The 55,341-nt window shown below is 63.4% G+C and carries 53 protein-coding genes and 2 pseudogenes (1 of these 55 only partly in view); 32 read left to right on the top strand and 23 right to left on the bottom strand.

All coding sequences use genetic code 11. From position 1 onward, the window contains the following. The 3 genes in view from NKH52_RS11265 to NKH52_RS11255 are tightly spaced (at most 46 nt apart) and all read left to right on the top strand, a layout consistent with a single transcriptional unit that may run on beyond the window. Window positions 1-347: the final stretch of an ABC transporter substrate-binding protein gene (locus NKH52_RS11265; RefSeq protein WP_352729895.1), read on the top strand. Its footprint begins 922 nt before the window's first position; only the last 347 of its 1,269 coding nucleotides appear in the window; its start codon lies off the left edge, out of view; the stop codon is at window positions 345-347. Between the two features lie 46 nt (window positions 348-393). After that, on the top strand, window positions 394-1,356 hold the full coding sequence (locus NKH52_RS11260; protein WP_352729893.1) for a carbohydrate ABC transporter permease: 963 nt from the start codon (window positions 394-396) through the stop codon (window positions 1,354-1,356). 1 nt (window position 1,357) lies between these two features. Further along, entirely contained in the window at window positions 1,358-2,182 is an 825-nt protein-coding gene (locus tag NKH52_RS11255) for a carbohydrate ABC transporter permease (protein WP_352729891.1), read from the top strand. A 13-nt stretch (window positions 2,183-2,195) separates the two neighbouring features. Here the strand turns inward: NKH52_RS11255 and NKH52_RS11250 are convergent, their stop codons facing one another. After that, the gene (locus NKH52_RS11250) at window positions 2,196-2,531 is read right to left on the bottom strand and encodes a hypothetical protein (RefSeq protein ID WP_352729889.1); all 336 of its coding nucleotides are present in this window, start codon (window positions 2,529-2,531) and stop codon (window positions 2,196-2,198) included. A gap of 145 nt (window positions 2,532-2,676) precedes the next feature. Here NKH52_RS11250 and NKH52_RS11245 point away from each other — a divergent pair, with 145 nt between their 5' ends. Both NKH52_RS11245 and NKH52_RS11240 read left to right on the top strand, forming a co-directional pair. Beyond that, on the top strand, window positions 2,677-3,420 hold the full coding sequence (locus NKH52_RS11245) for a DUF899 family protein (RefSeq protein ID WP_352729888.1): 744 nt from the start codon (window positions 2,677-2,679) through the stop codon (window positions 3,418-3,420). A 209-nt stretch (window positions 3,421-3,629) separates the two neighbouring features. Then, the gene (locus tag NKH52_RS11240) at window positions 3,630-4,184 is read left to right on the top strand and encodes a DUF4142 domain-containing protein (RefSeq protein WP_352729886.1); all 555 of its coding nucleotides are present in this window, start codon (window positions 3,630-3,632) and stop codon (window positions 4,182-4,184) included. A gap of 348 nt (window positions 4,185-4,532) precedes the next feature. Here the strand turns inward: NKH52_RS11240 and NKH52_RS11235 are convergent, their stop codons facing one another. Continuing rightward, window positions 4,533-4,853, bottom strand: a complete 321-nt coding sequence (locus NKH52_RS11235; RefSeq protein ID WP_352729884.1) for a DUF1476 domain-containing protein — start codon at window positions 4,851-4,853, stop codon at window positions 4,533-4,535. Window positions 4,854-5,068: 215 nt separating this feature from the next. On the opposite strand from NKH52_RS11235, the gene NKH52_RS11230 reads away from it, so the two are divergent. The 4 genes from NKH52_RS11230 (at window position 5,069) to NKH52_RS11215 (ending at window position 7,609) form a co-directional block, all read left to right on the top strand. Then, window positions 5,069-5,452 (top strand): DUF6152 family protein, encoded by a 384-nt coding sequence (locus NKH52_RS11230; protein WP_352729882.1) that lies wholly within the window; start codon window positions 5,069-5,071, stop codon window positions 5,450-5,452. Further along, on the top strand, window positions 5,453-5,914 hold the full coding sequence (locus NKH52_RS11225) for a DUF6644 family protein (protein WP_352729880.1): 462 nt from the start codon (window positions 5,453-5,455) through the stop codon (window positions 5,912-5,914). It abuts the gene before it with no gap. 349 nt (window positions 5,915-6,263) lie between these two features. After that, window positions 6,264-6,656 (top strand): RidA family protein, encoded by a 393-nt coding sequence (locus NKH52_RS11220; RefSeq protein ID WP_352635967.1) that lies wholly within the window; start codon window positions 6,264-6,266, stop codon window positions 6,654-6,656. 164 nt (window positions 6,657-6,820) lie between these two features. After that, a complete protein-coding gene (locus tag NKH52_RS11215) occupies window positions 6,821-7,609 on the top strand; it encodes a hypothetical protein (RefSeq protein ID WP_352729878.1) in 789 nt (262 codons plus the stop codon). A 135-nt stretch (window positions 7,610-7,744) separates the two neighbouring features. Here the strand turns inward: NKH52_RS11215 and carB are convergent, their stop codons facing one another. From carB to NKH52_RS11195, 4 genes are all read right to left on the bottom strand, one after another. Then, window positions 7,745-11,242, bottom strand: coding sequence for a carbamoyl-phosphate synthase large subunit (carB, locus tag NKH52_RS11210; RefSeq protein ID WP_352729876.1), 3,498 nt, complete (start codon window positions 11,240-11,242; stop codon window positions 7,745-7,747). A 256-nt stretch (window positions 11,243-11,498) separates the two neighbouring features. After that, window positions 11,499-12,308 (bottom strand): SH3 domain-containing protein, encoded by an 810-nt coding sequence (locus NKH52_RS11205; RefSeq protein ID WP_352967011.1) that lies wholly within the window; start codon window positions 12,306-12,308, stop codon window positions 11,499-11,501. 289 nt (window positions 12,309-12,597) lie between these two features. Next, entirely contained in the window at window positions 12,598-13,362 is a 765-nt protein-coding gene (locus tag NKH52_RS11200; protein ID WP_352729873.1) for a metallophosphoesterase family protein, read from the bottom strand. A gap of 283 nt (window positions 13,363-13,645) precedes the next feature. Continuing rightward, window positions 13,646-14,002, bottom strand: coding sequence for an ArsR/SmtB family transcription factor (locus tag NKH52_RS11195; RefSeq protein WP_352729871.1), 357 nt, complete (start codon window positions 14,000-14,002; stop codon window positions 13,646-13,648). A gap of 199 nt (window positions 14,003-14,201) precedes the next feature. Between NKH52_RS11195 and NKH52_RS11190 the strand changes: the two genes are divergently transcribed. Next, entirely contained in the window at window positions 14,202-15,380 is a 1,179-nt protein-coding gene (locus NKH52_RS11190; RefSeq protein ID WP_352729869.1) for an MFS transporter, read from the top strand. 24 nt (window positions 15,381-15,404) lie between these two features. Here the strand turns inward: NKH52_RS11190 and NKH52_RS11185 are convergent, their stop codons facing one another. After that, entirely contained in the window at window positions 15,405-15,860 is a 456-nt protein-coding gene (locus NKH52_RS11185) for a MarR family winged helix-turn-helix transcriptional regulator (RefSeq protein WP_352556093.1), read from the bottom strand. Between the two features lie 209 nt (window positions 15,861-16,069). On the opposite strand from NKH52_RS11185, the gene NKH52_RS11180 reads away from it, so the two are divergent. Next, window positions 16,070-16,864, top strand: coding sequence for an SDR family NAD(P)-dependent oxidoreductase (locus tag NKH52_RS11180; protein ID WP_352729867.1), 795 nt, complete (start codon window positions 16,070-16,072; stop codon window positions 16,862-16,864). A 236-nt stretch (window positions 16,865-17,100) separates the two neighbouring features. On the opposite strand, the gene NKH52_RS11175 is transcribed toward NKH52_RS11180, so the two are convergent. Then, window positions 17,101-17,700, bottom strand: a complete 600-nt coding sequence (locus NKH52_RS11175) for a LysE family translocator (protein WP_352729865.1) — start codon at window positions 17,698-17,700, stop codon at window positions 17,101-17,103. A gap of 98 nt (window positions 17,701-17,798) precedes the next feature. On the opposite strand from NKH52_RS11175, the gene NKH52_RS11170 reads away from it, so the two are divergent. Next, a complete protein-coding gene (locus NKH52_RS11170) occupies window positions 17,799-18,668 on the top strand; it encodes a LysR family transcriptional regulator (protein ID WP_023809697.1) in 870 nt (289 codons plus the stop codon). 71 nt (window positions 18,669-18,739) lie between these two features. On the opposite strand, the gene NKH52_RS11165 is transcribed toward NKH52_RS11170, so the two are convergent. The 3 genes from NKH52_RS11165 to NKH52_RS11155 all read right to left on the bottom strand — a co-directional run bounded on the left by NKH52_RS11165 (window position 18,740) and on the right by NKH52_RS11155 (window position 21,791). After that, window positions 18,740-19,390 carry a dihydrofolate reductase family protein gene (locus NKH52_RS11165; protein WP_352723232.1) on the bottom strand — a complete coding sequence of 217 codons (651 nt, stop codon included), beginning with the start codon at window positions 19,388-19,390 and terminating at the stop codon, window positions 18,740-18,742. 108 nt (window positions 19,391-19,498) lie between these two features. Continuing rightward, entirely contained in the window at window positions 19,499-20,341 is an 843-nt protein-coding gene (locus NKH52_RS11160; protein WP_352729863.1) for a protein-L-isoaspartate O-methyltransferase family protein, read from the bottom strand. 85 nt (window positions 20,342-20,426) lie between these two features. After that, complete coding sequence (locus tag NKH52_RS11155) at window positions 20,427-21,791, bottom strand: Nramp family divalent metal transporter (RefSeq protein ID WP_352729862.1); 1,365 nt, start codon at window positions 21,789-21,791, stop codon at window positions 20,427-20,429. Between the two features lie 237 nt (window positions 21,792-22,028). Here NKH52_RS11155 and mntR point away from each other — a divergent pair, with 237 nt between their 5' ends. Together mntR and NKH52_RS11145 are read left to right on the top strand one after the other, a co-directional pair. Next, the gene (gene mntR / locus NKH52_RS11150) at window positions 22,029-22,481 is read left to right on the top strand and encodes a manganese-binding transcriptional regulator MntR (RefSeq protein WP_352440441.1); all 453 of its coding nucleotides are present in this window, start codon (window positions 22,029-22,031) and stop codon (window positions 22,479-22,481) included. Between the two features lie 94 nt (window positions 22,482-22,575). Further along, window positions 22,576-22,764: a hypothetical protein gene (locus NKH52_RS11145; protein WP_056595353.1), complete on the top strand. Its 189-nt coding sequence runs from the start codon at window positions 22,576-22,578 to the stop codon at window positions 22,762-22,764. A gap of 82 nt (window positions 22,765-22,846) precedes the next feature. Here the strand turns inward: NKH52_RS11145 and NKH52_RS11140 are convergent, their stop codons facing one another. Continuing rightward, entirely contained in the window at window positions 22,847-24,946 is a 2,100-nt protein-coding gene (locus NKH52_RS11140) for a hypothetical protein (protein ID WP_352729859.1), read from the bottom strand. Between the two features lie 188 nt (window positions 24,947-25,134). On the opposite strand from NKH52_RS11140, the gene ypfJ reads away from it, so the two are divergent. Next, the gene (gene ypfJ / locus NKH52_RS11135) at window positions 25,135-26,055 is read left to right on the top strand and encodes a KPN_02809 family neutral zinc metallopeptidase (protein ID WP_127297504.1); all 921 of its coding nucleotides are present in this window, start codon (window positions 25,135-25,137) and stop codon (window positions 26,053-26,055) included. 154 nt (window positions 26,056-26,209) lie between these two features. Beyond that, the gene (locus NKH52_RS11130) at window positions 26,210-27,475 is read left to right on the top strand and encodes a TCR/Tet family MFS transporter (RefSeq protein WP_352729857.1); all 1,266 of its coding nucleotides are present in this window, start codon (window positions 26,210-26,212) and stop codon (window positions 27,473-27,475) included. A 175-nt stretch (window positions 27,476-27,650) separates the two neighbouring features. On the opposite strand, the gene NKH52_RS11125 is transcribed toward NKH52_RS11130, so the two are convergent. Then, complete coding sequence (locus NKH52_RS11125; RefSeq protein ID WP_127298036.1) at window positions 27,651-28,883, bottom strand: IS4 family transposase; 1,233 nt, start codon at window positions 28,881-28,883, stop codon at window positions 27,651-27,653. A 370-nt stretch (window positions 28,884-29,253) separates the two neighbouring features. Beyond that, the gene (carA, locus tag NKH52_RS11120; RefSeq protein WP_352729855.1) at window positions 29,254-30,471 is read right to left on the bottom strand and encodes a glutamine-hydrolyzing carbamoyl-phosphate synthase small subunit; all 1,218 of its coding nucleotides are present in this window, start codon (window positions 30,469-30,471) and stop codon (window positions 29,254-29,256) included. 276 nt (window positions 30,472-30,747) lie between these two features. Between carA and NKH52_RS11115 the strand changes: the two genes are divergently transcribed. Then, on the top strand, window positions 30,748-31,197 hold the full coding sequence (locus NKH52_RS11115; RefSeq protein ID WP_352729853.1) for a GatB/YqeY domain-containing protein: 450 nt from the start codon (window positions 30,748-30,750) through the stop codon (window positions 31,195-31,197). Between the two features lie 136 nt (window positions 31,198-31,333). Beyond that, window positions 31,334-31,621 carry a hypothetical protein gene (locus NKH52_RS11110; protein ID WP_352729851.1) on the top strand — a complete coding sequence of 96 codons (288 nt, stop codon included), beginning with the start codon at window positions 31,334-31,336 and terminating at the stop codon, window positions 31,619-31,621. 63 nt (window positions 31,622-31,684) lie between these two features. Here NKH52_RS11110 and NKH52_RS11105 read toward each other — a convergent pair whose 3' ends face one another. Continuing rightward, window positions 31,685-32,257, bottom strand: a complete 573-nt coding sequence (locus NKH52_RS11105) for a TetR/AcrR family transcriptional regulator (protein WP_352729849.1) — start codon at window positions 32,255-32,257, stop codon at window positions 31,685-31,687. 143 nt (window positions 32,258-32,400) lie between these two features. Between NKH52_RS11105 and NKH52_RS11100 the strand changes: the two genes are divergently transcribed. Then, the gene (locus tag NKH52_RS11100) at window positions 32,401-33,105 is read left to right on the top strand and encodes a DUF4336 domain-containing protein (RefSeq protein WP_352730152.1); all 705 of its coding nucleotides are present in this window, start codon (window positions 32,401-32,403) and stop codon (window positions 33,103-33,105) included. Window position 33,106: 1 nt separating this feature from the next. On the opposite strand, the gene NKH52_RS11095 is transcribed toward NKH52_RS11100, so the two are convergent. Further along, complete coding sequence (locus tag NKH52_RS11095) at window positions 33,107-34,033, bottom strand: LysR family transcriptional regulator (protein ID WP_352729847.1); 927 nt, start codon at window positions 34,031-34,033, stop codon at window positions 33,107-33,109. 102 nt (window positions 34,034-34,135) lie between these two features. Here NKH52_RS11095 and pcaD point away from each other — a divergent pair, with 102 nt between their 5' ends. The 3 genes from pcaD to NKH52_RS11080 all read left to right on the top strand — a co-directional run bounded on the left by pcaD (window position 34,136) and on the right by NKH52_RS11080 (window position 35,710). Beyond that, window positions 34,136-34,927, top strand: a complete 792-nt coding sequence (pcaD, locus tag NKH52_RS11090) for a 3-oxoadipate enol-lactonase (protein ID WP_352729845.1) — start codon at window positions 34,136-34,138, stop codon at window positions 34,925-34,927. Window positions 34,928-35,204: 277 nt separating this feature from the next. Next, entirely contained in the window at window positions 35,205-35,450 is a 246-nt protein-coding gene (locus NKH52_RS11085; RefSeq protein ID WP_127297497.1) for a hypothetical protein, read from the top strand. 44 nt (window positions 35,451-35,494) lie between these two features. Then, window positions 35,495-35,710: a hypothetical protein gene (locus tag NKH52_RS11080; protein ID WP_352729843.1), complete on the top strand. Its 216-nt coding sequence runs from the start codon at window positions 35,495-35,497 to the stop codon at window positions 35,708-35,710. Window positions 35,711-35,770: 60 nt separating this feature from the next. Here the strand turns inward: NKH52_RS11080 and NKH52_RS11075 are convergent. Both NKH52_RS11075 and NKH52_RS11070 read right to left on the bottom strand, forming a co-directional pair. Continuing rightward, window positions 35,771-36,076, bottom strand: a pseudogene (locus NKH52_RS11075) (DUF2267 domain-containing protein); the annotation flags it as partial. Window positions 36,077-36,234: 158 nt separating this feature from the next. Further along, window positions 36,235-37,218 carry a hypothetical protein gene (locus tag NKH52_RS11070; protein ID WP_128305494.1) on the bottom strand — a complete coding sequence of 328 codons (984 nt, stop codon included), beginning with the start codon at window positions 37,216-37,218 and terminating at the stop codon, window positions 36,235-36,237. Window positions 37,219-37,566: 348 nt separating this feature from the next. On the opposite strand from NKH52_RS11070, the gene NKH52_RS11065 reads away from it, so the two are divergent. Next, entirely contained in the window at window positions 37,567-38,280 is a 714-nt protein-coding gene (locus NKH52_RS11065) for a DNA helicase (protein ID WP_352729840.1), read from the top strand. Window positions 38,281-38,299: 19 nt separating this feature from the next. On the opposite strand, the gene NKH52_RS11060 is transcribed toward NKH52_RS11065, so the two are convergent. Further along, entirely contained in the window at window positions 38,300-39,253 is a 954-nt protein-coding gene (locus tag NKH52_RS11060; RefSeq protein ID WP_352729838.1) for a hydrogen peroxide-inducible genes activator, read from the bottom strand. A 263-nt stretch (window positions 39,254-39,516) separates the two neighbouring features. Here NKH52_RS11060 and katG point away from each other — a divergent pair, with 263 nt between their 5' ends. Together katG and NKH52_RS11050 are read left to right on the top strand one after the other, a co-directional pair. Further along, window positions 39,517-41,715 (top strand): catalase/peroxidase HPI, encoded by a 2,199-nt coding sequence (gene katG / locus NKH52_RS11055; RefSeq protein WP_352729836.1) that lies wholly within the window; start codon window positions 39,517-39,519, stop codon window positions 41,713-41,715. A 182-nt stretch (window positions 41,716-41,897) separates the two neighbouring features. After that, window positions 41,898-42,455, top strand: a complete 558-nt coding sequence (locus tag NKH52_RS11050; RefSeq protein ID WP_352729834.1) for a GNAT family N-acetyltransferase — start codon at window positions 41,898-41,900, stop codon at window positions 42,453-42,455. A gap of 8 nt (window positions 42,456-42,463) precedes the next feature. On the opposite strand, the gene NKH52_RS11045 is transcribed toward NKH52_RS11050, so the two are convergent. Further along, window positions 42,464-42,880, bottom strand: a complete 417-nt coding sequence (locus NKH52_RS11045) for a MerR family transcriptional regulator (RefSeq protein ID WP_023809674.1) — start codon at window positions 42,878-42,880, stop codon at window positions 42,464-42,466. Window positions 42,881-42,987: 107 nt separating this feature from the next. Here NKH52_RS11045 and NKH52_RS11040 point away from each other — a divergent pair, with 107 nt between their 5' ends. Then, entirely contained in the window at window positions 42,988-45,162 is a 2,175-nt protein-coding gene (locus NKH52_RS11040; RefSeq protein WP_352730148.1) for a heavy metal translocating P-type ATPase, read from the top strand. 6 nt (window positions 45,163-45,168) lie between these two features. Here the strand turns inward: NKH52_RS11040 and NKH52_RS11035 are convergent, their stop codons facing one another. Then, on the bottom strand, window positions 45,169-46,353 hold the full coding sequence (locus NKH52_RS11035; protein ID WP_352729832.1) for an MFS transporter: 1,185 nt from the start codon (window positions 46,351-46,353) through the stop codon (window positions 45,169-45,171). Between the two features lie 143 nt (window positions 46,354-46,496). Continuing rightward, on the bottom strand, window positions 46,497-48,161 hold the full coding sequence (locus NKH52_RS11030) for a Na/Pi cotransporter family protein (RefSeq protein ID WP_352729830.1): 1,665 nt from the start codon (window positions 48,159-48,161) through the stop codon (window positions 46,497-46,499). Window positions 48,162-48,548: 387 nt separating this feature from the next. Here NKH52_RS11030 and NKH52_RS11025 point away from each other — a divergent pair, with 387 nt between their 5' ends. The 5 genes from NKH52_RS11025 (at window position 48,549) to NKH52_RS11005 (ending at window position 54,423) form a co-directional block, all read left to right on the top strand. Then, window positions 48,549-48,929: an RcnB family protein gene (locus NKH52_RS11025; RefSeq protein WP_352729828.1), complete on the top strand. Its 381-nt coding sequence runs from the start codon at window positions 48,549-48,551 to the stop codon at window positions 48,927-48,929. A gap of 135 nt (window positions 48,930-49,064) precedes the next feature. Then, window positions 49,065-50,999, top strand: a complete 1,935-nt coding sequence (dnaG, locus tag NKH52_RS11020; RefSeq protein ID WP_352729826.1) for a DNA primase — start codon at window positions 49,065-49,067, stop codon at window positions 50,997-50,999. A 424-nt stretch (window positions 51,000-51,423) separates the two neighbouring features. Next, complete coding sequence (gene rpoD, locus NKH52_RS11015) at window positions 51,424-53,445, top strand: RNA polymerase sigma factor RpoD (RefSeq protein ID WP_013530149.1); 2,022 nt, start codon at window positions 51,424-51,426, stop codon at window positions 53,443-53,445. A gap of 179 nt (window positions 53,446-53,624) precedes the next feature. Beyond that, window positions 53,625-53,918, top strand: coding sequence for a GYD domain-containing protein (locus NKH52_RS11010; protein ID WP_023809667.1), 294 nt, complete (start codon window positions 53,625-53,627; stop codon window positions 53,916-53,918). A 136-nt stretch (window positions 53,919-54,054) separates the two neighbouring features. Beyond that, entirely contained in the window at window positions 54,055-54,423 is a 369-nt protein-coding gene (locus tag NKH52_RS11005; RefSeq protein WP_352729824.1) for a thiol-disulfide oxidoreductase DCC family protein, read from the top strand. Between the two features lie 67 nt (window positions 54,424-54,490). Here the strand turns inward: NKH52_RS11005 and NKH52_RS11000 are convergent, their stop codons facing one another. Continuing rightward, on the bottom strand, window positions 54,491-54,748 hold the full coding sequence (locus NKH52_RS11000) for a DUF2798 domain-containing protein (RefSeq protein WP_352729823.1): 258 nt from the start codon (window positions 54,746-54,748) through the stop codon (window positions 54,491-54,493). A 238-nt stretch (window positions 54,749-54,986) separates the two neighbouring features. Between NKH52_RS11000 and NKH52_RS10995 the strand changes: the two are divergent. Then, window positions 54,987-55,334, top strand: a pseudogene (locus NKH52_RS10995) (IS630 transposase-related protein); the annotation flags it as partial. Window positions 55,335-55,341 lie beyond the last annotated feature (7 nt).

Raw genomic sequence — 55,341 nt, 5'->3', positions numbered from 1 at the left:
TCTCCAAATATTCGAAGCATCCGGATGCCGCGATCGAGCTGGTCAAGTTCATCGCCTCGCCCGCGATGCAGAAATACCGCACGCTGAAGACGTCCAACCTGCCGACCATCCAGGCGCTGTATGACGATGCCGACATCGCCAGGCAACAGCCGATCGTTCCGCGCTGGAAGCAGATCTTTCTCGATGCGGTGCCGCGCCCCTCGGCCGCGACCAGGATCAAATACAACGAGGCGTCGAGCCAGTTCTGGAACGCCGTTCACAACACGCTGTCGGGCGACGGCACTGCCGCCGACAATCTGGCCGACCTCGAAGCGATGCTGAGCAAGTTGAAGGGCCGAGGCTGGTGACGATACTGGGACAGCCACCCGGCGGGACCGCAACGAGCGGAGCGAGATGACAGGGACGGAACCGGAAATAGCCAGGGCCGCGCAATCGCAGTTGACGGCGCAGCGCGTTCGCTCGGCGTGGCTTTTCCTGGCGCCAATGCTTCTGGTGCTCGCCGCGGCGGCTGGCTGGCCGCTTGCCCGCACGGCCTATTTCAGCTTCACCGACGCCTCGCTGGCCGACCTCGACTCGCGCCAATGGGTCGGCTTCGCCAATTATTTTTCGGTGCTGCACATGCCGAGCGGCCGGACCCTCCATGACGGGCTGCTCGTCGATCCGGTCTGGTGGCGTGCCGTCTGGAACACGGTGCGTTTCACGGTGATTTCGGTGACCTGCGAGACCATCCTCGGCACCATCGTTGCCCTGGTTCTCAACGCGGAATTCGCCGGCCGCGGAATCGTCAGGGCAGCGATCCTGATCCCCTGGGCGATCCCGACGATCGTCTCGGCGAAGATGTGGCAATGGATGCTCAACGACCAGTTCGGCATCATCAATGTCGTGCTGCTCAATCTCGGCCTGATCAGCACCAAGATCGCCTGGACGGCCGACGCCGACACGGCGATGGCGGCCGTCCTCATCGTCGATATCTGGAAGGCGACACCGTTCATGACGCTGCTCATCCTGGCCGCGCTGCAGATGCTGCCGAGGGAGATCATCGAGGTCGCCAGGCTCGACGGCGCCAACCCCTGGCAGATCTTCTGGCGGGTGACCTTGCCGCTGATCCGCCCGGCCCTGATGGTGGCGGTTATCTTCCGCGCGCTCGATGCGCTGCGCATCTTCGACCTGATCTATGTGCTGACGCCCAACAATGTGCACACCAAGTCGATGTCGGTGTTCGCCCGCGAAAACCTGTTCGAGTTCGACAAGTTCGCCTATGGCTCCGCCGCCTCGACCTTGCTTTTCCTGATCCTCGCTCTGCTCACCATCGTCACCATCCGGGTTGGCCGGATCAGCCTGGACGGAGGCCGCTGACATGTGGATCCTGAAGCGCACGGCCTTTTATCTGCTGGTCGGCGGAATCGTCTTCGTCGCGGTGTTCCCGTTCTACTACGCCATCGTCACCAGCCTGAAATCGGGAACCGATCTGTTCCGGGCCGATCTCTGGCCGACGACGGTCAGTCTTGCCAACTACCGGAATGTGCTGACCGAGGGCAGCTTCGTGCGCAATCTCATTAATTCGCTGTTCGTCTCGGGCGCGGTCGTCGCGCTGTCGCTGTTGCTCGGCGTCACATCAGCCTATGCGCTGGCACGCATCCGCTTTCGCGGTCGCTCGGCCCTGCTGTTCATCATCCTGTCGGTGTCGATGTTCCCGCAGGTGGCGCTGCTGGCCGGGCTGTTCGAACTGGTCCGCCTGTTCGGCCTCTACAATTCGCTGTTCGCGCTGATCTTCTCCTACATGATCTTCACCTTGCCGTTCACCGTCTGGGTGCTCACCACCTTCGTCCGGGACCTGCCGGTCGAGGTCGAGGAGGCGGCGATCCTAGACGGCGCGACGCCGTGGATCATCATCACGCGGGTCTTCCTGCCGCTGATGTGGCCGGCGCTGGCGACCACCGGGCTGCTGGCCTTCATCGGCGCGTGGAACGAGTTCCTGTTTGCGTTGACCTTCACCTCCAACAACGCACAGCGGACGGTGCCAGTGGCGATCGCGCTGCTCTCCGGCAACTCGCAGTTCGAGATCCCCTGGGGCAACATCATGGCGGCCTCGGTGATCGTCACGGTGCCGCTGGTGGTGCTGGTGCTGATCTTCCAGCGCAAGATCGTCTCCGGCCTCACCGCCGGCGGGATCAAGGGGTGAAGGGGCGAAACGCTCAGATGTCCGGCGCGTTGCCGATCTTCTGCTTGAGCTCCAGCGCCCAGGCGCGGCCTTCGTCGCCGCCCCACAGCAGCCAGGCAATGTAACCGGCCGAAGGGTTTTGCTCATTGCCGTAGTTCCTGCCGCGCTTGTCGATCTCGTGGCGGGCGAAATAGCTGACCATGCGGCGGATGGTGGAGGGCGCGAGCTTTTCCCGGTTCTTCAGCTCGGTGGCTCGGGCGACGCCGATCCCGGTGCCGCCGCGGCCGAATTCTCCGCGCAGCCTGAGGCCCTTGGCGGCATTGTCGGCCACCACTTGCGGGCAGCGCAGATCGATCTCGTCGTCGTGCATGTTGTTCCCCGGATCACGCTGCCCGAACAGGTATTACGACATCTCACCATGCGCAATAAATGTCGGGACCGATCGCCGCCAAACGTCCTTGGGTCGCAGAGCAACCGCGCCGGGACGCCGGCGCCGCGACTTGAAGGAGCCGATCATGATCACCTTTCCCAACGAATCCGCGAAATACCGCACCGCGCGCGAAAAACTGCTGCGCAAGGAAATCGAGCTGCGCCGCGTCATGGAAGAGGTCGCCGAGGCCCGGCGCGCGCTGCCGCCGGGCGGGCTGATCCGCCAGGACTATGAATTCGACGCACTGGATGCCCAGGGCAAGCCCGCAAAGACAAGACTGTCGGAGCTGTTCGCGCCGGGCAAGGATACGCTGATCCTCTACAACATGATGTTCCCGCGCCACCCGCAGGAGAAGCGCGATGTGGCGACCAGCGGCGGCACGGCGAAGCTTGCCCGACCGGACCAGCCATGTCCGTCCTGCACGGCATTGCTCGATCAGTTCGACGGCGCCGTCGGGCATCTCCAGGCCGCCGGCTTCAATTTCGCGGTGGTGGGCAAGACCGCGCTCGAAAACCTGGTCACGCTCGGCCGCGACCGGGGCTGGCGCAACATGCGGCTGGTGTCTTCTGCTTCCAACAGCTTCAAGCGCGACTACAATGCGGAGGCGGCCGACGGCTCACAGATCCCGCTGCTGTCGGTGTTCCACCGCGACGGCGACGGCATACGCCATTTCTGGAGCTCGGAACTGGATTTCGCACCGACGGAGCCGGGCCAGGACCCACGCGGCCTTGGCACCTGCGAAACGCTGTGGAACCTGATGGATTTCACGCCTGAAGGCCGCCCGAACTGGAACGAGCAGTTGCAATATGGCGGGGCGTGTTGCCACTGAAAGGCAGCTCTGGTCAGCCGCCGCGTTTCAGTTTTCGGAACATGAGTCCCATGGCTGGCTCGAACGAGGGCATCGGCGAGCGTTCGAGTCAGGCACGGATCGGTGAGGCGATTGAGGCGACATGCGCAGGCTTCTTCCTCATGAGCTGCAACCGGAGTGGCCAAGCGACGTTGGATTGTCCGAGGGACAATTCCAACCGGAGACATGCCATGAAAACGCTTACCATTCTGACCGCAGCAGCATTGCTTGCCGGCGCGCCGGCCTTTGCCCAGTCGAACACGACCGCCACGACCACGCCGCTCGCCACGACGACGAAGGTCGACACTTCGACCTTCATCAAGACGGTGCCGAGCGCCAATGAGTTCGAGATCGAGTCCAGCAAGCTCGCCGAGCAGAAGGCGACCGACGCCGACGTCAAGGCGTTCGCCAAACAGATGATCGCCGATCACACCAAGGCCGGCGAGGAATTCAAGGCGGCGCTTGCCCAGGGCCAGACAACCTCGGCCACTGCGCCGTCCGGTTCGGCCCTGCAGCCCAAGGAGCAGAAGATGCTCGATGAGCTGAAGGGCGCCAGCGGCAAACAGTTCCAGGCCAAATACATCGAGATGCAGACCAACGCCCACAAGGAAGCCGTCGCGCTGTTCAGCGGCTATGCGAAATCCGGCGACGACCCGGCGATGAAGGAATTCGCCAAGAAGACGCTGCCGACGCTGCAGATGCACGAAAAACACGTAAAGGAACTGGCGGCCGCGCATCAGGGTTAGGCGGCGGTTTAAGGTCTGTGCTCTACGGCGCCCCCCTCTGTCCTGCCGGACGTTCGTTATTTGGAAAGCCAAGCAATTGGCTTTCCATCCGCTTCGCGGACCACTCCCCAACCCCCACAGGTGGGGAATTGGCCGTCGTCACGGTTTTCGCCAATTTTCAATGTTGCAAGATGAAGGCCGGCGCCAAAGCTGCCAATCCCCCCCCCTTGAAGGGGAGATGTCCGGCAGGACAGAGGGGGGCGCCGTAGAGCGCTACCATGGAAGCCAGCCCGCTTGGCAAACCAACACCACAATGTGGCCCTGTGCCTCAAGGACGGCACGCCCTATACCGACAAGGCTGAGCGCTGCTCAGGTCGACCTGATCTGCTCGACCGCGGTCACCAGCAGTTCTTCCATGGCGGTGCGTATCTGGGCATCCGAGTGGGCGATGCCTGCCGCGTCGAAATCGGCGCGGACCTTGCGGAACACATCGTTGTCGCCTGCCTCTTCGAAATCCGCGTGCACCACTTCTTTCGCATAGGCGTCGGCATCCGCACCGGATTTGCCGAGCTTTTCGGCGGCCCACAGGCCGAGCAGCTTGTTGCGGCGCGCCATTGCCCTGAACTTCGTTTCCTCGTCCATCGCGAACTTCTTCTCGAAGCCTTCCTGACGGTCTCTCATGCTGCTCATGGTTTGCCTCGTTCATATGGGAGACCGGTCTTCAGCGATGTCGGCGGAAGAACGGCCAGGAGAGGCAAGAGTGGCGTGCATGGATGTCATTAGCAAGGCGTCATGCCGGCGATCGAGCGGGCGCTTGGCGGCTCGGTCTTCGCCCGATGTGATTTGACCTTGCCGTGATGTGTCCTACTCTCGAATGCCTGCGGGATGAACCGAGGAGACGAGCGATGCAGTTCAACGGAATTCGCGGCGTCTTGCTGACGGCGGCCGTGATCCTTGCCGCCGGCACCGCGGCCTATGCCCATCATGGCTGGTCGTGGACGCAGGACGGGTTTTTCGAACTCAGGGGCAAGATCACGGCCATCTATATCGGCAATCCGCACGCCACGCTGGATGTCGACGCCGAGGGCGAGGCCTGGCGGGTGGAGATGGCGCCGCCATCCCGCACGATCGCCGCCGGCTTCACCGAGGAGGTGGCTAAGGTCGGCGACGAGGTGACCGCGATCGGCAACCGCTCGGTCGAGGCGAGCGAAAAGCGCATGAAAGCGGTGCGCATCATCGTCAACGGGAAGACGTATGATGTCTATCCCGACCGTGTGCCGCCCGCCTAGATGATGGAGTTTTTCGCCGGCATCGAGCACCTTGCGTTGGCGCGGTGGCTGAAGGCGTCCTTCGTCGCCTACCCCGTGGTCAATGCGCTCCACATCATGTCGATCGGCGCGCTGCTGACCAGCGTCGTTCTCATGGACCTCAGGATCTGCGGCGCCTTCCGCTCGCTGCCGCAGGCGGCGTTCGTCGCATTGCTGCGCCGCATTGCTTTGGGTGCGTTCGCGGGTGCGCTTGTCACCGGCTCGCTGCTGTTTTCGGTCAAGGCGAGCACCTATGCGGCGATGCCGGTTTTCCTTGCCAAGATGGCACTCATCCTTCTCGCCGGCATGAACTTCCTCGTCTTCACCCGCGTTCGCCGCGCCACAGGCCGCGACGAGCCGGCGGGTGGGACCGCTTTGGCCGTGCTCTCGATTCTGCTGTGGATTTCAGTGCTTTTCGCCGGACGGTTCATCGGTTTTCTCTGATTAGAGCGAGCGCCTGCACTGGCGTTCCGCCAGTGCAGGGATAAGCTCCCTGAAGCACCTGGGTTGTCACCTACAGTTTTTTTGCGAAGAGGACCCCCACCCCTAACCCCTCCCCACAAGGGGGAGGGAGACTTCCGTTGGCGCTGACCGAGGCAAATCATCTGTCTTTCGGCGCCAAAGAAGAATTTAAAGGCACGCGGCAGCGTTCCCTCCCCCTTGTGGGGAGGGTTAGGGTGGGGGTCCTTCTTCGCAAGAATCCACATGCGATAGCCCTGCCCTTGGGGGGAAGGTTAGGGGCTCTTCATTAGAACTAACGCGGCAGCCTGCTGCATACTCAGGGAGAACCACCATGAAGAAAGAAATCATCGAAGTGCCGGTCATGTCGGCGAAGGTGCGGGCGCTCGGCCTGCCGTGTTCGACAGCGGTGAAGGCCAACGGCTTCGTGTTCATCTCGGCGACGCCGCCGGTGGACATGGTGACCGGCGAGATGGTGCGCGGCGACATCGAAACGCAGACCGAGGCGTCGTTGAAGGCGCTGAAACATTGCCTGGAAGCGGCCGGCACCTCGCTCGACAATGTGGTGATGGTGCGCATCTACGCCGTCAATTCCGGCTTCTACAACGCCATCAACCGGGTTTATGCGAAGTATTTTTCGACGAACCCGCCGGCGCGGAGTTTTGTGCCGGTGGCTTCGTGGCCGATGGAGTTTGATATCGAGATTGAGTGTGTGGCGGTGGCGTGAGGGTGAGAGGCGGTCCGCGCAGCGGACGAAAAGCCAATTGCTTGGCTTTTCGAGCTTCGAACGCCCTGAGCCTGCGAAGGGCCGGTGGTGCCTAACATAAGTTTTTGCTTGTCTTTCAAGTAAACTCGCTCTCAACTCTCTTCGGGGACAGGGAGGGTGAGTCATTGAACAAACTGCCGAAGAAATTCGTCGAACGAATTGCATCGAATCTCAAGAAATATCAGCGGATTACCCTGGCACAGCAAAAGTCCGACGTGGCGGAAGCCGACACGGTTACCTTGATCAAGGACATTCTGGCAGATGTTTTTGGTTACGACAAATATGATGAGCTCACGTCTGAACATCAGATCAAATCTACATACTGCGATCTTGCGATAAAGATTGGTGGAAAACTGCGGCTGCTCGTCGAAGTGAAATCAGCAGGGAGTGGACTTGCCGACAATCATCTACGCCAAGTTATCGACTATGGGGCTCATCAAGGCATTCATTGGGTGATCCTGACCAACGCGGTGGAGTGGCGGCTGGTTCGTATTTATGTGGCAAATCAGATCAGCCACGAAGAAGTTTGCCGCATCGTCTTTGCCGACTTGAGTCCCAAGAACGAGGATCATCTGCAGTGTCTCTTCCTGTTCGCCAAGGAAGGGCTGACGACTGATGCGATGGACGCCTTTCACCAACAGGCTCAACTATTCAACAAGTTTACCGTTTCCGCGATCATCCGTTCCGAGGCGGTAATTTCGGTGGTGCGCAGGGAAATCCGCAAGCTCTTTCCAGACATAAAGGTCGGCAATGAGAACCTATCGCTGCTCATCGAAAATGAGGTGATCAAGCGTGACACGGTTGAAGGCGACAAGGCGAAAGAAGCCGTAGCCAGGATGCGCAAAGCAATAAACAAGCTGGAGAGAGCGAAGAACAAAGTTGCGAAAGCAGTTGTTGTCGATGTCTCGAGTTGACTGCCGCTTCTGTTTACAAAGCAAAATTATGGAGTCTAGGGCTCAAGGGATGCCGCAGCACGCACCCGCGGCGGGACAGCGCCCCCCTCTGGCCTGCCGGCCATCTCCCCCACAAGGAGGGAGATTGGCTAATCATCAAGCGAAATACTCCTGCAGCGGCCTGACCTCCAGGCTCCCCGCCTTCAGCGCAGCAATCGCCTCGGCCACCGCAGCAGCACCCGACAACGTCGTATAATACGGCACCTTCTGCATCAGCGTCGCGCGGCGGAGCGACTTGGAGTCCGACACTGCCTTCTGGCCGTCCGTGGTGTTGAAGACGATCTGCACCTGGCGGTTGCGGATGGCGTCTTCGATGTGGGGGCGGCCTTCCAGCACCTTGTTGATCTTCTGGGCGTCGACGCCGTTTTCGGCGAGGAAGCGGGCCGTGCCGGAAGTCGCCAGCACCTTGAAGCCAAGGCCGGCGAGGCGCTTGACGGCCGGCAGGATGCCTTTCTTGTCCTCGTCGCGCACCGAGACGAACAGCGTGCCGGAGCGGGGCAGGTCGACGCCGGCGCCGAGCTGGCTCTTGGCGAAGGCAAGGGCAAAATCGCGGTCGAGGCCCATGACCTCGCCGGTCGAGCGCATTTCCGGGCCGAGCAGGATGTCGACGCCGGGGAAGCGGGCGAACGGGAACACCGCTTCCTTGACGGCGATGTGGCCGGGGTTTCTGGGGTCGGGCATGGCGCCGTAATGGGCGAAGGCGTCTTCCAGCGTCTCGCCGGCCATGATGCGGGCGGCGATCTTCGCAATGGGTCTTCCGATGGTCTTGGCGACGAAGGGCACGGTGCGCGATGCACGCGGGTTGACCTCCAGCACATAGACCGTGCCGTCCTTGATCGCATACTGCACGTTCATCAGCCCGCCGACATTGAGCGCGCGGGCGAGTGCCGCCGTCTGGCGCTCCAACTCGTCGACCAGTTCGGAAGGCAGCGAGTGCACCGGTAGCGAGCAGGCGCTGTCGCCCGAATGGATGCCGGCCTCCTCGATGTGCTCCAATATGCCGGAGACGAAGGTCGACTTGCCGTCGCAGAGGCAGTCGACGTCGACCTCGATGGCGCCCGACAAATAGGTGTCGAACAGGAGCGGGTTCTTGCCCAGCAGCGTGTTGATCTGGCCGGTCTTGTCGTTGGGGTACTTCTGCTTGATGTCCTCCGGCACCAGGCCGGGCACGGTGTCGAGCAGATAGGTCTGCAGCATGCCCTCGTCATGGATGATCTGCATGGCGCGGCCGCCCAGCACATAGGACGGGCGCACCACCAGCGGGAAGCCGAGTTCGCCGGCGACAAGGCGGGCCTGCTCGACCGAATAGGCGATGCCGTTCTTCGGCTGGCTGAGGCCGAGCTTGTGCAGCAGCTTCTGGAAGCGGTCGCGGTCTTCGGCCAGATCAATCATGTCGGGCGAAGTGCCGAGGATCGGGATGCCGGCCTTCTCCAGTGCATCCGCCAGCTTCAGCGGCGTCTGGCCGCCGAACTGCACGATGACGCCGACCAGTTCGCCCGAGGCCTGTTCGGCGCGCAGGATCTCCAGCACGTCCTCCGCTGTCAGCGGCTCGAAATAGAGCCGGTCGGAGGTATCGTAGTCGGTCGACACGGTCTCCGGGTTGCAGTTGATCATGATCGCTTCGTAGCCGGCGTCGCGCAGCGCGAAGGCGGCGTGGCAGCAGCAATAGTCGAACTCGATGCCTTGGCCGATGCGGTTCGGGCCGCCACCGAGGATGACGACCTTCTTGCGCGACGAGACCTGCGCCTCGTCGGCCAACGCGCCGGCAAACGGCACTTCATAGGTCGAGTACATGTAGGCGGTGGGCGAGGCGAACTCGGCCGCGCAAGTGTCTATGCGCTTATAAACCGGACGAACGTCGAGCTTTTCGCGAGCTTTCTGAATCACTTCGGCGTCGGTCTTCGTCAGCGACGCGAGGCGGGCATCGGAGAAACCCATGGCCTTCAGCATGCGCAGGTTGACGGCATCCTCGGGAATGCCGTGCTCGCGGATGCGGGCTTCCATGGCGACGATGCCTGCGATCTGTTCGAGGAACCACGGGTCGATCTTGCACATGGCGTGCACGTCTTCCAGCGAGGTGCCCATGCGGATCGCCTGCGCCACCATGCGCAGCCGGTCGGGCGTCGGCGTGCCGAGTGCGGCGCGGATGGCGTTGCGGTCGTCGGCATGGTTGGCCGCGCCATAGCCGAGGCCGGGGATCTCGATTTCGTCGAGACCCGTCAGGCCGGTTTCGAGGCCACGCAGCGCCTTCTGCAGCGATTCCTGAAACGTGCGGCCGATGGCCATGACTTCGCCGACCGACTTCATGGCGGTGGTCAGCACCGGCTCGGCGCCGGGGAATTTCTCGAACGCAAAGCGCGGGATTTTTGTAACGACGTAATCGATCGACGGCTCGAAGGAGGCCGGCGTGGCGCCCCCAGTGATGTCGTTCTCCAACTCGTCCAGCGTGTAGCCGACGGCGAGTTTTGCCGCGATCTTGGCGATCGGGAAACCGGTCGCCTTGGAGGCGAGAGCCGACGAGCGCGAGACGCGCGGGTTCATCTCGATGACCACCAGGCGGCCATCGGCCGGGTTGACGGCGAACTGGACGTTGGAGCCGCCGGTCTCGACGCCGATCTCGCGCAGCACCGCGATCGAGGCGTTGCGCATCATCTGGTATTCCTTGTCGGTCAGCGTCAGCGCCGGAGCGACGGTGATCGAGTCGCCCGTGTGCACCCCCATCGGGTCGATGTTCTCGATCGAGCAGACGATGATGCAATTGTCCGCCTTGTCGCGGACGACCTCCATCTCATACTCCTTCCAGCCGAGCACGCTTTCCTCGATCAGCACTTCAGTGGTCGGCGAGGCATCGAGGCCGGACTGGACGATCTCGTAGAATTCGGCGCGGTTATAGGCGATGCCGCCGCCGGTGCCGCCCATGGTGAAGGAGGGGCGGATGATGGCGGGCAGGCCGACATGGTCGAGCGCCTGCGCGGCGATCGCCATGCCATGGCTGATGTAGCGCTGCTTGCGGTCGCCTTCGCCGAGGTTCCAGCGGGTTTCGAGCGCATCGAGCGCGGCATCGAGATCGGCTGGGGCCTCGGCCTTGACGGCGGCGCGCTCGGCCTCATGCGTCTTGCGATCGGTGTTCTTGACGTCGGTGGCGTTGGCCAGCATCGACTTCGGTGTTTCCAGGCCGATCTTCTTCATCGCCTCGCGAAACAAAGCGCGGTCCTCGGCCTTGTCGATGGCTGTGGCGTCGGCGCCGATCATCTCGACATTGTAACGCTCGAGCACACCCATGCGGCGCAGCGACAGAGCGGTGTTGAGCGCGGTCTGGCCGCCCATGGTCGGCAGCAGCGCGTCGGGCCGCTCCTTGGCGATGATCTTGGCGACCACTTCAGGCGTGATCGGCTCGATATAGGTGGCGTCGGCCAGTTCCGGATCGGTCATGATGGTGGCCGGGTTGGAATTGACCAGGATGACGCGGAAGCCTTCCTCCTTCAGCGCCTTGCACGCCTGCGTGCCGGAATAGTCGAACTCGCAGGCCTGGCCGATGACGATGGGGCCGGCCCCGATGATCAGGATCGACTTGATGTCAGTGCGTCTTGGCATGTCAAAGGTCCGTTCGGCGGGCGGCTTGCACAAAAAACCGGGACGGGAAGACCCGGCCGGTTGTGCTCGCGATTCTGGTATCAGGCTAGGAGGGCCTTATAGGGAAGAGTTCTGACTGATGTAACCCCGAAAATGCGAGGTAGGGGAATAGGGGAATAGGGGAATAGGGGAATAGGGGAATAGGGGAATAGGGTGTGGGTTCGAGGGAATTCCAAACATACTCCCTTATTCCCCTACTCCCTTACTCCCCTAAATTCTAATTCCCCAGCGCCAGCTGATCCGTGATCTCAAACCGCTCGGCCTCGCCGATGCGTATCATGTTGAGGCTGCCCTCCCGAGTGAAGCGGAAATTGCCGTCCGCGTCGGAACCGGCCGGCTGGCCGGCACGGAAGGAGATGATGCGCGTGCCGCCATCGGGCCAGGTCACAGTGATGTTCGCCTTGTCGGCGGTGTGCACCACGTTGACCTTGCAGCGCTCCATTGGCTGGCCGACATAGCGGGCGCAGGGAATCTCGGGGCCAGAAGCCGGCGTCGGAGCGGAATCAAGCGGGACGTCAGGCGCCGCCAGCGCCAGTACGTACGCATCCTGCATCGCGGCGCGGCCGATTTCCGCGGCCGATTTCGGCGTGCTTTCGGCAGCCGGACCGGCGCCGCCAAGCCGCGCTGTCAGGTCGGGCGGTGCGACCGGCGCGCTATTGGTGGCCTGCGATTGATCCGGCGCCGAGGCCTGCCCGGTCTCATTGGCGCTGCCGGTGGAGGCAACCACCGGCGCATCGGCCGGTCTTGTCTCGCCTTCGACATAGGGGGCCGGATTGAGGGGGATGAGATAGCGCGCCGGCGCCCAGCCGCTCAGCTTCTCCTTGCCCGTGCTCTCGATCTTGCACCATTTGTAGCCGTTGATGTCGTTGCAGCCGAGATTGGTGACCATGTCGCCGCTGCTCAGCCGCGCCTCGACCGTGGCGACCGGCGATGCGGTGGTGCGGACCTTGAGAAGGTCGTCCGGCGCCAGGCCGGTGACGACGGAGATGACGAGGTCCGGCGCCTCCTGGGCCATCTCTTCAGCCATAGCGGGGGCAATCACCGGCCACGCCGTCATCAACAGCGGAGCAGCAATCAGCGCATGCAGGGTTGTTCGGAGCGTAACTGTGCGCCTCATCGTTTGGCCGTGCGCTGACATCATGCCGCGGCGGATCGAGCCCGCCGCAAGCCCGGCCGATTTTATAAGGGACGACGCCGCGCCATGTAAGCCCGAAAATTCGCCGTTTCGCCGGTCTCAACCCGGACCGCCAGGCCGTGAGCCTACTCAGCCGGGCATGAACGCAAGAGCGTTCAACCGGGCATGAATGCAAGAGCGTTCAGCCGGGCAGGGGCATGAACCCGGTTCTGAGCGCGTGAGCCCATTCCGGCCGGCCCGCCTGTTCGGCCTGCCTGGCGGCCGCCTCGTGGTCGTAGTCGACGGCGATGGCCTCGAAGCGGTCGGGCTGGGCGTTGCCGCCCAAGGTGACGATTCCATAGCGCGCATGTGGCGAGCCCTGCTCGGAGACGTGCGCCGGTGGGGTCGAATCGTCATAGGCGGGGCAGCCGATGCTGCCCGGGTTGAAGATGACGGGACCATCGGGGACGCGGATCAGTTCCGCGCGGTGGCTGTGGCCGCACAGCGCGATGCGGCAAGCCGGGTCGAGCGCCTTCAGCCGGCGCCGGATCGCCGCCAACGGCGCACGCACCAGCTGGCCATTGACGATGGTATCGGCGAGATATTTCTCGTCATGGTCGGGACGGGCGTGGAAAGCGATGATTCCGGGTGCGATCTCCAGCGTCAGCGGCTGGGCGAAAAGCATCTGGCGCTGCGTCTCGGTCAGCCGCTCCTGCGCATAGGCGTCGGAGGGCCACATGGTGTCATCAGCGGGGTCGGCGGCGACACGGCGGTCGTGGTTGCCGCGCACCGTCGGCAGGTTCAGCGCCTCCAACCGCGCAAACGTCTCGCGCGGCCAGAGCGGGCCGGAAACGCTGTCACCCAGGTTGACGGTCAGGTCGGCGCCGCCGCGCCGCTTCAGATCGTCAAGCACGGCGTCGAGCGCCAGCACATTGCCGTGGATATCGGCGAGGACGGCGATGCGCATAGGGGAGGCTCCGTGGGAATGATTGGTCGGCAAGGAAGGAATGATTGGTCGGCAAGGCGAACCTTGCAGGATCTGGGTTCCTCGCCCCCGCAAAGCGGGGGAGAGGTGGCCGCGAAGCGGTCGGAGAGGGGGCTCTTTGCGCGTCGAGGAAAAACCCAACTTCTTTGAACAGTTGGGGGGCGTCAAGGTCCCCCTCTCCGTCTCGGCTTCGCCGAGCCACCTCTCCCCCGTTTCACGGGAGGCGAGGAACCCAAGTTCTGCGAGGGCGCAGGTAACTTCGTGCCTAGGCCGGCACTTCGATGTCGTGGCCGCCGACCGCCGGCAGTGCCGGATCGTCGCCGGCGGCGGCGATGACGCTGTCGAGCAGGCCGGGGAAGCGTGCGTCGAGATCGGCGCGGCGCAGTGTGATCATGCGGTTGGTGCCGACCACCTCGGCACGGGTGACGCCGGCCTCGCGCAGTTTGGCGAGGTGGTAGCTCAGATTGGTCTTCGAGCCGAAATCGAGGAACTGGCTGCAGTTCAGCGGCACGCCTTGCTTGCTGGCGAGATAGCGCACGATGGCGAGCCGGGTCGGATCGCCGAGCACGCCAAGCACGATCGGCAGGCTGATCTGGTCCGTATTGGGGTGTGGCAAGGTCATGGCTCGAAACTAAGCACAGTCGGGTCCGATTTCAACGCATCCATCATTGTTGGCCCGCACGCGGCCTTTCTCCGTCTCGCGCCGACCTGTGCTGACACAGGGCTGTCAGGAAGGTTCAGCTATTTTTCCCTGGCTTCATTGACATGCTGCCCTATTATGTCCAATTGTTCAATAACTTTTGAACTAAGGACATCCCGCCATGGACAAGCGCCTTTTCTGGCTCGCGCTCGGATCGTTCACGATCTCGACCGAAGGCTTCGTCATCTCCAGCCTTCTGCCCGACATTGCGGCCGATGCCGGCATCTCCATTCCGCTGGCCGGCACGCTGATCACCGCCTTCGCGCTCGCTTATGCGATCGGTACGCCGATCCTGGCGACGCTGACCGGCGAATGGGACCGGCGCCGCGTCATCCTGTGGACGCTGGTGTTTTTCGTGCTCGGCAACATCGCCGCTGCCTTGAGTTCCTCCTTCGAACTGTTGTTGATCGCGCGCATCGTCATGGCGCTGTCGTCGGGCCTGTTCGCCGCAACCGCGCAAGGCACCGCGGTGGCGCTGGTCGATGACCATCACCGGGCGCGTGCCATCGCCGTCGTCGTCGGCGGCACCACTGTGGCCGTTGCCCTGGGTGCGCCACTAGGCGCGCTCGTTGCCACAGTTGCCGGCTGGCGCGGCACCTTTTTTGCCATCGCCGGCCTTGGCGCGCTTGCGGGCGCGATCCTGTGGTACCGGCTGCCGCGGGGCATCGTTGGCACCAGGCTGCCCTTGAAGCGCCGGCTGGCGGCCGCGCTGCGTCCCGGCGTGATGCCGATCCTGTTGACGACAGTGCTGGCGCTGATCGGCGCTTTCACCGTCTTTGCCTATGTCGCGCCGCTTGCCATCGAGGGCGGCGGGCTCAGCCAGATCGCGCTGCCCGGCATGCTGCTCGCCTTCGGCGTCGGCGCCGTCATCGGCAACATTGGCGGCGGCCAGGCCGCCGACCGGTTCGGCGCGACCCGCACCGTCGGCTGGTCGCTGGCGCTGAGTGCCGGCATGCTGGTCCTGCTGTCGGTCATCCCGACCTTTCTGCCGCCGCATATTGCCGGACCGGCGCTGATGGCGATGATGGTGCCGTGGGGCATCGTCGGCTGGGCCTTCCCGCCGGCGCAGGCCAGCCGCATCATCAAGCTGGCGCCCGACGCCGCCCCGATCGTGCTGTCGCTCAATGCCTCGGCGCTCTATCTCGGCGTGGCGCTGGGCGCCGTGGTCGGTGGCGCCGTGCTGCGCTACGGCGCGCCGGCCGATCTCGGCATGGTCGCTGCGATCTTCCCGATCATCGGGCTTGGCATCGTGGTGGCCGGCCGCTGGGCGGCTCGGCCTGTAGAGATGCCTGCCGAGTAATCTCTTTGAAAGCCGTCGGCCGGCTCAGCTGGCTGGCGGCAGATCAAAATCCAGCGCGGCGATGTCATCCAGCGCCGCGCGCAGCTTTTCAGCCTTGTCCCTGCCGACGACATCCTCGAAACGCTGCTGGGCGATTTGCCACAGCTTCATCGCCGCCTCGAGCTTGGCCAACCCTTGCGGCGTCAGCCGCACACGCTTGACGCGGCGGTCCTCCGGATCGGCGAAAGTCTCGACATAGCCGTCGCGGATCAGTGGTTTCAGCGTATGGCCGAGCGCCGACAGGTCCATGATCAGCGACGCGGCGATAGCGCCCATTGCCGGCTCGTCGCCGATGTGGATCTGGTAGAGCAGGCCCTGCTGCGTCGCCTTGAGGCCTGACGGCTCCACCACATCATCATAAAACTTGCCGAGCTTGCGCGCCGCACGGCGCAGCGCGGCGTTGTTGCAGAGCGTGAGGCCGGGCAAGCTGTCTTTTGACATGATGGTCCTTGGCGCCGGCGAATGAGGCCCGGCTGCACCCCTCAAATAATCCTCGCCCGTATCATTGACAAGATAGTGGCATATGCCTACTTCACCATTAGTGGCATATGCCACTAATTCAAATCAAGCGGCTTTCCGGCAGCGCGGCAGATGCCACGGCGCCGGGGTTAGTCGAAACGAACCAGATCAGTCGAAGAAGGAACAGGACAATGAGTGGACAGGGCAACAAGGGCACCGCGGTCGTCACCGGTGCTTCGTCGGGCATCGGCGCGGTCTATGCCGACCGGCTGGCGGGGCAGGGCTACGACCTGGTGCTGGTGGCGCGGCGCGCCGACCGGCTGGAGGAACTGGCTGGGAAGCTGCGCCAGACCTATAGCCGCAAGGTCCGCGTGATCAGCGCCGACCTCTCCAACGACGACGACGTCCGCCGCGTCGAGCAGGAGATCGCCAGCGACGACAGCGTGACGCTGCTGGTCAACAATGCCGGCCTTGGCGGCCAGTCCGTGGTGGCAACCGCCGATGCGGATGCTGCCGAACGCATGATCAAGGTCAATGTCATCGCCCTGACGCGGCTGACCCGTGCCGTGCTGCCGGGGTTCTTGGCGCGCAACCGTGGCGCGGTCGTCAACATCGCCTCGGTGCTCGCCTATGAGACCTCGTTCGGCGGCATCTACAGCGGCACCAAGGCCTATGTCGTCAACTTCACCGAGGCTCTGCACCGCGAGGTCGAGGGTTCGGAGGTGAAGGTGCAGGTGGTGCTGCCGGGCGCGACACGGACCGATTTCTGGGAGCTTGCCGGCAGCGATATCGACCAGCTTCCGAAGGAAATCATCATGACGGCCGACGATATGGTCGATGCGGCCCTTGTCGGCCTTGCCAGGGGTGAAGCCGTCACCGTGCCGGCGCTCGCCGAGCCGGCCAAGCTGGACATTTTCCTCGGTGCCCGGCAGGCCTTCTACGGCAGCCTGCACGCCGACAAGCCGGCGGCCCGCTACGCGGCTTGAGGTTGAGCGACAAGGCTGGTTTGCTTCGCAAACCAGTATCCCCACCCCGCTCACTTCGTTCGCGAATTGCCGGGGCGAGCCACGGGTCTCGCCCGTCCTTCGGACCCCCACAAGGGGGAGGGTGAGGGCGCGCCACCCCCTTTGTGGAAACGGCAGGCTCCCACCTCCCCCTTGTGGGGAGGTCGGACCGAAGGTCCGGTGGGGGTATTGGCGCTGACTTTGGGATTTGGGTTACTCTACACCGTCCGCCACATCGGAATGATCGAGGCGGCCAGTACCAGCGCCAGCACGATGTTGAGCGCGCGCCATTGCCATTCGGTCTTGAGCAGCCGCGCCAGCACCATTCCGGCCACGCACCACAGTGAAAGCGAGGCGGCCGCCGCGAGGCCGAAAGTGGCGCCGAGCAGCAGCGCGAGCTGCATCGGCCCGCTGGCCAGCGCCGCGAACGAGGCCGCGGCGCCCAGACCCATCGCCCAACCCTTCGGGTTCATCCATTGAATGCCGGCGCCGCCGAGAAAGCTGTTCGGCCTGGCCATGCTCACATCCAGATTGGGCGGCCCGCTGCGGCCGATCTTGATCGCCAGCCAGAGGAGATAGAGCGAGCCGATGACCTTCATGGCCAGTTGCAGCGAAGGCACGGCAACCAGCAGACCGGCGAGCCCGGCGGCAGCGGCACCCGTCACCGTGGCGAGGCCGGCGGCGCTGCCGACCAGCAGGGGCACGGAACGGCGAAAGCCGAACTGCGCCCCGGACGCCGTGGACAGGGTCGTGGCGATGCCGGGCGTGGTGGTGGCGACGAGGGCAAAAAGGATGAGCGGGAGAATGGGCTCGAGCATGCGGCGTCCTCTGTCAGAGGGCTGCGATCGTAGCTGCGCGCGAACTTCAGTAAATGCAATATTTGCCATGGTCGGCATTAGGATGGATAATGCCAGCCATGATCCGAAATCTCGACATGGCGCTGATCCGCACCTTCATCACCGTCGCCGACAAGGCCAGCATGACGGCGGCGGCCAATGCGCTGCACCTGACGCAAGGTGCTGTCAGCCAGCAGGTCAAGCGGCTGGAGGAGGCGCTCGGCTCCAGCCTCTTCGAGCGCGACCGGCGCGGCTTGCGGCTGACGCGCGCCGGTGAACAGCTGTTCGGCAGGGGCAAGCGGTTGCTGGCCTTGAATGACGAGATCTGGGCGGAGATGGCTGGGACACCGGTGGCCGGCCAGGTGCGGCTCGGCGTGCCCTACGACCTTGTCGGCACCTTGCTGGCGCCGGTGCTGAAGACCTATGCCGAGACCTATCCGCAGGTCGAGATATCGCTGGTCTGCGCCTCGTCGCCGGAATTGGCTGCTGCCCTTGCGGCCGGGACCATCGACCTTGCGGTGATCGAGGAACGCGTCGGCCCGTCGGCGGGCGAGTGCCTTGCCATCGACCGGCTGGTCTGGGTCGGCGCCAAGGGCGGCGTTGCCCGCGCCAAGCGGCCGCTGCCGGTGTCGATCGTCGCCGACACCTGCGCCTTCCGCCCGGCGGTGCTGGCGGCGCTCGGTGAGCATGGGCTGGAGTGGCGCACCGTGTTCGAAAACGGCAACATCGACGCGACGACGGCGACGGTGCGCTCCGACCTCGCCGTCACCGCCTGGCTAGCCTCCACGGTTCCGGCGGATCTCGACATATTGCCACCGGAGTCCGGCCTGCCGCCACTGCCGAATTTTGCCATCAACCTGCATCTGCCGAGGCATGGGGTAGGGCCGGCGGCGCAGGAATTCGCACGCCATATCCGCGATGGGCTGGCACGACGGCCGGTGGCGGCTTGAGAGACTTCTCAGAACTTGGGTTCCTCTACCCCGTCGATCGGGGGAGAGGAAAGGGTGCAAAGGCCGTCCTGCTACTTCCAGTTCTTGCGCCGTTCGAGCTCGGCGTCGGACGGCTCCCCTGTGACAAACGACCCAACCTTGATCTCGCCTGATCGTTCGTAGGTCGCCATGATGACGCCGGTGCTGGTTGCCTGCGACTTGATGAGCTTGAAGGCGGCCGGCATCGCGCTGTCGCCGAACAGCCGCTTGCCCTTGCCCAGCAATAGCGGGAAGATCATCAGCCGAATTTCGTCGATCAGCCCGTTGGCGAGCAAGGTCTGGATCAGATCGCCAGATCCCTGGATGAGCAGGTCCGGCCCATCCTCCTGCTTGAGGCGGCGCAACGTCGCGATGATATCGGGTCCGAGCGCTTGCGTGTTCTGCCAGGTGAGGGTGTCAGGCCGATGCGTCGCCACATATTTGGTCGCGGGGTTGAAGGCATCGGCGATCGGATCCTTCTGATACGGCCAGTAGGCGGCGAAGATGTCGTAGGTTCTGCGGCCGAGCAGCAGGGCGAAAGGCTTGGAGAACAGTTCATCCATCGCCGCGGCCCCCGCCTCGTCAAAGTAATGGAAGGTCCAGCCGCCGAACTTGAAGCCGCCGGCCGGATCCTCTTCCGGGCCGCCGGGTGCCTGCATGACGCCGTCAAGGCTGACGAATGTCGCAGAGATGATCTTTCTCATTCCAATGCTCCCGTTCTTCGATCCACGCCGTCGTGGCCGGACTTCATCCCAAGGACGGGCGACGAGCCACCGGTCCGACAGGACATATGAAATTTTGGCAAACCGCCGTCATTTGCGAGGTCCGGCTTCGAGATTTTCCGACGAGAACCAGACATCGCCCGATATGGCGGTGGCGGTGTCGTCCGGCGCCTTGTCCTGGACCAGCCAGATCGAGCGGCTGCGCGCGGCCTGCTCGCGCGTCGGGATCCTCGACGCTGAGTCTGCGAGCGAGGCGCCGACGCAGGGAATGAACCACGATCGCATGAACGGATCGCAGGCGAAGCCTTTTTGCGTGCGGATCACCATCACCGCCAGTGGGACGCGCTCGGCCGGGCGCCAGGGGAAGATCATGCGGCCGCCAGGCCGCAGCGCCTTCAGCCACCCTGCTGGTGGCGCTGCGACCCCGGCATTGACATAGATGATGTCGGATGGCGGCAGGGGCGTCGTCACCGCATCGCCATGGACGACCGTTGCATTGCCATATGCTTCGAGATTTTTGCGCGCCAGATCGGCCAGTTTTTCGTCGAGTTCGAAGCCGGTGACGGTGCCGCCTGGTAAAACCAGCCTGGCCAGCACGGCGGTGTAGTAGCCGGTGCCGGCGCCGATATGAGTGACGGCCTCACCAGGTTTAGGCGCAAGCTTTCCGATCCACACGGCATGCAGGAAGGGCTCGCCATTGTTGATGCCCTTGTCGTCGTCGAGCGTCACCAGCACGTTCTGGTAGACATGGGCCGGGTCGGCGCTCGGCGTCGTGACCTTGCCGTTGCCGGCGATGACCGTCCACGGCCCGGGACCGAGAAACGCTTCGCGCGGCACCTCGGCGAAAGCCGCTTCCAGGCGTGGGTCGGGCGAGCCGGCATTGGCGGCAAGCAGCCGCGCGTAGAATTTCCTGATGTCTTCGATCCGGGCCATGCTGCGGGACAACATAGCGCGGATTGCCGATTTGTCGCGAAACTACCCTTTGCGCACGGTAGTCGATGTCCCGGCGAGGCGGAGCTTAGCCGATCCCGAACAGGGTGTCGTAGAGCAGCTTGAAGTTGAGCCCCAGGATGACTGCGGCGACCACCCAGGCAAGGGCGGCGACGCCGCGCGGAATGGCGAGATTGCCCATCTTCTTCTTGTCAGAGACGAACTGCACCAGCGGGACGACCGCGAAGGGCAACTGCATCGACAGGATCACCTGGCTGAACACCAGCAGCTGGCCGGTGCCCTTTTCGCCGTAGAGCGCAGTGACGATCACCACCGGGATGATGGCGAGGCCGCGCGTCAGAAGCCGGCGGGCCCAGTTGGGAATGCGCAGGCGCAGGAAGCCTTCCATGACGATCTGGCCGGCGAGCGTTGCGGTCACCGTCGAGTTCAGGCCGGAAGCCAGTAGAGCGACAGCGAACAGGATCGAGGCGATGCCGAGGCCGAGCAGCGGCGACAGCAGCTCGAAGGCCTGGCCGATCTCTGCGACATCCTGATGGCCCGTGTTATGGAAGGCGACCGCAGACACGATCAGGATCGAGGCGTTTACGAACAGCGCCAGCATCAGGGCGATGGTCGAGTCCGTCGTTGCCCATTTGATGGCGTCGCGCTTGCCCTTGTCGGTGCGTTCATAGGCGCGGGTCTGCACGATCGAAGAGTGCAGATAGAGATTGTGCGGCATGACGGTGGCGCCGATGATGCCGATGGCGATGTAGAGCATCGCCGGATTGGTGACGATTTCCGACGACGGCACGAACATTGCATGCAGGATCGAGCCGGCCGGCGGGGCGGCGACGAAGATCTGGATGGCGAAGCAGCTGAAGATGATGATCAAAAGCGCGATGACGAAGGCTTCGAGATAGCGGAAGCCCTTGTTCATCAGCAGCAGCACGAGGAAGGCATCGAGCGCCGTCAGCATGGCGCCGCCGATCAGCGGAATGCCGAACAGAAGTTGCAGCGCGATCGCCGTGCCGATGACTTCGGCCAGATCGCAGGCGACGATGGCTAGTTCGCAGGCGATCCACAGCACGAAATTGACTGGACGGGGATAGTAGGCGCGGCAGGCCTGGGCGAGGTCGCGGCCGGTGGCGATGCCGAGCCGTGCCGCCAGCGCCTGCAAAAGGATCGCCATCAGGTTGGACAGCATGATGATGAACAGCAGCGTGTAGCCGAACTGCGCGCCGCCGGCGAGATCCGTCGCCCAGTTGCCCGGGTCCATATAGCCGACCGAGACCATGTACCCGGGACCCATGAAGGCGAACAGGCGACGGAACCAGATGCCCGAGTTCGGCACGGCGATGGAGGAATTGACTTCGCGCAGGCTGGGCTGCTCGTCCTCGTCGGGCTTGGCGAACCGCCATGAGGAACGGGAGGCTGTGGCTTCGGCTTCAGACATGGAGGAGGGCTTTCCGCGAGACTGGACGACGTTGCCTTAAGCTATGCCATGGCTCAACATTATGCAATATGCTATATTTCATTGTCGGTGCTTTTTATTCGGCTGGCGGTCATCGGGTGAAACGGCAATCGGAAGCCCCCGGTTGCACCTGTTGCGGAATGCAAATAAACGGCCTGAAGAATCAGAGCCCGTGCTATGAAAGTGTGGACGGGTGATAGCCTTGGGAGGAGCGCGTATTTGGCGCCGAAGAACAGACCAGTCCCGCGTGAGCCGCTGCTCGACGCCGAAATTCATTCGGAGGGATTCCGGCAGCAGCGCGAAGCGCGCCGCAGCGCGCTGGTCGAGGATTATGTCGAGCTGATCGCCGACCTGATCGAGGACGGCAACGAGGCGCGCCAGGTCGACATCGCCGCACGCCTTGGCGTTGCCCAGCCGACGGTGGCCAAGATGCTGACCAGGCTGTGCGCCGACGGGCTGGTGTCGCGAAAGCCCTATCGCGGCGTTTTCCTGACCGATGCCGGCCGCAAGGTCGCCGAGGAGAGCCGCATCCGCCACCAGACGGTGGAAGCCTTTTTGCGCTCGCTCGGTGTCAGCGCCGAGACGGCGCGCATCGACGCGGAGGGCATCGAGCACCATGTCAGCGCTGAGACGCTGGAAGCCTTCCGCAAGGCCATGACAGCAGTGCGCTGAGCTTCCGCCTGGATTTCCCCAGCCACCGGAACCCTCGCACGCTAAGCACGTTGGGTCTGACATCCGCGCAAGGCGAGCGGCAAGGGAGGAAGCGATGGGCGTTGAACAGGCACCGACCGCCAAGGGCAAGCAGGCGGCCAAGGGACTGAAGCAGGCGGCGGCGAGGGACGAGCGCAAGACCGAGGCCGAAACCGGCCATCCGCTGAAAAAGGGCGCGGCGCGTTTCGAGGAACGTTCGAAAAGTTCCGACGGCAAGAGCGCCGGCGCCAAGCAGAAAGATTAGACGTTTGTCAGGCTGACGTCAGCGGTTCTGAGCGAAAGCCGTCTGCCGGGGCATGTGGCGGCGCTTTCAGCAAACCGTTCTTTCACTCACGGACATCCTGAACCCAGCTGCGCGGGTGGCCATCGACGCGGAACTGGAAGATGAAATAGGGCGGGATGCAGGTGCCCTTGCCGGCTTTCGCTTCCGCGAGATCGTCGTAGCCTGCGGTGCAGATATAGTCCTCGCGGCAGGGATGGGCCTTGTCGCAGGCGCGCAGGCCGGCGGTCTTGGTGAACTCCTTCGTGCAGAATTTGTGGTCCTTGCCCGACGCGATGCAGTCGTTGAAGCCGGTCTTGGCCAGACGCCCGCACGTCGCCTCGTCGGGAAGTTTTTCGCAGCTTGCCTTGCGCAGCATGCCGCCGGGAAAGCCGCCGGTCTTCTGCTGAGGATTGTCGTAGCGCTGGCGCGCGGCGCTATAGCCGGCGAGCTTGACCACGGGTTTCTTGTCCCTTGCCGGGTCGATGGCGCAAGCCTTGTCGGTGGCGGGAGACAGGCGGCAATACTGGTCGCTACCCCAGCTCGACATCTTGATTTCGCCGAACTCGACGGGATCACCGACGGCCGTGCCGGCCTCGCTGACGCAGGTGCCGAAGCCCGGATGGATGGCGCTTTCATGGACGCCGGCGCAGCGCAGGCCGGTGCCGCAGCTCCAGTCCTTGAAGCTTGGATCCTCGCCGCGATAGCAGATCGAGCCCCAGCCATTGTAGAGGTCGGTGCCTTTCAGCGCCTCGGCATATCTGGCGTCCGGACGGGCGGCGAAGCCTCTGGCGAAATCCGGATGGCTGCCGGCGGCGAATTGCTCGACGATGGCACGGCGGCGCGGCAGGTCGGCGAAGAAGACGGCAGAGCCCGGCACGAAGACGGCATTGCGGCGCGGCTCGCTGGCCGGATCGGCGCCGGTGTAATGAAAGCCGGCAATGCCATGCGTCTGATGGCAGCCGGTGCAGCTCATCTCGTTGAGCCGCAAGTCGAAGCCGGCCACCGACTTGATGGTCGAGAGTGTGTTGCCTTTGGCGACATAGTCCTTTAGCGCCTTGTCGATGTCGGCGTCGTCGACCAGCCCGTAGGCAATGTTGTTCTGCGACCGGCTGAGGCCGCCGGGTGCGACGGAGACGGCGCTCCTGGCCAAGAATTTTTCGTCGATGACCAGCCGGCCATGATCCAGATCGTAGATGTTGCGGTCGGTGAGCAGCCATTTGGCGAAGGACGGCTTGTCGGCCAGCACGGTGGCGCGGTCGATCTGGTTTTCCATCTTCGCTTCATAGAAGCTGGACGCCGCCGGATCCCATTTGAATATCTTCAGGAGGTATTCGGCATGGCCGCCGAAATCGCGCCGCGTCGAGGCCGACAGCCTGAGCACCTGCATGTTGAGTTCGAGCCGCATGATCTGCGACGAATTCAGCATGGTGCCTGACAGCGGCCCTTCGTCGGAGCGCAGCCAGGCGGCAAGCTGGTCGGGTGACAGGTCTTTTTTGCCGGCTGCCAGCCAGCGCTGGGCAACATCGGCGCAGGACACGTCGGTGGCAGCAGGCAAATCCTTCGAGCCGCGCGCCTGCGCCTGCCTGGGTTTGGCGTTGAACACCAGGCTCATGGTCAGCGGCAGCCGCGAGGAAATGCGCTGGCCCGCCTTTCCCTTGGCCGGCTTTTCCGCCACCGAATAGTGGAAGCGGTAGATCAGCCGGATCTCGCCGCATTCGGTGTGGCCGAGATAGCCGCGGTCCATGCGGTTGACGACGCCGGTCAGATCCAGCGTCGAGCCATCGTCGTCGATGTATTTCGGGTTGAATTTCTGGCTGGTGTCCTTCGACTTCGCCATGGCAGCGACATAGGGGTCCGGACTGGTCTTCGGTTCGTCGGCGATCTGCTGCTTGACTGTGTCGCGCACCGTGGCCAAAGCCGGCACTGCAAACAGGCCGCGATTGTCGACCTCGCGGGTGAGGCCGAGTGCGGGTCCGAGCAGGCGGCTGATCGACAGTCCGCCGCGCTCGAGCGCCTGCAGGGTGGCGGGGTCGGTGACGGCAACGCTGGAATCGAGCGTGGCGGCACGGGCGGACCCGATGCCGAAACAAGTCAATGCCGTCAGCAACAGCAGGAATTGGCCGATCGTCCGCAAGCGCCCCTCGCTTCCCAGAGAAACGGACATTAACGGTCTTCGATAGTCTCGGCCATGGGGACGATTGCAACGCCGAGCCGCTCGCCGCAACGAACTTGGCCGCAAGGCGACCCGTGTGGCCAAAAAGGCCATCGAAAAATGCTGTGACTTGGCGCAACCATTGGGATAATTGTTTGTTGCCCCGGAACAGCGGGGAAGTTGCTGCACGAGGAGTTGCCATGCTCTGGAAGGGCCGTCGTCAGAGTGACAATATCGAGGACGACCGCAGCGACAGCGGCGGTGGCGGACTCGGCGGCGGCGGTGGCCAGTTCCGCATTCCGATCGGTGGCCGCACCGGTGGCGGCGGCAGCATCTTCCTCGTCATCCTGGTGGTGCTGGCCGGATGGTATTTCGGCTTCGATCCTTCGACGATCCTTGGTGGCGGCGACGGCGGCCTGCTGCCGGGCGGTGGCGGCCAGATCACCGACAACAGCGGCCAGGACAACGGTGCCTCACCGGCCAATGACGAGATGAAGCAGTTCGTGGCCACAGTGCTGGCCGAGACCGAGGACACCTGGACCGGCATCTTCAAGTCGCAAGGGTTGACCTATGAGGATCCCAAGCTGGTGCTGTTTTCCGGCCAGGTCCGTTCGGCCTGCGGCTTTGCCTCCGCGGCGGCCGGACCGTTCTATTGTCCCGGCGACCACAAGGTCTATCTCGATATGACCTTCTTCCAGCAGCTCGATCAGCAGTTCGGCGCTTCGGGCGAATTCGCGCGGGCCTATGTGATCGCGCATGAGGTTGGCCACCATGTGCAGAACCTGACCGGCATCATGTCCAAGTTCAACCAGATGCGGCAAAGCATGGGTGAGGTCGAGGCCAACCAGATGTCGGTGCGCATCGAACTCCAGGCCGACTGCTTCGCTGGTGTGTGGGCGCACTACACCGCGCAGAAGGGCATATTGGAGCAGGGCGACATGGAGAGCGCGCTGAACGCCGCCAAGCAGATCGGCGACGACACGCTGCAGAAGAAGACGCAAGGCTATGTCGTGCCGGAAAGCTTCAACCACGGCACCTCGCAGCAGCGGCAGACCTGGCTGGCGCGTGGTTACAAGAGCGGCAAGCTGTCGGAGTGCAACACGCTGAGCGGGCCGATCTGACAGACCGTTTTCGAGCTTCACCTGCCGGCGATGCTGCCGTCAGGGGATGTCAGGATGAATAGATTCGGCCTGTTCCTGCATTGTTCCTTGCCGCGAGCTCGCCTATAAGGTGCGTCCGCTTGCGCCCAGGGCGAGCAGAGGAGCTTGATCCTGCATGATCGACCCCAAAACCGCCAGACGGGGCCTTGCGCTCGTCTTCACCACGCTGTTGCTCGACATTATCGGCTTCGGCATGATCATGCCGGTGCTGCCGGCCTATCTCCGGGAATTGACCGGGGTCAGCATCAGCGGCGCGGCGATCGAAGGCGGCTGGCTGTTCTTCGTCTATGCGGCGATGCAGTTCGTCTTCGCGCCGATCATGGGCGGCTTGAGCGACCGGTTCGGGCGGCGGCCGATCCTGCTCGCATCGGTGCTGACCTTCTCCATCGACAATCTGATCTGCGCGGTCGCCTGGTCCTACCCGATGCTGTTCATCGGGCGTGTGCTGGCCGGCATTTCAGGCGCCAGCTATTCGACGACTTCAGCCTTCATCGCCGATATTTCGAACGATGAGAACCGGGCAAGGAATTTCGGCCTGCTCGGTATCGCGTTTGGCGTCGGCTTCGTCATCGGGCCGGTTCTGGGCGGGCTGCTCGGTACGTTCGGGCCGCGCGTGCCGTTCTATTTCGCCGCCGGGCTCGCCTTCGTGAATTTCCTCATTGCGTTGTTTTTTCTCCCGGAAACGCTCGATGACAAGCATCGCCGCCGCTTCGAGTGGAAACGCGCCAATCCGGTCGGCACGCTGCTCCAGATGCGCCAATATCAAGGCATCGGCTGGATCGGGCTTGTCTTCTTCCTGATGACGCTCGGGCACATGATGTATCCGGCGGTGTGGTCGTTCGTCTCCAGCTATCGCTATGGCTGGAGCGAGCAGCAGATCGGCTTCTCGCTCGGCGCCTTCGGCCTGTGCGGTGCGATCGTCATGGCGACGGTGCTGCCGCGCGTGATCCCGAGGCTTGGCGAGTGGAAGACGGCGGTCATCGGCCTGACATTCACGGCAGCCAGCGCCTTCGGCTACGCCTTCGCGTCGCAAGGCTGGATGATCTATGCGGTGATCGTCGTCGGCTGCCTGGAAGCGCTGGCCGATCCGCCGCTGAGGAGCCTCGCCGCCGCCAAGGTGCCGCCTTCGGCGCAAGGCGAATTGCAGGGGGCGATGACCTCGATCTTCTCGATCACCTCGATCATCACGCCGCTGCTCTATACGGCGATCTTTTCCTGGTTCACCGGGCCAAGCGCGCCGGTGATCTTCGGCGGCGCGCCCTATCTGCTCGGCGCGTGCTTCCTGACACTGGCAGTCATTGTCTTCGTCACCAAAGTGGCAAGGCCCGTGGCGCGCACAAACGTCGCCACCGGCGTTGCCGAAGATGGAGCACAGGTATGAGCCATGACAGCCGAAATGGCGCTCACCTGGGAGGGCCATCCCAGAAGCCAGCGAGGGCCGGTCGGTGGCTTGGACATTCCGATGCGTTCGCTGTGAAGCGCCAATCGTACCTGACGCTTGCGCCGCCCCTCATTGCCCTGCCGGGCATTTCTCCCCGTATAGTGACCTATCGGATTCACACATTTCGTAGTCCGAGGTTGGCGCCGTACTTTATGGCCCAGAATTCGGTGAGGCCGATGCGCATGACCTTGGGACCGGGCTTGCCGTAGTAGCCGGTCCAGCCTCCAAGGCGGGCGATAACCCAGGCTGCGAAAGCCAGGGATCCTTTAGGATGCGGATTGCGCTGGCGCTCGGTCTTGCCTTCGAGTTTGGCGCAGACAGCTTCGAGGATGGGGCGGTCGTCGGGATCGAAAGCATCGCTGAGGCGCTGATCGGTGTTACCGTCGCGGGCCTGCACGAGTTGCTTGATGGTGACGGCGGCGATCGTGGCAGCGGCGACGAAGTTGATCATGGCGTGCGGATCGCCGATGTCGGCGGCCTCGATATCGAAGCCTGCCGTCTTGAGGGTGCGGAAGAACTCCTCGATGATCCAGCGCGACCGGTAGAGGTCGACGACACGGCGCGCTTCGACCCCGGTGGCGACACTGTGGGTGGTCAGCAGCCGCCAATGCACCGGTTCGCTGTCATCTTCGGGTTTCGACACCTCGCGAACATCAACCAGTGTCAAAGCGACCGTCTCGGGCAACGCCGGATCGGCTCCGTTGCGCGGCCGCCGCACTGTCACCGGCGCGAAGCGCACCGCGAGTTCGGTGTCTCGCGCTCGTCGTCCGGGCGCGGCGGGAATGGTCACGGCAAAGCGACTTTGCTCGGGTTGAGCGTCGATGAAGGCGAACAGCAAGCCTGGCTCTTCTTGCGACGCCTCGATCCGCCGGTTCTGACAGGCTCGCACGATCAGCTCGACATTATGCGGACGCTGCGCGAAGAGTTCATAAAAGTCGCTCTCGCGGTCCGACACCATGGTGATGCTGGCCGCTCCATCCAGAACCTCGCCGGCCTGCCTGGTTGCGTCGATCCAGCGCTGCGACTCCTTGAGTGCTGTCACCCGCTTGCGCTGCGGCGCCAATTCTTCTCCGCTGCGGTTCCATATCTGCATCGAGACCAGGCCCAGCAGCGCGCCTGTGCCGGCCTCCACCGCCAGCACCGGGTGCAGCAGCAGGCCTGCCACGTTGCCCTTGCCGACCGGGCCATAGCTGGCTCGCGCCCGCCGGCTGCCCAGCACCAATTCCGAGGTGTCTTGCACGGCAACGACATGGCGACCCGCCACGCGCTGTCCGGTCCGGTTGCCGGCATGCCGCGACATCTCTGCCGCACTCACCGAGCGATTGTGAAGAAGACGCCTGAATTGCATTTCGCCCGCCCGCCCGCCGCCAAGACGGCGAATGCACGATCCAGGCCGCGCAACCAGCGCGCCGTGCAACAGCGCCCCCCTTTTTCCAGGCGCCGATCGCCAAATCGCCCCAGTCCGTATTCCATCCCGGCCATCGATACCTCCATCGAGCTTCAAGCCGACACAGAATCGACCTTCAGCGCAAAGCGCAACCGAGATGTGTGAATGCGATAGGTATAGTGACGGGGAGAAAGATGCTGTTGTCCGATGGTTTCACCAATTATCTACGTTGCGAGAAGAACGCCGAGAGTGCGGCCAGCTTCCTTCTCCCCGTCACTATACGGGGAGAAGATGCCGGCAGGCAGATGAGGGGCGGCGCAAGCGGATCGCGCTAAGCCCGTTCAGCCAGCAAGTCCTCGCCGCGCTTTTCGCGGATCAAATTGACGAAGCGGCGGAACAGGTAGTGCGAATCCTGCGGGCCGGGCGAGGCCTCGGGGTGATGCTGGACCGAGAACACCGGCCGGCCGGTCAGCGTGATGCCGCAGTTCGAACCATCGAACAGCGAGACGTGGGTTTCCTCGACGCCCGATGGCAGCGAGTCGGCATCGACGGCAAAGCCGTGGTTCATCGAGACGATCTCGACCTTGCCGGTGGTGTGGTCCTTGACCGGATGGTTGGCGCCGTGATGGCCCTGGTGCATCTTGGCGGTCTTGCCGCCCAACGCCAGTGCCAGCATCTGGTGGCCGAGGCAGATGCCGAACACCGGGATATCGGTCTTCAACAGATCCCGGATGACCGGCACGGCATAGTCACCGGTGGCTTCCGGGTCGCCGGGGCCATTGGAGAGAAAAATGCCGTCCGGCTGCATGGCAAGGATTTCTTCAGCACCGGTCTTGGCCGGCACCACCGTGACCTTGGCGCCGAGGCCGGCGAGCAGGCGCAAGATGTTGCGTTTGACGCCATAATCGATGGCGACGACGTGCATTGTCGGTTCGGTCTGTTCGCCAAAGCCTTCGTTCCACACCCAGGGCGTCTCGCGCCAGACCGAGGACTGGCCCGAGGTGACATCCTTGGCGAGGTCGAGCCCGATCAGGCCCGACCATGCGGTGGCGCGCCGCTTCAGATCGTCGAGATCGAACACGCCGTCGGGCGCGTGTGCGATGACGGCGTTGGGCATGCCCTTTTCGCGGATCAGCGCGGTCAGCGCGCGGGTGTCGATGCCCGACAGGGCGACGATGCCGCGCTTCTTCAGCCACTGGTCGAGACCGGTGCCGGCGCGGTAGTTGGACGGGTTGGTGACATCGGCCTTGAACACGGCGCCGACGGCACCGGCGCGGGCGGCGGGATTGAGGTCCTCGATGTCCTCGTCATTAGTGCCGATGTTGCCGATATGCGGGAAGGTGAAGGTGACGATCTGGCCGGCATAGGAGGGGTCTGTGAGGATTTCCTGGTAGCCGGTCAGCGCCGTGTTGAAGCAGACTTCGGCGACGGCGGAGCCGGTGGCGCCGAGACCGCGACCTTCGATGACGGTGCCGTCGGCCAGAACCAGAAGGGCAGTCGGCTTTTCAGTGGTCCAGGCGGGCGTCGAGGCGGCGGTCATCTCGGCCATGGCGGCACTCCTATCGGGCTGCGCGCTTCCATAGGCCCGGCGGGCCATCTGCGCGGCAAACGGCGCGAAGCGGCGATTTCGCGGCTCCACGCAGTCAAATTTCCGTTCATGCAAGGCCCAGTACATAGGGGAAGGGGGCAGAGCGGTCAATGATCATGCGAAATGCCGCCATGTTTTATTTCGCCTAGCAAAATCAGTGGCTTGCCCCGGCATATCCGGGTTTGCCTTGGCTCGCCCCCGGCGCTATTGTCCGCGCCGATCGAAGGAGAATGCACCATGCGCGGCAAAATCGCCGAATCCCTGAAGAGCGCGATGAAGGCGCAGGACAAGCATCGGCTGCCGACATTGCGGCTGATCCAGGCGGCCATTCACGACCGCGACATCGCCAATCGCGGTTCGGGCAAGGAGCCGGCCAGCGATGAGGAGATCCTGCAGATCCTGGTCAAGATGGTGAAGCAGCGCGAGGAATCGGCCAAAGCCTTCGACGACGGCAAACGGCCGGAACTCGCCGCGCAGGAGCGCGGCGAGATGGAGATCATCCGCACCTTCCTGCCGACGCAGTTGGACGATGCGGCGGTGACGGCTGCGGCGCGCGAGGCGATCGCCGCGACCGGTGCGGCCAGCCAGAAGGACATGGGCAAGGTGATTGCCGCACTGAAGCAGAAATATGCCGGCCAGATGGATTTCGGCAAGGCGAGCGGCATCGTCAAGGGTCTGCTGCAGTAGGGTGCTGCTCATCTCGTCGCTTGGGTGCCGACCGGGCGGCTCTTCCGGGAACCCAGATCCGTCCGGAATCGAAGTCCAGGAATTGGAACTCGGATACCGCCGAGATGTTTATCCGTCATGCAACTGGAGAGATGTCATGACTGAGAACGAAACCCGCTACGAAACCGGCGCGACGAAATATCCGGCAAAGACCGATGCCGACGCTTCCGATGAATTCTCCCAGGATGCGGCCGCCAACAAGAAGCCCGCCGGCGGCATCGGGCTCACCCGCCGGATGGGCGAAGTGGAAGACCGAACCCGCCAGTCGGACGGACAAAACCCGCCAAGGCAAGGCACGCCGAGCGCCGCAACCGAAAAGACGTCCGGGGCCGGCCCCGCTATCGCGGAGCGTTCAAAGGACGCCAAGGCTCCGAAGAGCAGCTAATGAAGGCTAGGACCGGGAGCACTCCTGCGGCGCCTGGAGATCGGCGGACAGTGGTTCGCCTAGTTAGCATTTGCCGATCCCTTCGACGACGATGCGGATGAGGTGCCTGATCTCGTCCTCGCTGAATGACCCGGCCGAGAGCGCCGAAAGCATCGCCTGGCCGTATATTCCAAGTAGGACCAGCGCCATGAAGTTAGCGTCGTCATCCCGGCGGATAACGTCTTGCCGTTGGCCGAGTACGAGAAGATCCCGCACCAGCCCTTGGAAGGAGGGGCGATCAGGCGGCGGTTGCAGGGACGGGCGCACGGCGGGGGCAAGGGCCAGCCTGGCAAGCGAAGGATTTGCCAGGCACCAGTCGGCGCTATCGAGCAAGACGGTCTCAAGCAGAGTGAACACGTCTTCGTTTGCCGCCATGCGGATGCGGTAGGCTGCGTCGCCCGCCTCCACGCGGGCGATGAGCCGCAGCGCGATCTCTTCTTTCGAACTGAACAGATTATAGACCGTCTTGCGGGTCAAGCCGGCGCGCGTTGCGATCTTCTCGACGGAGGTATTGGCAAACCCCAGCTCCCGAAACGCCAGGTCGGCGGCATCGAGGATGAGGGTTCGTGACCGTTCGGTTCGCTTCAGGGTTGTCATTTTTACACCTTAGTGTAAATTTGCACATGTGTAAACTTTCTGGCATGCCCGCCGATTTTCGGCAGCCGCCGAACCGACACAGCCGGCTCGTGCCTCGAACGTCGACCGTGGTGCACTGGAACCAAGCGGAAGCATTGTTGAAAATGGTTGGCATTCTCAGAGAATTCGGCCCGGGGATCTGGACTGCAGACGGCCCGATCGTCACGGCGGCCGCTGGTTTCCACTATCCAACGCGCATGGCCGTCATCGGATTGTCCGGTGGCGGTCTCTTCATCTGGTCACCGGTACAGCTCACGAACGAGCTGCGCGCTGAGGTGGACGGCCTAGGTAGGGTGCGCTTCCTGATCCCACCCAATTCGCTTCACCACGTATTCCTCGCCGACTGGCAGCGCGGCTATCCCGATGCCAAGGTCTACGCGCCACCCGGCCTGCGGGAAAAGCGCCGAGATATCCTCTTCGACGGCGAGCTCGGCGATACGCCCGCAGCCGACTGGGCCGACGATCTCGATCAGGTGGCCATGCGGGGCAACAGGATCACCACCGAGATTGTCTTCTTTCACCACGCAAGCATGACAGTGCTCTTCACCGATCTCATCCAGCATTTCCGCCCCGGCTGGTTCAAAGGCTGGCGAGCTCTCATCGCCCGGCTGGATCTGATGGTCGCAGATGAGCCTTCGGTGCCGCGAAAATTCCGCGCCGCCCTTACCGACCGGCGCGCCGCGCGTGCCGCTCTTCAACGCATACTGGTGTGGCCGGCCGAAAGAGTGCTGATGGCGCACGGCGAACCAGTCACTGAGGACGCTCAGGCGTTCATCCGCCGGGCTTTTCGCTGGCTGGTTGGTCGCTGACCTATCGGGCGGATTTCGGCGCTTCGAGCGCACGGCGCAATGCCGGCGCTTCCTGCTGGATATGATCCCACAGCCGGTTGGCGATCGGCCCATGCGGCCGGTCGCGGCGCCGCGCCACCACCAGTTCGTCGGTGCGGCCAGGCAGATGGCGGCCGGCAATGGATTGCAGGCGCCCGTCATGCAGTTCTTCCTCGATCAGGAAGCGGGGCATGTGGCCCCAGCCAAGGCCCTGCAGGATTATCTCCTTCTTCATGCCCTGGTCGGCGACGAGGCATTGCGGCGCGCCTTCGATCAGCGAATAGTTTTGTTGTGGCGAATGGCGGGCGCTGTCGCGCATGACGCATTGGGTGAGTGCCTGCATCTGGTCCAGAGTGATCGGCTGCTCGATACGCTCGGGCAGAAAGCCCGGCGCCACCACGGGAATGAAGGACACCTTGCACAGATCGACCCATTCCACCCGCGCATCGCCCTTGTCGACCCAGTGCAGGATCAGATCGGCTTCGTCGTCGAAGAGACGCTCCCATGGGCCGCCGACCGCTTCGAAATGCAGATGCAGGCGCGTGCCGGGGCACTGTGCGAAGAACCGCCCGAGCATGCCCAGCACATGCGGGCGCGGGCACAGGTCGCCTATCACCACGTGGATCTCGCTTTCCTCACCCATCGCCAACTGGGCGGCATGGACGCGCAAACCGTCCAGCTCGCGCAGCAGCGATAGCGCTCGGCGGTGGAACGACAGCCCTGCCTCGGTTGCACGCACGCGATAGCCGCTGCGGTCCAGGAGGCAAAGGTCGAGCTGTCGCTCCAGCTTGGCGACGGCAGCGAACACCGCCGGATGCGAGCGATGCAGCACAGCCGCCGCAGGCTGAAAGCCGCCGGTGCGAATCACCGCATCGAAGCATTGAAGGTCGTGGAGAGTAAATTCGGCCATGTCGGTTTTTATTACAAAGATTGTCTTATCTTTGTAATATCAACAAAATTGTCCCTTGGCTACGTTTGGCTTCATTCAAACGTTCCAGAAGGAATTTTCATCATGAACAAGCTGAATTTCGTCACAACGGGCGACGGCACGCGCATCGCCTACCGCTTCGACGGCGAGGCAAGCAAGCCGGTGCTGGTGCTATCGAATTCCATCGGCACCACGCTTGACATGTGGGACAGGCAGATCGGCGAATTGTCGAAGCATTTCCGTGTTCTGCGCTACGATTTTCGCGGCCATGGCGGATCGAGCGTTCCGGTCGGCGCCTATTCGCTCGACCGGCTTGGCCGCGACGTCATCGAGCTGCTCGATGCGCTCGATCTGCAACGCGTACATTTTCTTGGCCTGTCGCTTGGCGGGTTCGTCGCGCAGTGGCTCGGCATCCACGCGCCCGAGCGGATCGACCGGCTGATCCTGAGCAACACCTCGTCTCATCTCTCGCCGGCAAGCTATTTCGACGAGCGGATTGCCGCGGTGCGGCAGGCGCCGGACATGTCGGAAACCGCCGAGACGTTCCTGAGCAACTGGTTCCCCGCGTCGATGGTTGCCGCCAACGAGCCCGTGGTCGAAGAGTTTCGCACCATGCTGCTGGCTATCGACCGGCAAGGCCTGGCGGGCCTGTTCGCGGCGGTTCGCGACGCCGATCTTCGCCGCACCGTAGCACTGATACCGCGGCCGACGCTGGTGATCGCCGGTCAGCACGACACGGTGACAGCAGCCAGCCACAGCGAGATGATCGCCGCGGCGGTGCCCGGCGCGAAGCTGGTCGTGCTGCCCGCGGTCCATCTGTCGAACATCGAGTATCCGGCAGAGTTCATCCAGGCTGTGGTCGATTTCCTGCGCTGAGCTGGAGCGCGACGGAAAGGCGTCCGGCGCCAGTCCGGCGGCCGCCGAACGTTCGAAGACGGCATGGTTCAGAAGAGCGGGCGGCAGCCGGAGCCTGCGTCAACGTGAGCGCCGGTCCGAACCGAGCCATCTGGCGAAAAAGCTTGTTCGACGCCTTTCGGAACGATCCCGTCACCTCGCCATTATCAGCACGAGGGCAGGCTCGGACACGCCGTGACCCAACCTTTGAGGCGGCCGGTGACTTTCGAGCGCCAACACGAACACGCCGGAGGAAACGATGACTGGACGCAAAACCCACGATCAACAAATTCGCATCATTGAAGAGCGGGAAAACACAAAAAACGCGGGCGAGGATTTCGATGCAGAGGCGGATCTGAAACGATCAGCGGCGGAACGTGAAGCGCTGCGCAAGGGATCGGACATGAGGACCGACACACCGGACCTCGTCGATCCGGACGACCGCAACATCCTTCGCGGCAAAAATCAGGAAAGCGTCCATCACAAAAACCGTCCTGACGACTAGATGAGCACCGATCCTGGAAACATTTGGATAGATTGGAGGCAGCCATGGCACACGGCGGCAAGAAACACATCGGAGCAGGTTCGCAGGGAAAGGGTTCTGGCACAGGCGCCATGACCGCAACGCCAAAGGACAAGCTCGAAGAAAACAAGGTACTGTCCAATCGCGACAAGGCACAGCATTCCAAAGAACGCGGTTTGGACTCCAGGCAGGTCGCGACTGAGCAGCACCAGGATCATGCCGCCAACCGTTTACGGGACTGACGCCCTGCTGGACGCCAGCCTCGGCGCGCCGCTCGGAGGCCGTCAGAGTCGTTGCCGTCGCTATTTGCCGCCGAGGCTCTCGGGCCAGAGCGCCTGGATTTCCTCCGGCAGCGCATCGCGCACCTTGGCCGACTGGCCCAGATCAATATGCCGTGCGAGAACTCGGAACACCGAGCGTGCCGCCTCCTCGGGATCGACGGGGCGGATCGATTTCAATTCCTCGCCGATGTGCTGCGAGAAGTTTTCAAGGGAGCGCGTTTTGTCCGGCTCGGCTGCGGGCCGGTAGTGGTCGTAATAGGCGCCGCGCACCAGGATCGGCAGTTCCGCCCCAAGTTTGGCCGCAAGCCCGATCTGCAGCCTGTCCCTTTTCGAGTTGCGACAGCGAGGAGGAGAGGCGGGGCACCGGAGCTACCGGCGCGCTGGCCTTGGAGATCGGATTGAATCATTGATGGTGGGTCGCAGGGCTGCCGATCAATGCGGTTCGCACGCCGAACATAAAGCGGCGCGGCGGTGCGATGCGGACTTCAAGACGCTTCGCAGATCGGCAGCGGCTGCGGCGGCGGTGCCGGGTGATCCTTCCTGTATTGGGCGATGATCGGCTCGAGGGTCTTTCGCGGCCAGAATTTAGGTGTGCCGATTTCCTTCAGGCAGGACGCGTTCCAGTAGGCGCCCGGCTGTGAATGGTTGGCTGCGACCGCGGCGATGTCGCGCGATTCCGGGTAGATATAGAGCGTCGTCGGATTGTCCTTGACCATCGGGATAATCTGCTGCGCATCCGCCGGCGACCAGCTGGTGCAGCCATTGCTGCGGCCGCCGGCATAGTCGACCAGTTTGCCGAACGGCACGAAGCCGTCATGGTCGGCATGCGAACTTTTCGGGTTTTTGCGCAGGCATAGGCCGTGCAGCACCTGGGCGGCATGGCCGCCGATCACCCGCTGCCTGGCGTTCGCGGCCTCGCCTTCGCCGTCGAACTGGATGAAGGTGCGCTGGAAAACCGCGTCCTGTTTCGCAGCGGTGCGGTAATAGCCCTTGAACGAGGTTTTTGCCTCGCGGGTGATATAGCCGCCGCCGGCCGTCAACGACGAATCCATCGCATTGCCGAAATTCTTCGCGCACCGCTTGCTGTTCGAAAAATCGACAACGCCTTTCAAATTCCGGCCGCTGCCATGACCCGACGAAATCGCGCGAAACGACTGGCTGGCTTCGCAGATGACGTAATAGCGGCGCCCCAGAACGCCATCGCCCAGATCGCTGGGGCGCGTCGCATCCATGGCGAAGTAGCAGGGGTTCTTGACTGCACCTTGCGCGACCTTCTTCCGGTAAAGCGCGCGGGCTCGTTCGAGGACAATTTGTGAGATCTGGCCGTCGCTGTTGCCGATATGAGCCTGCAGCCAGGCCGGAACGTCAGATGGTGCGGCAAAGGATCGAGCCGACATCGTCAAGGCAATGGCGGCGACGAGGAGGCTGAGGATCGGGACGATACCCAGAGGGACGAATCTCAACCGCACTGGATCAACTCCTGCCAAAGCCGTTTCGTTGCGGTGTTGCCGCCGGGAATCGATCATAGAGGGTCTCGCATTATCAGGCGAAACACATCTTGTTTAGCGCGACGCGCGCAAATGCTCCTACGCCGGGATGCTGGCTCCAGGCTTGCAACGGGCTCCCCGCATCTTTGAATGTCTGCGATTTTCGATACGCAGGGATTGAGCTATCATCTGATTCCTGGCGCAGCCCACGCCTCCTCCCTCCGCCGGGAAAGCATCGTTCATGCAGGGCTTTCCGATCACCGAACCGACTGTTCGAGCACTTGGCATAAGGAGGGGTTGCGAAAACGGCTCGCACCAGGAGGTTTTGCAATGAAGCTGTCCGCGCCCGTTTACCATCTGAAGCGTCAAGCCAGGCTGTTGTCCCGCGAGGCCAAAATTCCGCTCCACGAAGCGCTTGATCGTGTTGCAGCACAGGAAGGCTTCGCCAGCTGGAGTCTGCTTGCAGCCAAGGCAGCCGAGGCGGCGCCTGCCGGCATACTGTTTGCGCAACTTGCGCCCGGCGATCTCGTTCTGGTGGGTGCACGACCCGGCCACGGCAAGACGCTGATGAGCCTCGAACTCGCAATCGAAGCCATGAAATCAGGCCATCGCGGCGTGTTCTTCACGCTGGAGTATACGCAACGAGATGTGCTCGACCGGTTTCGCGCCATCGGGGCGGATCCGGCGCGGTTCAACGACCAGTTCGTGTTCGACAATTCCGATGCCATCAGCGCCGACTACATCGTCAGAACGCTGGCGGCGGCGGCGCGCGGCACGCTGGTGGTGATCGACTATCTGCAACTGCTCGACCAGAAGCGGCAAAATCCGGACCTGATGGCGCAGATTCGCACGCTGAAGTCGTTTGCCGGCGACAAGGGATTGATCCTCGTCTTCATCTCGCAGATCGATCGGTCATACGATCCGGCGAAGAAGCCATGTCCCGATATCAGCGATGTGCGGTTACCGAACCCTCTGGATCTGTCGCTGTTCAACAAGACCTGCTTCCTGAACAAGGGCGAAATCCGGTTCCAGGCGGCAAGCTGACGATCCGGTCAGCCAGCCTTCATTGGGCCGCTGCCGGTAGATTCAGAGGCTGTGCAACCGATGCCGAACTGTGCTGCGCGCGCAATGCTTCGGCCGCCTGGCAAACCACTTCGGATATAAGCAGCAGCTGTTTGGCTATCGGGCTTGTCTTGCGCCAGATCATGCCGATCGTCCGCGACGGTTGGGGATTGGCGAAGTGGGCGATAGAGACCGACGCCGAGCGCGTCTCCACCGGCACGGCCATTTCGGGGATCAAGGTGACGCCGACGCCGGCGCCGACCATCTGCACCAGGGTCGACAGCGAGCTGCCGTCCAGCAACTCGCGCGGCCGTGCCGAATGCATGTTGCAGAACGACAGCGCCTGATCGCGAAAACAATGGCCTTCCTCGAGCAGGAGCAGCCGCATCTCGCGCAGCATTTCGCGGTTGGGCACCGGCTTTCCCTCATCCTCGCCGGGCCGGACCAGCACGAAGTTCTCGGCAAACAGCACGATTTCCGTCAGCGAGGGTTCCGATACCGGCAGGGCAACGATGGCCGCATCGAGCCGGCCGTCGGCCAGTTCCTGGATCAGCTTCTGCGTCTGCGTTTCGCGCACGTGGATATCGAGCCCGTCATGCATGCGGGCGAGGTTGCCGATGATGGCAGGCAGAAGGTAGGGTGCGATCGTCGGGATCACCCCGATGCGCAACCGTCCCACCAGCCGGTCGCGCGAGGCGCGGGCCAGATCCGTCAGCTCATCCACCGAGCGCAGGATGTCGCGAACGCGCAAGGCGAATTCCTCGCCGAAATTGGTCAGCCGGACCTGGCGTGGGCCTCTTTGGAAAAGCGCCGTGCCCAGCGTTTCCTCCAACTCCCGGATCTGCACCGAGATGGCGGGCTGCGAGATCGCGCAGGCATCGGCGGCGCGGCCGAAATGATTGTGCCGCGCCAGCGCCTCGAAATAACGCAACTGCTTCAGCGTCAGGTTTGTCATAATGTCATCTTATCGCTGTAATCAGGAAATCCAACTTAAATTAATCAAGCGGCTTTGCTATAGGAGTCGCAACGAAGATGAGGAGCAGCCGGGACCGCCTGGTGAGGCGCATGCCCGCAGCAACAGGACATCCAACATATTCAGTCGCGTATCGGGCATATGGTCATCGCGCCAGCCATGAAACGGACCGCCTCCAGGGACATCCAACGTCCCTGTTCACGCAGCAGTTGAACAGCTCAACACAGCCACGATCGGAGAAGAACATGGACGCACAGACCGATGATCCCAGCGCCGGCAAATGCCCCGTTGCACACGGATCCTCCAGCAGGAGCAACCGTGACTGGTGGCCCAACCAACTCGATCTTGGCGTTCTCCATCAGCAATCGAACCTTTCTGATCCGATGGGCGAAGAGTTCGACTATGCCGAGGAATTCAAGTCGCTCGATCTCGATGCGGTGATCAAGGACCTGCACCAGGTGATGACGGATTCGCAGGATTGGTGGCCGGCCGACTTCGGCCATTACGGGCCGCTGTTCATCCGCATGGCCTGGCACAGTGCCGGCACCTACCGCATCGGCGATGGCCGTGGCGGCGCCGGGGCAGGCCAGCAGCGTTTTGCTCCGCTCAACAGCTGGCCGGATAATGCCAATCTCGACAAGGCGCGCCGGCTGCTGTGGCCGGTCAAGCAAAAATATGGCCGCAAGATCTCCTGGGCCGACCTGCTGATCCTCACCGGCAACGTCGCGCTGGAATCGATGGGTTTCAAGACCTTCGGCTTCGCCGGCGGCCGCGCTGACGTCTGGGAGCCCGAGCAGGACGTCGACTGGGGTTCGGAGACCAAATGGCTCGACGACAAGCGCTACTCCGGTGACCGTGAACTCCAGGGCCATCTCGGCGCCGTGCAGATGGGTCTCATCTATGTCAATCCGGAAGGCCCGAACGGCAAGCCCGATCCGCTGGCCTCGGCACGCGACATTCGCGAGACCTTCGCCCGCATGGCCATGAATGACGAGGAGACCGTGGCGCTGATCGCCGGTGGTCACACCTTCGGCAAGACGCACGGTGCCGGCGATGCGTCGCTGGTTGGCGCGGAGCCGGAGGGCTCGAGCATCGAGGCGCAAGGCCTCGGCTGGTCGAGCAAGCATGCTTCCGGCATTGCCGGCGACGCCATCACCTCGGGCCTCGAGGTGACCTGGACCACGACGCCGACCAAGTGGAGCAACAATTTCTTCGACAATCTGTTCGGCTTCGACTGGGAGCTGACCAAGAGCCCGGCCGGCGCTCATCAGTGGACGCCAAGGGGTGGCGCCGGGGCCGGCACCGTTCCGGATGCGCACGATCCGTCAAAGCGCCGCGCGCCGGCAATGCTGACCACCGATCTCGCGCTGCGGGTAGATCCTGCCTACGAAAAGGTGTCGCGGCGCTTCCACGAGCATCCGGAGCAGTTCGCCGACGCCTTCGCCCGCGCCTGGTACAAGCTGACCCATCGCGACATGGGTCCGGTCGCCCGCTATCTCGGCCCGCTCGTGCCGAAGGAAGAGCTGATCTGGCAGGATCCGATCCCGGCAGTCGACCATGAACTGGTCAGCGAGCAGGACATCGCCTCGCTGAAGGCGAAGATCCTGGCATCGGGCCTTTCGGTCTCCGAATTGGTCTCGACTGCGTGGGCTTCGGCCTCGACGTTCCGCAATTCCGACAAGCGCGGTGGCGCCAACGGTGCACGTATCCGACTGGCGCCGCAGAAGGATTGGGAGGTCAACCAGCCGGCGGAACTGTCGAAGGTGCTGGCGAAGCTGGAAGCCATCCAGAAGGAGTTCAACGCGGGCAGCAAGAAAGTCTCTCTTGCCGACCTGATTGTGCTTGGCGGCGTTGCCGCGGTCGAGAAAGCCGCGAAGGACGGAGGCCATGAGGTGAAGGTGCCGTTCACGCCAGGCCGCATGGACGCCTCGCAGGAGCAAACGGACGTGCATTCCTTTGCCGCGCTCGAGCCAAGGGTCGACGGCTTCCGCAATTACGTCAGGGGCAAGCAGCCGATGTCGGTCGAAGCCATGCTGGTCGACCGGGCGCAGTTGCTGGCGTTGACCGCGCCGGAATTGACAGTGCTGGTCGGCGGCTTGCGCGTTCTCGGCGCCAACACCGGCGGATCGAAGCACGGCGTGTTCACCGACAGGCCGGGCACTTTGACCAACGACTTCTTCGTCAATCTGCTCAGCATGAACACGGTCTGGGATCCGGCCGCCGGCTCTGTTCCGGGTTCGGAAGAGGTGTTCGAGGCGCGCGACCGCAAGACCAAGGCGGTCAAGTGGACGGGCACCCGTGCCGACCTGATCTTCGGCTCGCACGCCCAATTGCGCGCACTTGCCGAGGTCTATGGCTCCGCGGATGCAAGCCAGAAATTCGCCAGGGATTTCGTGGCGGCATGGACCAAGGTGATGAACGCCGACCGCTTCGACATCGCCTGACTTCGCATAAGGGTACTCCCGCGCGCCTGCGCCGGAGCTCCAGTCCTCCCAAGGACATAAGATCGGGGCCGCGTTTCCAGCGATGGAAACGCGGCCCTTGTCGTAAGAGGCTGCTCCTTGGTGGACCGTGCCTTGCCGGGCAATGCTGCTATTTATCGGCGTAGCGTCTCCGCCGGTGCACCATGATGGAAATCGTCAAACCCGCGCTTGAACATCTGCCATCCTACAAGGTGGCGCTCGAGCGCGGCTGGTCGCCGGACAATGTGCGGCTGATGGAAGCGACGCGCGAGCAGCTTGCGGCCATCGAAAAGGATCCCGTGGCCTTTCTTGCCGACCTCGACGATCCCCAGGCCAAGGGCGGCCCGATCAGCTTGCCCGACGGCAAAAAAGTGCCGCGCCTGCCGGGCTTCCGCCGCTGGATCTGGGATGGCGAGGCGTCGGGCTCGATCGGCTTTCGCTGGCAGAAGGGCACGGCGGAACTGCCGCCGCATGTGCTCGGCCATATCGGCTATTCGGTGGTGCCGTGGAAGCGGCGGCGCGGCTACGCCACCGAGGCGCTGCGGCTGATGCTGGACGAGGCGAGAGCGGTCGGCCTGGCTCACGTCGAGATCACCGCCAAGCCGGGCAATCCGGCCTCGCACAAGGTGATCCTGGCCAATGGCGGCAAGCTCGTCGAACGCTTCTTCGAGGACGCCGCCTATGGCGGGGCGGAAAGCTTGCGGTTCCGGATCGAGCTGTAGGATGTGTCTCAACCATGCTCATCGGCGCACAGCGCATGATCCGACAGCGCGCGGATGACGTAGCAGTCGCCGACCGTCTGGCCATTGCAGCACGTGGCGATGCGTTCGAGCTCGGCCTCGAGTCGCTTCAACTGGGCAATCTTTTCCCGCACCGAGATCAGTTGCTCCTCGGCGATCTTGTCGGCGTGGCCGCAGGGCTGCTCGGGGTGGCCGCTCAAGTCGATCAGGGAGCGGATGTCGTCGACGGCGAAGCCGAGGTCGCGGGCGTGGCGGATGAAGGCCAACCGCTCCAGCTCCTGCCTGGAATAGCGGCGCTGGTTGCCTTCCGAACGCTCGGGCGCGGCGACAAGGCCCATCTGCTCATAATAGCGGATTGTCGGCACCTTGACCCCGGTGCGACGCGAGAGATCACCGATCGAAAACATGAAATTTTCCCCTTGAAGCTCTAGTGACTAGAGCAATTATAGTGCCTGACATCAGCATTCAAGACGCATGCGGCGACGCCGCGCGGGCAAGACAGGCAGGTAATATGATGACGACGCCGCTCAAGCAGGAAACGATCGGGCAGACACGGTTCAAGATCGGCGGCATGGACTGCGCCTCTTGCGCGGCCAAGATCGATACGGCGGTGCGTCGTCTCGACGGCGTCGCCGATGTGTCGGTTTCGGTGACCGGCGCCAGCATGACGGTCAGCCACAGCCGTTGGCTCAACGACGACAAGGTGCTGCGGCAGGTGGCGCGGCTGGGCTACGGCATCGTCAAGGCGGAAGGCGGGGCCGATGGGCGTGCTTCAGTGGCCAAGGATCATGATCATGCTGATCATGATCACAGCGATGCGGCGCCGGGGCAGGCGTGGTGGCGCTCCCGCCGTGCTGTGCTGACGCTGGCCTGCGCTGCAGCGCTTCTTGCCGCCTACGGCATCGGCCATCTTCTTCCTGCGGCCGAGCGCTGGGTCTTCCTTGCCGCCCTGCTGGTCAGCCTAGTGCCGATCGCACGGCGAGCGCTGATGGCGGCATTGGCCGGCACGCCGTTCTCGATCGAGATGCTGATGACCATCGCGGCGATAGGCGCCGTGATGATCGGTGCCACGGAAGAAGCCGCCGCCGTGGTGGTGCTGTTCCTGATTGGCGAACTTCTGGAGGGCGTCGCCACCGGCCGGGCGCGGGCGAGCATCCAGGGACTTGCCGATCTGGTGCCGAAGACGGCCTTGGTCGAGCGCGCGAGCGGCACATCGGAAGTTCCTGCCGAACGGCTCGGCGTCGGCGACATCATCGTGGTGCGGCCGGGCGACCGCATTCCGGCCGATGGCGAGATCATCGAGGGCGCGAGCGAAATCGACGAGGCGCCGGTGACCGGCGAGAGCACGCCGAAGCGCAAGGGCGTTGCGGACGCCGTCTTTGCCGGCACGATCAGCACCGACGGCGTGCTCAAGGTGCGGGTGACGGCTGCCGCGTCTGACAACACCATCGCCCGGGTCGTGCGGCTTGTGGAGGAGGCGCAGGAAGCCAAGGCGCCGACTGAACGCTTCATCGACCGCTTCTCAAGATACTACACCCCGGCGGTGCTGGCGGTCGGTGCGCTGGTTGCGCTGTTGCCGCCGCTGCTCATTGGCGGCGACTGGAACGAATGGATCTACAAGGGCCTGGCGATCCTGCTGATCGGTTGCCCCTGCGCGCTCGTCATCTCGACGCCGGCAGCAATCGCCGCTGGCCTTGCGACCGGCGCGCGGCGTGGCCTGTTGATGAAAGGTGGTGCGGTGCTGGAAGGCTTTCGCCGGATCACGGCGGTGGCCTTCGACAAGACCGGCACGCTGACCGCGGGCAGGCCCGTGGTGACCGACATCATGGCCTATGGCCGCGATGAACGCACCGTGCTGGCGCTGGCGGCAGCGCTCGAGCAGGGTTCCAGCCATCCGCTGGCCATGGCGATCCTCGACAGGGCCAGGGCTGATGGTGCGCCGGTGCCGCCGGCTCTGGCGGCGAAGGCGATCTCGGGCAAAGGTGTCGAGGGCAGCGTCGGTGGCGTCGCCGTCTTCCTCGGCTCCGGTCCGGCGGCGGGCGAACGCGCCGACATGACGCAAGTGCAGCGCTTTGCCGTCGACAGCCTCAACGGGCAGGGCAAGACCGTCTCAGTGCTGGTCGCCGACGGCGTGGTGGCAGGGCTGATCGCCATGCGTGACGAGCCGCGACCGGATGCGGCGGCCGGGATCGCGGCGCTGAAGGCCGAAGGCATCCGCACGATCATGCTGACCGGCGACAATCGCCGCACGGCGCAAGCCATTGCCGCTTCGCTCGGCATCGAGGCGCGGGCGGAGCTGTTGCCTCAGGACAAGCAACGCATCATCGGCGAATTGCAGCGCGAAGGGCTGAAGGTCGCCAAGGTCGGCGACGGCATCAACGACGCACCGGCGCTCGCCGCCGCCGACATCGGAATCGCCATGGGCGGCGGCACCGATGTGGCGCTGGAGACCTCGGATGCGGCAATCCTGCATGGCCGCATCACGGACGTCGTGCGGATGGTGAGGCTGTCGCGGGCGGTGATGGCCAATATCGGCCAAAACATCACCGTGGCGCTCGGGCTGAAAGCGGTGTTCCTGGTCACCACCATTCTAGGCATCACCGGCCTGTGGCCGGCGATCCTGGCCGACACCGGCGCCACCGTGCTGGTCACCGCCAACGCCATGCGCCTGCTGCGCTGGCGCGGGTGAAGTGGTCTATTCCGCCGGAGCCGTCAGCGGCGGCGTGGCGTTGCTGCGCCCTTCCCAGACATAAGATGCCAGCGCCACCGCGACGGCGACCAGCATGGCGATGGCGCCCAGCAGCGGCAGGCTGCGGTAGCCATAGCCGCTGTTCAGCATCGCGGCGCCCAACGACGCGGCCAGCGCGATGCCGACATTGAAGCCGGACGGAATGAGCGACGAGGCGAGGTTGGAAGCATCTGCCGTCCAGGCCAGGATGCGGGTCTGGATCGGTGTGCCGATGGCGAAGTTGAGACCACCCCAGATGACGATCGCCACAACCATCGGCAGGGGATAGGGGCTGACGGCATAGATCACGCCAAGCGTTACCGCCTGCAGGGCCAGCATGGTGATCAATGACGGCATCAGCTTCCAGTCGGAGAGCTTGCCGCCGAGGAAGACTCCCAGGGTGGCACCGACGCCATTGAGCAGCAGCACCCACGGCACCAGGTTCTCGTCGAGCCCGGTGACCTCCAGCAGTGTCGGGGTGATGTAGGTGAACAGGCCGAACTGGCCGATCATCAGCATCAACATCAGGATCAGCGAGGTCCAAACCTGCTGGCGGGCCAGCACGCGAACCTCGCGGGCGAAACCGGCGGGCCTGGCCGACGATCCGGTGGTGCGCGGCAAGAGGGCTGCCATGGCAAGCGTCGCCGCCACGCCGAGCGCGCACATCACCCAGAAGGTGGCACGCCAGCCCCAGATGTTGCCGATCGCGGTGCCGGCCGGCACGCCGATGACGTTGGAGACGGTGAGGCCGGACAGGATGACGGCGACAGCCATGCCGCGCTGGTCCTCGCGCACGAGACCGACGGCGACGACCATGGCGACGCCGAAATAGGCGCCATGCGCGACCGCCACGGCAATGCGCAACAGTAGCATCGAGGTGAAGTCGGGCGCCAGCGCGCAAGCCGCCTGGCCGATGGTGAAGGCGATGGCGAGGCCGAGCAGCAGGCTCTTGCGTGACAGCGACTTGGTGGCGAGCGCCAGCAGCGGGCCGCCGATGGCGATGCCGCCTGCATAGCCGGAGACGAGGTAGCCGGCCGAGGGGACCGAAACGCCAAGACCTTGCGCCACCTGCGGCAGCACGCCGGCAATGACGAATTCGGTGGTGCCGAAGGCAAAAGCGGCAATGAACAGGGCTATGAGCGGAAGCGACATGGCAAGGCCTTAGCTGGAACGGCCTCAAACCACGGATGGGCTTTGCGGGCAATGAAGAAATTTTTGTCGCGAGTTTAGGTTTTCTTCAGTGAGCGAGGCGGTGAAGCGCCAATCTCCCACACGAGGGGGAGATCGGCTGCTTCTCAGCTCGCCTTCAACCGCGACCCAGTGAGCAGACCGCGCTCTTCGAGCACCGGATAGGCCATCGAGGCCAGCAGCGAATTGATCTGCTTCAGGTCGCGGATGGTATCGAGATGAATCGAACTCGTCTCGACGCTTTTGGCGGTGCCGTCGCGCAGCCGCACGAAATGGCTGGCGCTGGTTTCCTTCTCGCGGTCACGCAGCTGGTCCTTTTCCAGCACCAACTGGCGGGCGGTCTCGGGATCGCGCGACACCAGCACATTGAAGGCAAGCCGCGCATTGGCCAGCACCGAGCCATGGAAGGCGCACAGCTCGCTCCAGCCCTCGTCGGTGAATTCCAGCCCGCGCTCGAATTTCTTCTTCACATGCACCAGCATGTTGCGCACGATGATGTCGCCGACCTGCTCCAGCTTGACGCAGGCGCCGATCAGCTCCTGGCAGCGCAGCGCCTCGTCTTCGGTCAGCGGATTCCTGGTCAACTTGGCGAGGTAGAGCTTGATCGCCGCGTGCCTGCGGTCGACGCGGTCGTCGAGTGCGGCCAGCGCCTTGATCTTGTCGGCATCGGCACTTTCATAGAGCTCGATTATGCGCTTGAGCATGATCTCGATCGTCTCGCAGACCCGCACCACCTCGCGGGTGGCGTTGGCTAGCGCCTGGCTCGGCACGTCCAGCGCGCTCTCGTTGAGCGCCGACAACTCGACGACGTCGAGCGTGGAGGCCGGTTCCGGCTTGGTTCCGAGTGCGACAATTTTCTCCGAGGCGCGATAGACGAAGCCTGCCAGCGGCAGGCCGGCGAGCAGGATCAGCACGTTGAACAGGATGTGGGCATTGACGATCTGGTCCGCCGCCGTCGAACCGAGAAAGGCGAAGTGAGGCCTGAAGATCATGACCAGGATCAGCATGACCAGCGAGCCAAGCCCGCGCATCAGGAGGTTGCCGATCGGCACGACGCGCACTTCGGGGCTCGACGAGCGGGTCAGCATCGGCGCGATGATCGAGGAGCCGAGGTTGACGCCAAGGATGAGAACGACGCCGAGTTCGGGCGTGATCAGGCCGCGGCCTGCCAGCGTCGCCATCAACAGCACCGCCGCGATGCTCGACTGGAACAGCCAGGTGATCAGCGCCGCCAGCAGATAGGCGGTGATGGAATCGGTCGAGAAGTAGTTGATGATGACCGGCATGAGCTGGCTGTTGCGCAGCGGCTCAGACGCCTGGCCGATCATCTCCAGCGACAGGATCAAAAGGCCGATGCCGACCAGAATGCGGCCGGTCTGGCGCCAGTCGCGCCGCTCGGTGGCCATGAACATGACCGTGCCGGTGATCAGGCACAGCGGCACCAGCAAGGTGAGGTCGAAGGTCAGCAGCTTGACCACCAGCGCAGAGCCGATCTCGGCGCCGCGCACTGCCAATTGGCCCGCGGCGCCCGAGACGATGCCAGAGCCGGCGAAGGAGCCGACCAGCAGCGTGACGGCTGTGGAACTCTGCAGGGCGATGGCAAGGCCGGTGCCGGCCAGCACCGCCATGATCGGATTGCGCATGGTGGCGCGCAGGCGGTGGCGCAGCACGTCGCCATAGGCGCGTTCAACGCCGGTCTTCACCATGCGGGTGGCAAACAGCATCAGCGCCACGGCGCCGGCCAGATGCAGAAGGACGACGGACCCGCTCATTTCGCCCGCCGCATGAAAACAGGATGCGCGTCCTGTTTGGCGTGGCGATCAGAAGGGAAAACGAGGGTACGAATCATGTTCATGGCGGTGACTTATAATAGCTCGAATATTTTAGCCGGATAATAAAATCTTGTCGATTTCAAGGGCCGTTGCAGCGCGACGGGCGGTGTCGGAAAATGGACGGACGCGCAAATGGTTGCATTGCGGGGCGGGCTCGAAGCAACGGATAGGCAGAGTTAGCAGCGCGACCGGCTCCTGCCTTTGCGATTATGTTCAGCTCTATTGGGTAAATAAAGGAAATCATTACACAATTGTAATGCAGGCGTTCAGCTTCGGTTCATCGGTGGCCCGCTATTCCCTGGGCATCGACAACCAAGGAGACTTCTCTTGAAACGCATTGTCCTTTCCGCACTCGCTTTCTCGATGCTGGCCGCTACGTCGCTCACCGGCCAAGCCGCACCGCTGAATGCACCGAACGCTCCGCAGTCGAATTACAGCCAGGTTGACTGGCAAAAGCCCACCAACAGGGATGTCAAGAAGCGTATCATCCAGAAGCGCGTCATCCATAAGAAGGTCGTGGTGAAGCGCAACAACTGGCGCAATGGCCAGAAATATTCCGGCTGGAGACAGCACCAGCCGGTCCGCGACTACGGCCGCTACGGCCTGCATCGTCCCGGCCGCGGCCAGGAATGGATCCGCGTCGGCAACGACTATGTGTTGGTCGGTGTGCTCTCCGGCGTCATTTTCGGCGCGCTTGCCGCGCATTAAGCGGTCCCCAGGCGGATATTGGAAAGAGGCGGCCCGCAACGGCCGCCTCTTTTGCCTGTGGAAACCGGGTATGGCCCGCATTAGGGGTCGTCGGATTTCGCGGGTATGATTATATAATCGGGAAACGAGTTCCCGATGCGCTTTCCACCCGCCTTCCTCGACGAGATACGCGACCGCGTGCCGATTTCATCGGTTATCGGCCAGCGCGTTGCGTGGGACAGGAAGAAAACCAACGCGCCGCGCGGCGACTATTGGGCCTGTTGTCCGTTCCACGGCGAGAAGAGTCCCTCCTTCCACTGCGAGGACAAAAAGGGCCGCTACCATTGTTTCGGTTGCTCGGTCTCGGGCGATCATTTCAAGTTCCTCACCGAACTCGACGGGATGAGCTTTCCCGAGGCGGTTGAGAAGATCGCCGACATGGCCGGTGTGCCGATGCCGGTTCGCGATGCGCAGGAGGAGCGGCGCGAAAAGGAACGCGCCAGCCTGACCGACGTCATGGAGATGGCGACCGCCTTCTTCCAGGAACGGCTGCAGGGGCCGGAAGGCGCCAAGGCGCGTGCCTATCTGCGCGACCGCGGACTGACGCCGGCGACGCAGCAATCGTTCCGGCTCGGTTTTGCGCCCGACAGCCGCAATGCGCTGAAGGAGCATCTCGCCGCCAAGGGCGTGCCCAAGGCCGACATCGAGGCTTGTGGACTGGTGCGCCACGGCGACGACATCCCGGTTTCCTATGACTGGTTCCGTGACCGCATCATGTTCCCGATTCCGGATTCCCGGGGCAAGATCATCGCGTTCGGCGGCCGTGCGCTGCAGCCGGATGCGCTGGCCAAGTACATGAACTCGCCCGACACCGAACTCTTCCACAAGGGCAATGTGCTCTATAATTTCGCCCGCGCCCGCAAGGCCTTGGCCAAGGGCGGCACGGTCATCGCCGTCGAAGGCTATATGGACGTGATCGCGCTGGCGCAGGCCGGCTTCGAGAATGTCGTGGCGCCGCTCGGCACCGCGCTTACCGAGAACCAGCTCGAACTGCTCTGGCGCATGGCGCCGGAGCCGATGCTGTGTTTCGACGGCGACAAGGCCGGGCTGAAGGCAGCGTGGCGGGCCGCCGACATGGCGCTGCCGTCTGTGCAGGCCGGGCGCTCGGCGCGCTTCGCGCTGCTGCCGGAAGGCAAGGATCCCGATGATCTGGTCAAGGCCCAAGGACCGGATGCGTTTCGTCGCGTTCTGGCCGAGGCGCGGCCGCTGGTCGACCTTTTATGGATGCGTGAGACGGCGGGCGGCGTCTTCGATACGCCGGAGCGGCGGGCCGAGCTCGAGAAGACGCTGCGCGAACTGACCAGCCGCATCCGCGACGAAAGCCTGCGCTACCACTACCAGCAGGAGATGCGCGAGCGTGTGCTGAGCTTCTTCGGCTCGCAGCGCGGCACCAGGCAAAGTCGGCAAGACTGGAAACACGGCCAAGGCAAGACGGCCGCGCCCGGCGGGCAGTTCGCCAAGGCCGGCAGCGGCCGCATGGCGATCACCGAAAGCCTCGGCCAGTCGGCTTTGGTCAAACGCGGCGGCGAAGGGATGTCGGTGCGCGAGGCGACGATCATCGTCGCATTGGTCAACCATCCGGCGCTGATCGACGAGAATTTCGCTCATATCGAGTTCCTCGATCTCGCCAACTCCGATCTGAGGCGGCTGCATGGAGCGATTCTCGACGCGATGGCGCATGACATGGCCAATGACCGGCAGGCGGTGATTGCGACGATCGAACGCGCCGGCTGCGCCGAGATCTGGGAGCGGGCCGTCGGGCTGATCCGGCGGATGCGGCAATGGCCGGCGCTGGAGACCGCCGCCCTTGAAGATGCCCGCGATGCTTTCAGCCAGGCGCTGCACTTGCAGCGCAGCGCGCGCACCTTACATAATGAGCTGAAACAGGCGGAAGCGGCGCTCGCCACCGATCCCACAGACGAAAACTATCGCCATCTGATCGAAATTCAGGCGCAATTCCAGGATGTGCAGGCCACGGAAGCGCTGATCGAAGGGTTTGGCGTCTCCTCGGGCAGGGCGGGGCGAGCTTAGTTGGAAGCGAGTGAATTGAGAAAGCGTCGTTGCGCGTCCAAATGGCGCGTAACGGGCTAAGTCGGGTAATTGATTCGCTTTTTTCATGCGAATCATGCGAGAGGCGCTTGACCTTCTGGCAGATTGGCGGAATCAGGACGATTCGAAACGTTAACCCGAACCCGCGTCGACGGGAAATAAAGCGATGTGAGGTACTGGTCACTGGACAGGCAGCCCGCCTGCCACAGATATCAGGGTTAATCTGGACTTAATGCATGTCGCCCAAAAGGGGAAACCCGATTTGGGCAACGACATACACCAAACGAAACGAGTTGATGCAGTTACTGGCCCGGTGAAGCGCGTTTCATAAGCGAGCGCATCCGATTTGACTGGTCCGACAGCTTACGCGGCTTTGAAGTTCGGCCGCTAGGAGAAGATAAAGACTATGGCGACAAAGGAAAAGGAAGAGGTCGAAACTGAACGCGAAGGCGCCACCGATGGCCCTCTGCTCGACCTTTCCGATGATGCTGTCAAGAAGATGATCAAGGCCGCCAAGAAGCGCGGCTATGTCACCATGGACGAGCTGAATTCGGTGCTGCCCTCGGAGGAAGTGACCTCCGAGCAGATCGAGGACACGATGGCGATGCTGTCCGACATGGGCATCAACGTGGTCGAGGACGACGAGCAGGGCGAGGAGCCCGAGGCCGCCGACACCGCGGCCGATGCCGAGGAAGACGCCAACGAGTTGGCTGAGCAGACCGGCACCGCGGTCGCCGCCACCACCACCAAGAAAGAACCGACCGATCGCACCGACGATCCGGTGCGCATGTATCTGCGCGAGATGGGCTCGGTGGAGCTTTTGTCGCGCGAGGGCGAAATTGCCATCGCCAAGCGCATCGAGGCCGGCCGCGAGACGATGATCGCGGGTCTGTGCGAAAGCCCGCTGACCTTCCAGGCCATCATCATCTGGCGCGACGAACTCAACGAATCCAAGATCCTGCTGCGCGAGATCATCGATCTCGAAGCCACCTATGCCGGCCCCGAGGCCAAGCAGGCGCCGGTGGTCGAGCGTGTCGAGGAAGCCAAGGTCGAGGACAAGCCGCGCCGTTCGCGCGACGACGAAGACGACATCACCAATGTCGGCGCCGATACGCGTGGGCTGACGGATGACGACGACGAAGACGAGGACGAAGCGAGCCTGTCGCTGGCCGCGATGGAAGCCGAACTCCGCCCGCAGGTGATGGAGACGCTCGACGTTATCGCCGACACCTACAAAAAGCTGCGCAAGCTGCAGGACCAGCAGGTCGAGAACAGGCTCGCCGCCGCGGGCACGCTGTCGCCCAGCCAGGACCGCCGGCTGAAGGAGCTCAAGGACCAGCTGATCAAGGCGGTGAAGTCGCTGTCGCTCAACACGGCGCGCATCGAGGCGCTGGTCGAGCAGCTCTACGACATCAACAAGCGCCTGGTGCAGAACGAAGGCAAGCTGCTCAGGCTGGCCGAAAGCTACGGCGTGCGCCGCGAGGAGTTCCTGAAGGAATATCAGGGTTCCGAGCTCGACCCGAACTGGACGCGCTCGATCGGCAATCTGACATCGCGCGGCTGGAAGGAATTCACCAAGAACGAGAAGGATGCGATCAAGGACCTGCGCGCCGAGATCCAGAACCTCGCCACCGAAACGGCGATCTCGATCCTGGAATTCCGCAAGATCGTCAATCAGGTGCAGAAGGGCGAGCGCGAAGCGGCGATCGCCAAGAAGGAAATGGTCGAGGCCAACCTGCGCCTCGTCATCTCCATCGCCAAGAAGTACACCAATCGCGGCCTGCAGTTCCTCGACCTGATCCAGGAAGGCAATATCGGCCTAATGAAGGCGGTCGATAAGTTCGAATACCGCCGCGGCTACAAGTTCTCGACCTACGCGACATGGTGGATCCGACAGGCGATCACGCGTTCGATCGCCGATCAGGCGCGTACCATCCGCATTCCGGTGCACATGATCGAGACGATCAACAAGATCGTGCGCACCTCGCGCCAGATGCTGCACGAGATCGGCCGCGAGCCGACGCCGGAAGAACTGGCCGAAAAGCTTGCCATGCCGCTCGAAAAGGTGCGCAAGGTCTTGAAGATCGCCAAGGAGCCGATCTCGCTCGAAACGCCGGTCGGCGACGAGGAGGATTCGCATCTGGGCGATTTCATCGAGGACAAGATGGCGATCCTGCCGATCGACGCGGCGATCCAGGCCAATCTGCGCGAGACCACCACGCGCGTGCTGGCCTCGCTGACGCCGCGCGAGGAGCGCGTGCTCAGAATGCGCTTCGGTATCGGCATGAACACCGACCACACGCTGGAAGAAGTCGGCCAGCAGTTCTCGGTCACCCGCGAGCGTATCCGCCAGATCGAAGCCAAGGCGCTGCGCAAGCTCAAGCACCCGAGCAGGTCGCGCAAGCTGCGCAGCTTCCTGGATAGCTGAGACTTACCGATGCAGAATTCAAGGGCGCCGATGGCGCCCTTTTTTGTTATGGGACGCACTCTTGCGGGCCAGGCCCTTCGGGAGGATAATTTCCGTGTCGGATGCATTTTCTGGGCGACAACCCGGATGCCCGCCCCGGCGAAGCCGCCGTGCTCCGTGGCCCCGGAGGGAGGTGTGCCATGACAAGCTACATCGTGCTGATGAACTGGACGGAGCAGGGTGCCAGGAACGTACGCGAGTCACCGAAGCGGCTCGACGCCGCCAGGAAGCAACTGGGAGACATGGGCGGATCGTTCAAGGCGTTCTACCTGACCATGGGCGAATACGATATGGTGGCTGTGGTCGAAGCCCCCGACGACGCGGTGCTGGCGCGCTTCTCGCTGATGCTGGCGGCAGCGGGCAATGTCAGGACGCGGACGCTGAAGGCCTTTCCCGAATTAGCCTACCGCGAGATCATCACCTCGCTCGGATAGGCACCGCAGTGTAAGGGCCGGAGCGGCTGGTCCGAGACAGCCTCGTTCGCGCGCAACCGCTCGGGCGACGTCTTGACGGCGCCTGATCGTTCGTGGTCCTTCAGGTTGCGCCACCAACCCAACCAATGCCGGGACAATGCTGACCGTCTGGTACAACACGCGCTGCCCGGTCTGCGATGCCGGCATAAGCAGGCAGAAGCGGCGGCTGATCGAAGCGGTCAAGGCCGGGCGGATCGAGTTCCGAGACATCAATTTTGAACCGGCAGCGCTTGCCGGACATGGCGCGTCGCTTGAGGATATCCGCCGCCGGCTGCACGCCACCGACGTGGCGGGCAGGCTGCTGGTCGGCGCCGACGTTGCCATCGCCGTGTGGAAGGTCACGCCGGGCGAGGGCTGGCTGGCGATGGTGTTCGGCAATCCGGTTGCCTTGCCGCTGACACGCTTTGCCTATGATCGTTTCGCCGACCTTCTCTATGCCTGGAACCGGCGCAAGGGTCGCTGGTAGCGCTTCGTGATTAATGACCAGAAGCGCAAAGGTCTGGAGGACATCTCCGGACCTTTTTTCGTGCGAGCTATCGGCTGGCCGGCTCGCAGAGCGCGCCGACGATGCGGCGTACTACCGGCAGCACCAGCAGCAGCGTCGGAAACGGCACCAGCCAGGACAGGCCCCAGGCGGTCAGCCAGATGGACGGCAACTCGGGGTGGAAGCCAAGGCTTTTCAACGTCGAGATGAACGAGACGATGAAGGTCATCAACAGCGACAGCACCAGCGGGCTAAGAACAGCGGCATAGCGCGCAGGAAGCTTCCTGCGCTGATGTCTTGCAGTCATTTTGAGAGTTTCCCTGAAGTGTCCGGTCCGTCGCATTGGCATCCATTCGCCGGTGACCGGCTGAATTGCCCGGAAGGACCGGGGTTGGATGCGTTGCTTGACGTCAGACGCTTACGGAGCAGCCGATGGCGCTCGCGGGCCTTCTAGAGCGGGATGAAATGAGACTGAATCGGCTTGGGATTCCCTTAGGCGTGCAAATCTGATTCAACCTTCATGCTGGGCAAGGAGGTCAGCATGGATGGGCAAGCCTTATTCGATGGATCTTCGCGAACGGGTTGTTGCGTCAGTTGAGCAGGGTGGCCTGTCGCGGCGGCAGGCGGCAGTGCGCTTTGAGGTTGGGATCAGCACCGTCATCAGATGGGTGAGCCGGTTGCGCGAAACGAACAGTCTTGCGCCCGGCAAGATGGGTGGGCACAGGCCGAAGAAGATTGCCGGAGAGCATCGGGAGTGGCTGCTGCTGCGCTGCCGGGCCGCCGATTTTACGCTACGCGGACTTGTGGCCGAACTGGCCGAGCGCGGCCTTGCGGTCGATTACCGCTCGGTGTGGGAGTTCGTCCACGCCGAGAAGCTCAGTCACAAAAAAAGACGCTGAT

It is taken from the genome of Mesorhizobium sp. M1066 (assembly GCF_040318635.1).
Lineage (GTDB): Bacteria > Pseudomonadota > Alphaproteobacteria > Rhizobiales > Rhizobiaceae > Mesorhizobium.
This window is presented reverse-complemented; position numbering and strand designations above follow the sequence as displayed.

Excerpts from the sequence above, each read along its gene's own strand:
- NKH52_RS11260 (WP_352729893.1), top strand. The coding sequence starts at position 394 with ATGACAGGGACGGAACCGGAAATAGCCAGGGCCGCGCAATCGCAGTTG.
- NKH52_RS11255 (WP_352729891.1), top strand. The coding sequence starts at position 1,358 with ATGTGGATCCTGAAGCGCACGGCCTTTTATCTGCTGGTCGGCGGAATC.
- NKH52_RS11250 (WP_352729889.1), bottom strand. The coding sequence starts at position 2,531 with ATGCACGACGACGAGATCGATCTGCGCTGCCCGCAAGTGGTGGCCGAC.
- NKH52_RS11245 (WP_352729888.1), top strand. The coding sequence starts at position 2,677 with ATGATCACCTTTCCCAACGAATCCGCGAAATACCGCACCGCGCGCGAA.
- NKH52_RS11240 (WP_352729886.1), top strand. The coding sequence starts at position 3,630 with ATGAAAACGCTTACCATTCTGACCGCAGCAGCATTGCTTGCCGGCGCG.
- NKH52_RS11235 (WP_352729884.1), bottom strand. The coding sequence starts at position 4,853 with ATGAGCAGCATGAGAGACCGTCAGGAAGGCTTCGAGAAGAAGTTCGCG.
- NKH52_RS11230 (WP_352729882.1), top strand. The coding sequence starts at position 5,069 with ATGCAGTTCAACGGAATTCGCGGCGTCTTGCTGACGGCGGCCGTGATC.
- NKH52_RS11225 (WP_352729880.1), top strand. The coding sequence starts at position 5,453 with ATGATGGAGTTTTTCGCCGGCATCGAGCACCTTGCGTTGGCGCGGTGG.
- NKH52_RS11220 (WP_352635967.1), top strand. The coding sequence starts at position 6,264 with ATGAAGAAAGAAATCATCGAAGTGCCGGTCATGTCGGCGAAGGTGCGG.
- carB (WP_352729876.1), bottom strand. The coding sequence starts at position 11,242 with ATGCCAAGACGCACTGACATCAAGTCGATCCTGATCATCGGGGCCGGC.
- NKH52_RS11205 (WP_352967011.1), bottom strand. The coding sequence starts at position 12,308 with ATGGCTGAAGAGATGGCCCAGGAGGCGCCGGACCTCGTCATCTCCGTC.
- NKH52_RS11200 (WP_352729873.1), bottom strand. The coding sequence starts at position 13,362 with ATGCGCATCGCCGTCCTCGCCGATATCCACGGCAATGTGCTGGCGCTC.
- NKH52_RS11195 (WP_352729871.1), bottom strand. The coding sequence starts at position 14,002 with ATGACCTTGCCACACCCCAATACGGACCAGATCAGCCTGCCGATCGTG.
- NKH52_RS11190 (WP_352729869.1), top strand. The coding sequence starts at position 14,202 with ATGGACAAGCGCCTTTTCTGGCTCGCGCTCGGATCGTTCACGATCTCG.
- NKH52_RS11185 (WP_352556093.1), bottom strand. The coding sequence starts at position 15,860 with ATGTCAAAAGACAGCTTGCCCGGCCTCACGCTCTGCAACAACGCCGCG.
- NKH52_RS11180 (WP_352729867.1), top strand. The coding sequence starts at position 16,070 with ATGAGTGGACAGGGCAACAAGGGCACCGCGGTCGTCACCGGTGCTTCG.
- NKH52_RS11175 (WP_352729865.1), bottom strand. The coding sequence starts at position 17,700 with ATGCTCGAGCCCATTCTCCCGCTCATCCTTTTTGCCCTCGTCGCCACC.
- NKH52_RS11170 (WP_023809697.1), top strand. The coding sequence starts at position 17,799 with ATGATCCGAAATCTCGACATGGCGCTGATCCGCACCTTCATCACCGTC.
- NKH52_RS11165 (WP_352723232.1), bottom strand. The coding sequence starts at position 19,390 with ATGAGAAAGATCATCTCTGCGACATTCGTCAGCCTTGACGGCGTCATG.
- NKH52_RS11160 (WP_352729863.1), bottom strand. The coding sequence starts at position 20,341 with ATGGCCCGGATCGAAGACATCAGGAAATTCTACGCGCGGCTGCTTGCC.
- NKH52_RS11155 (WP_352729862.1), bottom strand. The coding sequence starts at position 21,791 with ATGTCTGAAGCCGAAGCCACAGCCTCCCGTTCCTCATGGCGGTTCGCC.
- NKH52_RS11145 (WP_056595353.1), top strand. The coding sequence starts at position 22,576 with ATGGGCGTTGAACAGGCACCGACCGCCAAGGGCAAGCAGGCGGCCAAG.
- NKH52_RS11140 (WP_352729859.1), bottom strand. The coding sequence starts at position 24,946 with ATGTCCGTTTCTCTGGGAAGCGAGGGGCGCTTGCGGACGATCGGCCAA.
- ypfJ (WP_127297504.1), top strand. The coding sequence starts at position 25,135 with ATGCTCTGGAAGGGCCGTCGTCAGAGTGACAATATCGAGGACGACCGC.
- NKH52_RS11130 (WP_352729857.1), top strand. The coding sequence starts at position 26,210 with ATGATCGACCCCAAAACCGCCAGACGGGGCCTTGCGCTCGTCTTCACC.
- NKH52_RS11125 (WP_127298036.1), bottom strand. The coding sequence starts at position 28,883 with ATGCAATTCAGGCGTCTTCTTCACAATCGCTCGGTGAGTGCGGCAGAG.
- carA (WP_352729855.1), bottom strand. The coding sequence starts at position 30,471 with ATGGCCGAGATGACCGCCGCCTCGACGCCCGCCTGGACCACTGAAAAG.
- NKH52_RS11115 (WP_352729853.1), top strand. The coding sequence starts at position 30,748 with ATGCGCGGCAAAATCGCCGAATCCCTGAAGAGCGCGATGAAGGCGCAG.
- NKH52_RS11110 (WP_352729851.1), top strand. The coding sequence starts at position 31,334 with ATGACTGAGAACGAAACCCGCTACGAAACCGGCGCGACGAAATATCCG.
- NKH52_RS11105 (WP_352729849.1), bottom strand. The coding sequence starts at position 32,257 with ATGACAACCCTGAAGCGAACCGAACGGTCACGAACCCTCATCCTCGAT.
- NKH52_RS11100 (WP_352730152.1), top strand. The coding sequence starts at position 32,401 with ATGGTTGGCATTCTCAGAGAATTCGGCCCGGGGATCTGGACTGCAGAC.
- NKH52_RS11095 (WP_352729847.1), bottom strand. The coding sequence starts at position 34,033 with ATGGCCGAATTTACTCTCCACGACCTTCAATGCTTCGATGCGGTGATT.
- pcaD (WP_352729845.1), top strand. The coding sequence starts at position 34,136 with ATGAACAAGCTGAATTTCGTCACAACGGGCGACGGCACGCGCATCGCC.
- NKH52_RS11085 (WP_127297497.1), top strand. The coding sequence starts at position 35,205 with ATGACTGGACGCAAAACCCACGATCAACAAATTCGCATCATTGAAGAG.
- NKH52_RS11080 (WP_352729843.1), top strand. The coding sequence starts at position 35,495 with ATGGCACACGGCGGCAAGAAACACATCGGAGCAGGTTCGCAGGGAAAG.
- NKH52_RS11065 (WP_352729840.1), top strand. The coding sequence starts at position 37,567 with ATGAAGCTGTCCGCGCCCGTTTACCATCTGAAGCGTCAAGCCAGGCTG.
- NKH52_RS11060 (WP_352729838.1), bottom strand. The coding sequence starts at position 39,253 with ATGACAAACCTGACGCTGAAGCAGTTGCGTTATTTCGAGGCGCTGGCG.
- katG (WP_352729836.1), top strand. The coding sequence starts at position 39,517 with ATGGACGCACAGACCGATGATCCCAGCGCCGGCAAATGCCCCGTTGCA.
- NKH52_RS11050 (WP_352729834.1), top strand. The coding sequence starts at position 41,898 with ATGATGGAAATCGTCAAACCCGCGCTTGAACATCTGCCATCCTACAAG.
- NKH52_RS11045 (WP_023809674.1), bottom strand. The coding sequence starts at position 42,880 with ATGTTTTCGATCGGTGATCTCTCGCGTCGCACCGGGGTCAAGGTGCCG.
- NKH52_RS11040 (WP_352730148.1), top strand. The coding sequence starts at position 42,988 with ATGACGACGCCGCTCAAGCAGGAAACGATCGGGCAGACACGGTTCAAG.
- NKH52_RS11035 (WP_352729832.1), bottom strand. The coding sequence starts at position 46,353 with ATGTCGCTTCCGCTCATAGCCCTGTTCATTGCCGCTTTTGCCTTCGGC.
- NKH52_RS11030 (WP_352729830.1), bottom strand. The coding sequence starts at position 48,161 with ATGAGCGGGTCCGTCGTCCTTCTGCATCTGGCCGGCGCCGTGGCGCTG.
- dnaG (WP_352729826.1), top strand. The coding sequence starts at position 49,065 with ATGCGCTTTCCACCCGCCTTCCTCGACGAGATACGCGACCGCGTGCCG.
- rpoD (WP_013530149.1), top strand. The coding sequence starts at position 51,424 with ATGGCGACAAAGGAAAAGGAAGAGGTCGAAACTGAACGCGAAGGCGCC.
- NKH52_RS11010 (WP_023809667.1), top strand. The coding sequence starts at position 53,625 with ATGACAAGCTACATCGTGCTGATGAACTGGACGGAGCAGGGTGCCAGG.
- NKH52_RS11005 (WP_352729824.1), top strand. The coding sequence starts at position 54,055 with ATGCTGACCGTCTGGTACAACACGCGCTGCCCGGTCTGCGATGCCGGC.
- NKH52_RS11000 (WP_352729823.1), bottom strand. The coding sequence starts at position 54,748 with ATGACTGCAAGACATCAGCGCAGGAAGCTTCCTGCGCGCTATGCCGCT.